45 protein-coding genes and 1 other annotated feature (1 of these 46 only partly in view) are annotated in these 57,671 nt (G+C 68.5%); of the genes, 25 read left to right on the top strand and 20 right to left on the bottom strand.

What is annotated here, in order from left to right; translation table 11 throughout:
- The first annotated feature begins 105 nt into the window (after window positions 1-105).
- Window positions 106-318 (top strand): hypothetical protein, encoded by a 213-nt coding sequence (locus AC1RM6_RS13300; RefSeq protein ID WP_493101911.1) that lies wholly within the window; start codon window positions 106-108, stop codon window positions 316-318.
- A gap of 9 nt (window positions 319-327) precedes the next feature.
- On the opposite strand, the gene AC1RM6_RS13305 is transcribed toward AC1RM6_RS13300, so the two are convergent.
- The 4 genes from AC1RM6_RS13305 to AC1RM6_RS13320 all read right to left on the bottom strand — a co-directional run bounded on the left by AC1RM6_RS13305 (window position 328) and on the right by AC1RM6_RS13320 (window position 3,075).
- Window positions 328-951, bottom strand: a complete 624-nt coding sequence (locus AC1RM6_RS13305; protein ID WP_493101913.1) for a type IV toxin-antitoxin system AbiEi family antitoxin domain-containing protein — start codon at window positions 949-951, stop codon at window positions 328-330.
- Between the two features lie 243 nt (window positions 952-1,194).
- A complete protein-coding gene (locus AC1RM6_RS13310; RefSeq protein ID WP_493101914.1) occupies window positions 1,195-1,842 on the bottom strand; it encodes a TonB family protein in 648 nt (215 codons plus the stop codon).
- Window positions 1,843-1,938: 96 nt separating this feature from the next.
- Window positions 1,939-2,241 carry a type II toxin-antitoxin system VapB family antitoxin gene (locus AC1RM6_RS13315; protein WP_493101915.1) on the bottom strand — a complete coding sequence of 101 codons (303 nt, stop codon included), beginning with the start codon at window positions 2,239-2,241 and terminating at the stop codon, window positions 1,939-1,941.
- 27 nt (window positions 2,242-2,268) lie between these two features.
- The gene (locus AC1RM6_RS13320) at window positions 2,269-3,075 is read right to left on the bottom strand and encodes a LytTR family DNA-binding domain-containing protein (protein WP_493101917.1); all 807 of its coding nucleotides are present in this window, start codon (window positions 3,073-3,075) and stop codon (window positions 2,269-2,271) included.
- A gap of 175 nt (window positions 3,076-3,250) precedes the next feature.
- Between AC1RM6_RS13320 and AC1RM6_RS13325 the strand changes: the two genes are divergently transcribed.
- Window positions 3,251-3,781 (top strand): DUF2306 domain-containing protein, encoded by a 531-nt coding sequence (locus AC1RM6_RS13325; RefSeq protein WP_493101919.1) that lies wholly within the window; start codon window positions 3,251-3,253, stop codon window positions 3,779-3,781.
- A gap of 84 nt (window positions 3,782-3,865) precedes the next feature.
- On the opposite strand, the gene AC1RM6_RS13330 is transcribed toward AC1RM6_RS13325, so the two are convergent.
- Entirely contained in the window at window positions 3,866-5,167 is a 1,302-nt protein-coding gene (locus AC1RM6_RS13330) for a PQQ-dependent sugar dehydrogenase (protein WP_493101921.1), read from the bottom strand.
- The gene (locus tag AC1RM6_RS13335; RefSeq protein WP_493101922.1) at window positions 5,164-5,613 is read right to left on the bottom strand and encodes a DUF2231 domain-containing protein; all 450 of its coding nucleotides are present in this window, start codon (window positions 5,611-5,613) and stop codon (window positions 5,164-5,166) included. Before AC1RM6_RS13335 ends, AC1RM6_RS13330 begins: the two co-directional genes overlap by 4 nt.
- 321 nt (window positions 5,614-5,934) lie before the next feature.
- Between AC1RM6_RS13335 and AC1RM6_RS13340 the strand changes: the two genes are divergently transcribed.
- The 7 genes from AC1RM6_RS13340 to AC1RM6_RS13370 all read left to right on the top strand — a co-directional run bounded on the left by AC1RM6_RS13340 (window position 5,935) and on the right by AC1RM6_RS13370 (window position 19,149).
- Window positions 5,935-8,232, top strand: a complete 2,298-nt coding sequence (locus AC1RM6_RS13340; RefSeq protein ID WP_493101924.1) for a TonB-dependent receptor — start codon at window positions 5,935-5,937, stop codon at window positions 8,230-8,232.
- On the top strand, window positions 8,232-9,569 hold the full coding sequence (locus AC1RM6_RS13345; RefSeq protein ID WP_493101925.1) for an alkaline phosphatase family protein: 1,338 nt from the start codon (window positions 8,232-8,234) through the stop codon (window positions 9,567-9,569). The genes AC1RM6_RS13340 and AC1RM6_RS13345 overlap by 1 nt, the downstream gene beginning before the upstream one ends.
- Before the next feature lie 89 nt (window positions 9,570-9,658).
- Window positions 9,659-11,116 (top strand): CYTH and CHAD domain-containing protein, encoded by a 1,458-nt coding sequence (locus AC1RM6_RS13350; RefSeq protein ID WP_493101927.1) that lies wholly within the window; start codon window positions 9,659-9,661, stop codon window positions 11,114-11,116.
- A gap of 273 nt (window positions 11,117-11,389) precedes the next feature.
- A complete protein-coding gene (locus tag AC1RM6_RS13355; RefSeq protein WP_493101929.1) occupies window positions 11,390-13,162 on the top strand; it encodes a sensor domain-containing diguanylate cyclase in 1,773 nt (590 codons plus the stop codon).
- Between the two features lie 37 nt (window positions 13,163-13,199).
- The gene (locus AC1RM6_RS13360) at window positions 13,200-14,780 is read left to right on the top strand and encodes a Na+/H+ antiporter (RefSeq protein ID WP_493101931.1); all 1,581 of its coding nucleotides are present in this window, start codon (window positions 13,200-13,202) and stop codon (window positions 14,778-14,780) included.
- Between the two features lie 135 nt (window positions 14,781-14,915).
- Window positions 14,916-17,423: a TonB-dependent receptor domain-containing protein gene (locus AC1RM6_RS13365; protein ID WP_493101933.1), complete on the top strand. Its 2,508-nt coding sequence runs from the start codon at window positions 14,916-14,918 to the stop codon at window positions 17,421-17,423.
- A 135-nt stretch (window positions 17,424-17,558) separates the two neighbouring features.
- Window positions 17,559-17,614, top strand: a sequence feature (sul1 is cis-regulatory element that is thought to sense ions involved in sulfur or methionine metabolism; They are found in Alphaproteobacteria).
- Between the two features lie 68 nt (window positions 17,615-17,682).
- A complete protein-coding gene (locus AC1RM6_RS13370) occupies window positions 17,683-19,149 on the top strand; it encodes a SulP family inorganic anion transporter (RefSeq protein ID WP_493101934.1) in 1,467 nt (488 codons plus the stop codon).
- A gap of 13 nt (window positions 19,150-19,162) precedes the next feature.
- On the opposite strand, the gene AC1RM6_RS13375 is transcribed toward AC1RM6_RS13370, so the two are convergent.
- On the bottom strand, window positions 19,163-20,014 hold the full coding sequence (locus AC1RM6_RS13375; RefSeq protein ID WP_493101936.1) for a class I SAM-dependent methyltransferase: 852 nt from the start codon (window positions 20,012-20,014) through the stop codon (window positions 19,163-19,165).
- Window positions 20,015-20,187: 173 nt separating this feature from the next.
- Here AC1RM6_RS13375 and AC1RM6_RS13380 point away from each other — a divergent pair, with 173 nt between their 5' ends.
- Together AC1RM6_RS13380 and AC1RM6_RS13385 are read left to right on the top strand one after the other, a co-directional pair.
- Window positions 20,188-20,751: a hypothetical protein gene (locus AC1RM6_RS13380; RefSeq protein ID WP_493101938.1), complete on the top strand. Its 564-nt coding sequence runs from the start codon at window positions 20,188-20,190 to the stop codon at window positions 20,749-20,751.
- A gap of 46 nt (window positions 20,752-20,797) precedes the next feature.
- Entirely contained in the window at window positions 20,798-21,232 is a 435-nt protein-coding gene (locus tag AC1RM6_RS13385; protein WP_493101940.1) for a GNAT family N-acetyltransferase, read from the top strand.
- Between the two features lies 1 nt (window position 21,233).
- On the opposite strand, the gene AC1RM6_RS13390 is transcribed toward AC1RM6_RS13385, so the two are convergent.
- Together AC1RM6_RS13390 and AC1RM6_RS13395 are read right to left on the bottom strand one after the other, a co-directional pair.
- Window positions 21,234-22,886, bottom strand: coding sequence for an FAD-dependent oxidoreductase (locus tag AC1RM6_RS13390; RefSeq protein WP_493101942.1), 1,653 nt, complete (start codon window positions 22,884-22,886; stop codon window positions 21,234-21,236).
- 40 nt (window positions 22,887-22,926) lie between these two features.
- Window positions 22,927-23,232 (bottom strand): UBP-type zinc finger domain-containing protein, encoded by a 306-nt coding sequence (locus tag AC1RM6_RS13395; protein ID WP_493101944.1) that lies wholly within the window; start codon window positions 23,230-23,232, stop codon window positions 22,927-22,929.
- Between the two features lie 442 nt (window positions 23,233-23,674).
- Here AC1RM6_RS13395 and AC1RM6_RS13400 point away from each other — a divergent pair, with 442 nt between their 5' ends.
- Window positions 23,675-24,346 (top strand): cistern family PEP-CTERM protein, encoded by a 672-nt coding sequence (locus tag AC1RM6_RS13400; protein WP_493101946.1) that lies wholly within the window; start codon window positions 23,675-23,677, stop codon window positions 24,344-24,346.
- Here the strand turns inward: AC1RM6_RS13400 and AC1RM6_RS13405 are convergent.
- The 4 genes from AC1RM6_RS13405 to AC1RM6_RS13420 form a co-directional block, all read right to left on the bottom strand.
- On the bottom strand, window positions 24,315-25,340 hold the full coding sequence (locus AC1RM6_RS13405) for a hypothetical protein (RefSeq protein ID WP_493101948.1): 1,026 nt from the start codon (window positions 25,338-25,340) through the stop codon (window positions 24,315-24,317). The two genes, AC1RM6_RS13400 and AC1RM6_RS13405, sit on opposite strands and share 32 nt — an antisense overlap.
- Window positions 25,337-25,885, bottom strand: coding sequence for a hypothetical protein (locus AC1RM6_RS13410; RefSeq protein WP_493101950.1), 549 nt, complete (start codon window positions 25,883-25,885; stop codon window positions 25,337-25,339). The genes AC1RM6_RS13405 and AC1RM6_RS13410 overlap by 4 nt, the downstream gene beginning before the upstream one ends.
- A gap of 326 nt (window positions 25,886-26,211) precedes the next feature.
- Entirely contained in the window at window positions 26,212-26,838 is a 627-nt protein-coding gene (locus AC1RM6_RS13415) for a glutathione S-transferase family protein (RefSeq protein ID WP_493101952.1), read from the bottom strand.
- Window positions 26,839-26,934: 96 nt separating this feature from the next.
- The gene (locus AC1RM6_RS13420) at window positions 26,935-27,282 is read right to left on the bottom strand and encodes a hypothetical protein (protein ID WP_493101954.1); all 348 of its coding nucleotides are present in this window, start codon (window positions 27,280-27,282) and stop codon (window positions 26,935-26,937) included.
- A 92-nt stretch (window positions 27,283-27,374) separates the two neighbouring features.
- On the opposite strand from AC1RM6_RS13420, the gene AC1RM6_RS13425 reads away from it, so the two are divergent.
- From AC1RM6_RS13425 to AC1RM6_RS13440, 4 genes are all read left to right on the top strand, one after another.
- Window positions 27,375-27,887 (top strand): DUF2975 domain-containing protein, encoded by a 513-nt coding sequence (locus AC1RM6_RS13425; protein ID WP_493101956.1) that lies wholly within the window; start codon window positions 27,375-27,377, stop codon window positions 27,885-27,887.
- 9 nt (window positions 27,888-27,896) lie between these two features.
- Window positions 27,897-28,106 carry a helix-turn-helix domain-containing protein gene (locus AC1RM6_RS13430; protein WP_493101958.1) on the top strand — a complete coding sequence of 70 codons (210 nt, stop codon included), beginning with the start codon at window positions 27,897-27,899 and terminating at the stop codon, window positions 28,104-28,106.
- 7 nt (window positions 28,107-28,113) lie between these two features.
- Window positions 28,114-28,431 carry a hypothetical protein gene (locus tag AC1RM6_RS13435; RefSeq protein WP_493101959.1) on the top strand — a complete coding sequence of 106 codons (318 nt, stop codon included), beginning with the start codon at window positions 28,114-28,116 and terminating at the stop codon, window positions 28,429-28,431.
- Between the two features lie 154 nt (window positions 28,432-28,585).
- Window positions 28,586-28,819, top strand: coding sequence for a hypothetical protein (locus AC1RM6_RS13440; protein ID WP_493101960.1), 234 nt, complete (start codon window positions 28,586-28,588; stop codon window positions 28,817-28,819).
- Between the two features lie 169 nt (window positions 28,820-28,988).
- On the opposite strand, the gene AC1RM6_RS13445 is transcribed toward AC1RM6_RS13440, so the two are convergent.
- Both AC1RM6_RS13445 and AC1RM6_RS13450 read right to left on the bottom strand, forming a co-directional pair.
- Window positions 28,989-30,548: an amidase gene (locus tag AC1RM6_RS13445; RefSeq protein WP_493101962.1), complete on the bottom strand. Its 1,560-nt coding sequence runs from the start codon at window positions 30,546-30,548 to the stop codon at window positions 28,989-28,991.
- 74 nt (window positions 30,549-30,622) lie between these two features.
- Window positions 30,623-30,805, bottom strand: coding sequence for a hypothetical protein (locus AC1RM6_RS13450; RefSeq protein WP_493101964.1), 183 nt, complete (start codon window positions 30,803-30,805; stop codon window positions 30,623-30,625).
- A gap of 331 nt (window positions 30,806-31,136) precedes the next feature.
- Here AC1RM6_RS13450 and rutB point away from each other — a divergent pair, with 331 nt between their 5' ends.
- From rutB to rutA, 4 genes are all read left to right on the top strand, one after another.
- The gene (gene rutB / locus AC1RM6_RS13455; RefSeq protein WP_493101965.1) at window positions 31,137-31,862 is read left to right on the top strand and encodes a pyrimidine utilization protein B; all 726 of its coding nucleotides are present in this window, start codon (window positions 31,137-31,139) and stop codon (window positions 31,860-31,862) included.
- A 3-nt stretch (window positions 31,863-31,865) separates the two neighbouring features.
- Window positions 31,866-32,255, top strand: coding sequence for a pyrimidine utilization protein C (gene rutC, locus AC1RM6_RS13460; protein WP_493101967.1), 390 nt, complete (start codon window positions 31,866-31,868; stop codon window positions 32,253-32,255).
- Window positions 32,256-32,415: 160 nt separating this feature from the next.
- Entirely contained in the window at window positions 32,416-33,201 is a 786-nt protein-coding gene (gene rutD / locus AC1RM6_RS13465) for a pyrimidine utilization protein D (protein ID WP_493101968.1), read from the top strand.
- Between the two features lie 22 nt (window positions 33,202-33,223).
- On the top strand, window positions 33,224-34,297 hold the full coding sequence (rutA, locus tag AC1RM6_RS13470) for a pyrimidine utilization protein A (RefSeq protein WP_493101970.1): 1,074 nt from the start codon (window positions 33,224-33,226) through the stop codon (window positions 34,295-34,297).
- 156 nt (window positions 34,298-34,453) lie between these two features.
- On the opposite strand, the gene AC1RM6_RS13475 is transcribed toward rutA, so the two are convergent.
- Window positions 34,454-34,618, bottom strand: coding sequence for a hypothetical protein (locus AC1RM6_RS13475; RefSeq protein ID WP_493101971.1), 165 nt, complete (start codon window positions 34,616-34,618; stop codon window positions 34,454-34,456).
- Between the two features lie 74 nt (window positions 34,619-34,692).
- Window positions 34,693-35,520: a hypothetical protein gene (locus AC1RM6_RS13480; protein WP_493101973.1), complete on the bottom strand. Its 828-nt coding sequence runs from the start codon at window positions 35,518-35,520 to the stop codon at window positions 34,693-34,695.
- A 275-nt stretch (window positions 35,521-35,795) separates the two neighbouring features.
- Here AC1RM6_RS13480 and AC1RM6_RS13485 point away from each other — a divergent pair, with 275 nt between their 5' ends.
- The 3 genes from AC1RM6_RS13485 to AC1RM6_RS13495 are packed head-to-tail and all read left to right on the top strand — an operon-like array spanning window position 35,796 to window position 41,954.
- Window positions 35,796-37,193 (top strand): diaminobutyrate--2-oxoglutarate transaminase, encoded by a 1,398-nt coding sequence (locus AC1RM6_RS13485; RefSeq protein ID WP_493101975.1) that lies wholly within the window; start codon window positions 35,796-35,798, stop codon window positions 37,191-37,193.
- On the top strand, window positions 37,183-38,697 hold the full coding sequence (locus AC1RM6_RS13490) for a pyridoxal phosphate-dependent decarboxylase family protein (protein ID WP_493101977.1): 1,515 nt from the start codon (window positions 37,183-37,185) through the stop codon (window positions 38,695-38,697). The genes AC1RM6_RS13485 and AC1RM6_RS13490 overlap by 11 nt, the downstream gene beginning before the upstream one ends.
- Entirely contained in the window at window positions 38,694-41,954 is a 3,261-nt protein-coding gene (locus tag AC1RM6_RS13495) for an Npt1/Npt2 family nucleotide transporter (protein ID WP_493101979.1), read from the top strand. Before AC1RM6_RS13490 ends, AC1RM6_RS13495 begins: the two co-directional genes overlap by 4 nt.
- A gap of 202 nt (window positions 41,955-42,156) precedes the next feature.
- Here the strand turns inward: AC1RM6_RS13495 and AC1RM6_RS13500 are convergent, their stop codons facing one another.
- The 3 genes from AC1RM6_RS13500 to AC1RM6_RS13510 all read right to left on the bottom strand — a co-directional run bounded on the left by AC1RM6_RS13500 (window position 42,157) and on the right by AC1RM6_RS13510 (window position 45,714).
- The gene (locus AC1RM6_RS13500) at window positions 42,157-42,801 is read right to left on the bottom strand and encodes a glutathione S-transferase (RefSeq protein ID WP_493101981.1); all 645 of its coding nucleotides are present in this window, start codon (window positions 42,799-42,801) and stop codon (window positions 42,157-42,159) included.
- A gap of 209 nt (window positions 42,802-43,010) precedes the next feature.
- Window positions 43,011-43,214: a hypothetical protein gene (locus tag AC1RM6_RS13505; protein WP_493101982.1), complete on the bottom strand. Its 204-nt coding sequence runs from the start codon at window positions 43,212-43,214 to the stop codon at window positions 43,011-43,013.
- 253 nt (window positions 43,215-43,467) lie between these two features.
- Complete coding sequence (locus AC1RM6_RS13510) at window positions 43,468-45,714, bottom strand: transferrin receptor-like dimerization domain-containing protein (RefSeq protein WP_493101984.1); 2,247 nt, start codon at window positions 45,712-45,714, stop codon at window positions 43,468-43,470.
- A 365-nt stretch (window positions 45,715-46,079) separates the two neighbouring features.
- Between AC1RM6_RS13510 and AC1RM6_RS13515 the strand changes: the two genes are divergently transcribed.
- Window positions 46,080-47,864, top strand: a complete 1,785-nt coding sequence (locus tag AC1RM6_RS13515; protein WP_493101986.1) for a ShlB/FhaC/HecB family hemolysin secretion/activation protein — start codon at window positions 46,080-46,082, stop codon at window positions 47,862-47,864.
- A gap of 23 nt (window positions 47,865-47,887) precedes the next feature.
- Window positions 47,888-57,671 carry part of the coding region annotated (locus AC1RM6_RS13520) for a filamentous hemagglutinin N-terminal domain-containing protein (RefSeq protein ID WP_493101988.1) on the top strand (this coding region is incomplete at its 3' end). Its footprint extends 2,669 nt past the window's final position, so 9,784 of the 12,453 annotated nt are shown.

The raw sequence follows: 57,671 nt of genomic DNA on the forward strand, positions 1-57,671 counted from the left end.
GCGCAGGGCTGGATGCGCGCGCCGACCCCTCATGGCGAATGTCGGTCCGAAAGGGATCATGATGTCGCACCCTTCCATCGTCGCGCTGCCCGGCAGGATCGGCGAATGAGGCGCGCGCGGCGCATCCGCCAGGCGATCGCCGCGGCCGGCTTCCTCGCGCTGCTCGGTTTCGCCGAACTGGGGCTCGCGGCGCTGCTCGACGATCATCTCGCCGCGACGATCCTGGTGCTGATCGTCGGGATCGTCGCGCTGAGTCTCTTCTATCCGGCGGTCGGCACGCTGTGGGACGAGAGGCCGGCTTCGCGCCGCACCCGCTGATCGGGCGGATCAGCCGCGCGATCCGCCGCCCGCCGCCTGTGGCGCCGGCGTGGTCCGCGCGCGGTACCAGCCGACATGGACGCGCTCGATATAGCCGGCCTTGCACAAATTGCTCACGCACTGCCGCGACACCCCCGAAGCGACGAAGTCGCTGGTGCTCGCGATCCCGCGCTGCTGGAGGACCGTGCGGGCGCGGGCGCGCATCGCCGCCGGCCGGTCGGTCGGCCAGACGATCGCCGCCTGGGGTTCGTTGGACTCCGAGGTGTCGGTCGCCGGACCGGCGCGGCCGGCGCCGCGCGCGACCGTGCGGAACGGGAGTGCGATCTTCGCGTCGGCGAGGACCGCCGCGCAGCGATGGAGCGCCTCGACCAGCGTGGTCGCCAGCCCGGTCGGCAGCCCGCCGCGGCTGCGCTGCGCCATCGCCAGCCAGCTCAGCACCAGCATCTCCTCTTCGCCGACCCAGCGTGTGCCCGGCTGGCGGAGCTCGATCGGATGCGCGGCGAGCGCGGTCCGCAGCGTGGCGAACAGGGGAACGACCTCGGCCGGCAGGCTCCGGTCGGGCGTGCCGCCGCGCAGCAGCGCGAGCGCCCGGCGCTCGTGATGGTGGATGGCGGTGATGCTCCGCTGTGCCATGCCGAAATCCCCGCAGGCACAGCGGGATGCTGCGCCACCAACAGCGAACGTCGCTAAGAACGGTTCGCAACTGAGGGTGTATCGGCGCCCGCGAGGCCGGGTCCACCAAAAGCGGGAACATTGGGAAAAGGTATAGCCGCGCCAATCTGTTGATGGGTGTGAGCGGTTGCTAAATCAGAAGTGATGGCAGCCCCGACGCTACCCCATTCATTGACCGAGCAAATCGTGCAATGCGCATTGTGGCTATGGCGTCGATGTGGGGGCGATGAATGCAACCTCCTTCGTTTGAATCGAAGCGATGGCCTCTCCGGCGACGCCGCGTGCTACCGCAAGAGCACCACTCGAACCCACTTGGGCACAGGCTAGCGCTCCGAGAAGATCGTTTGCGCGTTGCTGTTCCAGAACTTCGATTTTGGTCATGGGCCGCTTGCGCGGAAGCACGGGTGTACAGTTGGAGACAGTTCCATCGAGACCCACCTCAAAAGCAACGAGTACCTTTGCAGGAGACTGGAGTCCGGATGGAAGTCGATTGACGGTCAGTTGGATTTCGAGAGGTGGTGGCTTGCGAAGCGTCTCGGTGCCCGTCCACCACATTACGCGGTTGGTATAGACGGCAGTCTGGGCATTCCCGGCGGCATTTCGGGCGGGATCAAACCGTCCTCTCTTCATGGCCAGCGCACAGGTCTTTACGTCGAGATCTTCGGACCCGCTCGATTCAGCGATATCGCACTTCATTGCCGATCCGGTGGGCGACACGGTTAGGTTGAAGGTCGTAAATCCGCCGCGGCGATCGGCTAACGCCTTTCGCGGATAATCCCCAGGTTTGGCCCAATCGATGTCGCCGAGCGGCAACGCCGGGACAATAGTTGCGACAAGTAGAGTGATGAGCATGTGGTTGTGAGCTCCTTTAACCCCTCTTGTTTACGGGGGAGCGTGGAATCGGTGGCGGTCAGATTCGAAGCATCTACGAACATTTCGGTACGAATATCAGGGTTCGCCGTACAGCGAGTCGATGAACATCTTGTCGGCCGGTCTTGCCGCCGCCAGATCGGCTCGGGCGCGCAGAGCGCGGGTGAAGGCCAATTCGCGACCGACCAGCGACGGGCAGTCTTGCTCGCGTTCGAGTGCATCGCGAAGCGCGCGCCGTACCGCTTCCATTTTGTTGATCCGCTGTAGCGTGGCGAGGCGTTCGGCCATCCGGTCGACCTCCATGTCTTTGACGTAAAGCGGTGTGAGATCCGTACAATATATTGAATATATGATTGGTATATAGCATCGAACCGGCGGCATTTACAGGCTTGCTGAAATCTCCGCCGATCAGATCCACCCCCGCGCCTTGAGATCGGGCACCGCGTTGCGCGCGACCGGCGCGATCAGGCCGCCGCGCAGTTCGAGGCGGATGTTGCGGCCATCGCGGCCGACCGTTTCGATCGCGTCGCGCGCTACCCACCAGCTGCGGTGGACCTGGGCGCCGTCGACGGCGCCGAGCTCGGCGATCGCGTCGCGCAGCCGCAGCAGGATCAGCGCCGATCCCTGGCCGGTATAGGCACGGACATAATGATCCTCCATCTCGAGCGCGAGCAGGTCGGTGCCGAGATGCGGCGGCAGCCGGTCGAGGAACGGGGCGGCGGGCGCGCGAGGCTCGGCGACCGGCGGTGCTGAGGCCGGCGGCTGCGGCGCGGCCAGGACCGGTGTTTCGGCCGGTTCGCCCGCCGCCAGCGTGGCGCGCTGCTTCGCGCTCGCGAACCAGAAGACGATGCACACCACGCCGGCGACGATCAGGATATTCGCATAGAGTTCGAACAGGGCGGCGAACGCGGGCGGGTCGCTGCGGCCGATCAGGCCGTTGGCGAACCACAGGATCGCGGTCATCGGAATGCCGGCGAGCAGACAGGTTGCCGCCCATAGCCCCGGGATCGGCAGGTCGAGCCGAATAGCGGCGCGCGTCGCCGCCACCATCGCCGGGCGGTAGAGCAGATAACCGCCGGCGCCGACCACCAGCCAGTAGAGGATCCGGATCGGCAGCGGCACCGCGAACATGCCGAACGGTCCCATCAGCGCGAGCACCAGCGCGATGAACGCCATGATCGACAGATCGATGAGGAAATCCCGGAGCCGCGCCATCGCGCGATCACTCGCGCAAGCCCGCGCGCGATGCAAGCGACCCGTTCGCGCTTCGTGAACGGAGCAGCCGGCACCGCCCGCGAACGCATGGGTTCCGGCCACGCAGAGGCGGTTGCCGGCAAACGGGCGGCGGGCATCAGGGGGCCATCGATATTCCAGACTTCGGGAGCAGATGATGGCGACGAGCTTCGATTCCAGCATGATCCAGGGCCGGGCAGGCGACCCTTCGCCGCTGCTGCGCGCCGCGATGATCGCCGGCGGCGGACTCGTCACCGCCGCCAGCGCGGTCGCGATCGGCCGCTGGGCGGCGGGCGTCGCGCCCGATGCGGCGGTGGTGAAGCAGGTCGCGGTGATCGTCCACCTGCTCGCGGTGCTGCCCGCGGTGCCGATGGGGCTGGTGGTGATGCTCCGCCGCAAGGGGGGCGCGGTCCATCGGATGCTCGGCCGGATCTGGATGGCGCTGATGCTGGTCACCGCGCTGTCGGCGATCTTCATCCGCGAGCTCAACGGCGGCGGCTTCAGTTGGCTGCACATCTTCGTGCCGGTGGTGATCGTCACCGCGGTCCGCGCGGTCGCGGCGGCGCGCGCCGGGCGGATCGACCAGCACAAGCGGATGATGGTGAGCTTCTATCTGGGCGCGCTGGTGGTGCCGGGGCTGGCGGCGTTCCTGCCCGGCCGGCTGATGTGGCTGTGGCTGGTGGGGTGAACTGGCCGCACGCAAGGCGACGGCGTTGCCGTCGTACCCCTCTCTCCAACTCTCTCCCACAAGGGGAGAGAGGGCCTGTTGCGCTTATTTCGCCGTTACGCGCCACACCGTGTTACCCAGGTCGTCGGCGATCAGCAGCGCACCCTTGGCGTCGATCGCGAGGCCGACCGGGCGGCCGCGGGCATGATCGTCGGCGTCGAGAAAGCCGGTGACGACATCGACCGGCTTGCCCGCCGGCTTGCCGCCGCGGAACGGCACGTAGATCACCTTGTAGCCGTTGAGCGGGCTGCGATCCCAGCTGCCATGCTCGCCGACGAAAGCGCCGCTCTGCCAGGCTGGGGTCAGCGTATTGCCCGTCGCGAACGCCATCCCGAGCGGTGCGACATGCGAACTCAGCGCATAATCGGGGACGATCGCACGCGCGACGAGGTCGGGGCGCTGCGGCATCACCCGCGGATCGATGTGCTGGCCATAATAGCTGTACGGCCAGCCATAGAAGCCGCCGTCGCGTACCGAGGTCATATAATCGGGCACGAGGTCGGGGCCGATCTCGTCGCGTTCGTTGACGACGGTCCACAGCGCGCCGCCGGTCGGCTCCCATTGCAGCCCATTGGGGTTGCGCAGGCCGCTGGCGAAGACCCGCGAGGCGCCGGTCGCGCGATCGACCTCGAGGATCGCCGCGCGGTTCATCTCGGCGCCGATGCCGTTTTCGGTGATGTTGCTGTTCGATCCGACCCCGACGTAGAGCTTGGTGCCGTCGCGGCTGGCGAGCAGGCTTTTGGTCCAGTGATGGTTGATCGGGCCGCCGGGCAGGTCGGTGAGCTTCACGCCCGGTGCGGTGATCCGGGTCTGGCCGGTGACATAGGGGAAGCGCATGATCGCGTCTGTGTCGGCGACATAGAGGTCGCCGCCGACCAGCGCGACCCCGAACGGCGAGTTGAGATTGTCGAGCAGCACCGTGCGTAGCTCGGCCTTGCCGTCACCATCGGCGTCGCGCAGCAGGGTGATGCGGTTGCCGCCCTTGGCCTTCGATCCGCCGAGCGCCTGGACCCAGCCCATGACGATCTCCTTGGGCCGGAACACCGGCGCCTTGGGGCCATTGGCCTCGACCACCAGCACGTCGCCATTGGGCAGCACATAGACCGTGCGCGGATGTTCGAAGCCGGTCGCGAGCGCCGCGACCTTGAGGCCGGCGGCGACCGTCGGGACGGCCTTGCCCCAGCTGCCGACGCTGGCCACCTTCATCGGCGGCAGCAGATATTGATGCTGCGCCGGCAACTGCGCCTGGGCGCCGAGCTGGGTGGCCGGGTCGACCGGTTTCGGGCCGCAGCCGGCGAGGGCAAGCGCCGCAGTGGCGGCGACGCTGAGCGTGAGGGCGCGGCTCATCGGGCGATCTCCGTCGGCTGGCGCCAGGTGAGGGACGTGCCGATCCAACTGGTGACGAGGACGAGCAGCGCGACGATGCCGGACAGGATCAGCCCGGTCGGCCACACCGACATATAGGCGTCGCGGCTGTGGACGAAGACGTTCCACAGCGACAGCAGCATCACCAGCGCATTGCCCAGGCTGTGCAGCCAGCCGGGGCGCCGTCTGCGCGTGCGCCGCCGCGCGACGAAATCGATGATCCCTGCCAATGCCGCGAGCGCGCCCATCACCAGCCCGGCGGTGATCAGCCAGACCGAGAAATTGGCCCACTGCATCTCGTAGCTGCGGACATAGACGATGTCGGTGACGAAGGCGCCGGTGAAGCAGGCGATCGGGAAGGCGGCCAGGATGACGTGCAGCGGCATCAGCGGGCCGGCGGTGGCGACGGGTGTCGGGGCAAGGGGCATGTCGGGGTTCCGGATGAGCATATCGGCCGGGGAGCGGTCGTGCCGGGGCATTACGATCCGGGGGAGGATGCGTTCCGTGGGGGGCGGGTCTTCGAGGCGACAGCAAGGCGACGGCTGCGCCGTCGTACCCCTCTCTCCATCTCTCTCCCGCAAGGGGAGAGAGGGCCGGCTGCGTGCGTATCGACGGCGATTTCCGCCAACGTCTCGTCGCATGAAGCAGAGTTGTAACGCACGCGGCACAAAAGTGACGCTGAATGATCCTACCGCGCCGCAGCATGGCCGACGCAAAAATACGGCCGGCTTGTCAAAGGGATCATGATCATGACCGTTCGCGCCACGCTGCTGATGACCGCAGCCATATTGTCCTTCGCCACGCCCGCCTTTGCCGCCGATGACGTCGCCGCGGCACCCATCGGCACGCCGGCCGCGGCCGGCGACGATGCGGGCGCGGGCGATGACGAGATCGTCGTGTTCGGTACCGGCCAGACCCGCCAGGTCCAGGAGGTCAGCCAGCAGGATCTGCGCGTTCAGGTACCCGGCACCAGCCCGCTGAAGGCGATCGCCAAGCTGCCCGGCGTCAATTTCCAGTCGGCCGACGCGTTCGGCAATTATGAATGGTCGCAGCGCGTCTCGATCCGCGGCTTCAACCAGAACCAGCTCGGCTTCACCCTCGACGGCGTGCCGCTCGGCGATTTCAGCTATGGCAACGTCAACGGCCTCCACATCAGCCGCGCGATCAGCTCCGAGAATATCGCGCGGACCGAGGTGAGCCAGGGCGCCGGCTCGATCTCGACCGCCTCGACCAACAATCTCGGCGGCACCCTCGAATTCGTGTCGCGCGATCCGTCGAGCGAGTTCGCGCTCGATGTCGAGGGCACCTATGGCGACAATGACACGATCCGCGGCTTCGCCCGGGTCGACAGCGGCGATCTCGGCGGCGGGGTGCGCGGCTATCTGAGCTATGGCTATCTCAACATGGACAAGTGGAAGGGCGTCGGCGAGCAGAAGCAGCATGTCGTCAACGCCAAGGCGGTGGTCCCGGTCGGCGAAGCGACCCTGACCGGCAGCTTCGACTTTTCCGACCGCCGCGAGACCGACTATCAGGATCTGTCGCTCGACATGATCAAGCGGCTCGGCCTGCGCAACGACAATATCGGCGACAATTTCGCGCTCGCGCTGCGGATCGCCCAAGTCGGCGCCAACCGCGGCGACACCGGCGCGGTCGCGACCAACCCGCTGGCGGGCACCGTCTATCCGGCGCCCTATGGCACCGTCGACGACGTCTATTATGACGCCGCCGGCCTCCGGCAGGATTATCTCGGCAGCGTCCGCCTCGACGCCCCGCTCGCCGAGGGGCTGACCGGCCATCTGACCGGCTATTACCACAGCAACCATGGCATGGGCCTGTGGTGGACGCCTTATGTGCCGAGCCCGAACGGGTCGCAGATATCGCAGCGCACCACCGAATATGACATCCGCCGCGGCGGCGCCTTCGGCTCGGTCGATTATGAGAAGGGCGACAACAAGCTGACCGTCGGCGGCTGGTGGGAGACCAATGACTTCCACCAGGCGCGCCGCTTCTACAGCGTCGATCCGGCGACCGTCGACGCCAGCGACCATCTGAAATTCCCGAAGAACCCGTTCGCGACCCAGTGGGAGTTCAAGTTCAAGACCGACACGCTGCAATATTTCGTCGAGGACCGGATCGAGTTCGGCGACCTGACGCTGAGCGCGGGCGCCAAGGGCTTCAAGGTCAAGATCGACGCCAACCCGATCGTCACCGGCGGGCTCGCCCAGGGCAAGATCGCCTCGACCGACTGGTTCCAGCCGTCGGTCGGCGCGGTCTACAAGATCGGCTTCGGCGAACTGTTCGCCGATTTCACCCAGGCGACCCGCGCCTTCACCGGCGCCTCGACCGGCGGTCCGTTCGCGACCACCCAGGCGGGTTTCGACGCGCTCAAGGTCAAGCCCGAATCATCGGACACCTATGAGGCCGGCCTGCGCTTCCGCGAAGGCGCGCTGTCGGGCGTGCTGGCGGGCTATTATGTCGAGTTCAGCAACCGCCTGCTGTCGTTCACCAACGGCGCCGGCATCGTCGGCAATCCGGCGATCCTGCAGAATGTCGGCGGGGTCGAATCCTACGGCATCGAGGCTGCGGCGCAGTACAAGATCATGAACGCGGTCACCCTGTTCGCCTCGTACAGCTACAATCACTCGACCTATCAGGACAATGTCTTCAACGCCAACGGCACCATCCGTTCGGCGATCAAGGGCAAGACCGTGGTCGACGCCCCCGAACATATGCTCAAGGGCGAAATCGCCTATGATGACGGCACCTTTTCGGCCAGGATCGGCGCCGATTATATGAGCAAGCGCTACTTCACCTACACCAACGACCAGTCGGTCTCCGACCGGGTGCTGGTCGACGCCTCGATCGGCTACACCTTCCACGGTGGCGCGATCGAGGGGCTCGAAGTCCGCGCGAGCGCGAGCAACCTGTTCGACAAGAAATATGTGTCGACGATCGGCTCGAACGGCTTCGGGGACTCGGGTGACAACCAGACCCTGCTCGCCGGTTCGCCGCAGCAGTTCTTCGTCACCGTGCGCAAGAGCTTCTGATGCGGATCAAGGCGCTGCCCGCACTGGCGCTGGCCCTGGCAGGCTCGGTCCTGGCAGGCGCGACGATGGCGCCCGCGCGGGCGGCGCCGCTGCTGCTGATCTCGATCGACGGGCTGCGGCCCGCCGACGTGATCGACGCGCAGGCACGGGGGCTCAAGGTTCCCGTGCTGCGCCGCTTCATCGACCAGGGGGCCTATGCGAAGGCGGTGGTCGGGGTGCTGCCGACCCTGACCTACCCCAGCCACACCACCCTGATCACCGGGGTCAGTCCCGGCAAGCACGGCATCGTCAACAACCTGACCTTCGATCCCACCGGCATCAACCAGATCGGCTGGTACTGGTATAGCAGCGACATCAGGGTGCCGACCCTGTGGGATGCCGCGCACAAGGCCGGGCTCGTAACCGCCAATGTCCATTGGCCGGTGAGCGCGGGGGCGGCGGTCGACCTGAACCTGCCGCAATATTGGCGGACCGGTCATGACGACGACCGCAAACTGCTGCGGCTGATCGAGACCCCGGGGCTGGTCGAAGGGCTCGAGAAACAGCTCGGCGCCTATGCGCAGGGGATCGACGAGAGCGTCGCCGGCGATGCCGTCCGATCAACGTTCGCGGCGAAGCTGATCGCCGATCGCAAGCCGGGCTTCACCACCGTCTATCTGGCCGGGCTCGACCATGTCGAACATGAGTTCGGCCCCGACACCCCCGAGGCGAAGGCCGCGCTCGAGGCGATCGACGCGATGGTCGGCCGGCTGCAGGCGGCGGCGCTCGCCGCCGATCCGGCGACGGTCGTCGCGGTGGTCTCCGACCATGGCTTCGCGCCGGTCACCACCGACGTCAATCTGTTCGGCGCCTTCATCCAGGCCGGGCTGATCCGGGTCGAGGGCGGCAAGGTCACCGGCTGGGACGCGATGCCGTGGATCGCGGGCGGCAGCGCCACGGTCGTGCTGGCGCATCCCGACGACGCCGCGACCAAAACCAAGGTCGCCGGGCTGCTCGCGCAGCTCAAGGCGAACCCCGCGCTCGGCATCGCCGAGGTGATCGACGCGGCCGAGGTCGCGCGGCGCGGCGGCAGCGGCGATTTCGCGGTCGCCTTCCGCCCCGGCTTCGAGACCGGCCGCGATCCGGCGGCGGCGATGACGACGCCGTCCAAATCCAAGGGCATGCACGGCTATGCCCCGAGCCTGCCCGAGATGCGGTCGGCGTTCATGGTGATGGGCCGCGATGTGAAGCTCAAGGGCGATCTCGGCGAGATCGACATGCGGCGGATCGCGCCGACCCTGGCCGGGCTGATGGGCGCCGAACTGCCGACCGCGGAACTGCCCGCCATCGGCAAATGAGCGGCCGATTTGGTCGTTACGGGGAATCAATGGCATAAGGCCGGACAAGGGGGCGACATCGGGGGCAGGGTGCTGCGAGCGGAGAGACGATGGCGGACGAAATCGAACTCAAGCTCGTCCTGACCGCGGACGCCGCCGATGCGATCGAGGCGGCGGCACCGTTCGCGGGCGAACCCGCGATCAAGGCGCTGCGATCGACCTATTTCGATACCCCCGATGGCGCGCTCGACGCCGCCGGCTTCTCGCTTCGCATCCGCGAGGCGGGCGGCGCGCGCATCCAGACGGTCAAGGCCGATGGCGGCCGCGCCGCCGGGCTGTTCGCGCGGCCCGAATGGGAACGGCCGGTCGACGGCGACATGCCGGTCCTCGACGACGGCACCCCGATCCGCGCGCTGCTCGGCGAGACGGCCGATGCGATCGGCCCGGCTTTTTCCGTCGCGGTCGAACGTCGGATCTGGATGCTGCCCGCGGAGGGCGGGGCGATCGAGGTCGCGCTCGATCGCGGCGCGGTGACCGCGGGCGACCGCACCACCCCGATCTGCGAGATCGAGTTCGAGCTGACGGGCGGATCGCCGGTCGCGCTGTTCACGCTGGCGCGAACGATCGATGCGATCGCGCCGGTGCGGCTCGGCATATTGAGCAAGGCCGATCGCGGCTATCGGCTGCTCGGGCCGCCGCCCCTGCTCGAAAAGGCCCAGGGCGTGCGGCTCAGCGACGACATGACCGCGGGCGACGCCTTTCGGCGGATCGCCCAGTCGTGCCTGCGCCATTACCGGCTCAACGAGGATATCCTGCTCGACCGGCGCGAGGCGAGCGCGCTCCACCAGGCGCGGGTCGCGCTACGGCGGCTGCGCTCGGCGATCGCGATCCACAAGCCGTTCCTCGAGGGCGCCGCCTTCGACCGGCTGGGGGGCGAGCTGCGCTGGCTGACCGCGATCCTCGGCGACGCCCGCGACATCGACGTCATGCTCGACCGCGCGCCGCCCGGGCGGCTCCACGACCGGCTCGTGCGGGCGCGCGACGGCGCCTATGCCGCGGTCGAGGCGGCGTTGGCCACGCCGCGCATCCGCGCGCTGATGATCGATCTCGCCGAATGGATCGATGCCGGCGAATGGCTGGATGATCCCGATCTTGCCGATGATCGCGATCGCTCGGCGCGCGCCTTCGCCGCCAAGGCGCTCGACACCAGCCGCCGCCGGGTCAAGAAGCGCGGGCGCCATCTTGCCGAGCTTGACGACGAGGAGCGGCACGAGGTCCGCAAGGCCGCCAAGAAGCTGCGCTACGCCGCCGAGTTCTTCGCCGGCCTGTTCGGCGAGAAGCGCGAACGCCGCCGCCACCGCGCCTTCGTCGACGCGCTCGCCGAACTGCAGGACCAGCTCGGCCTGCTCAACGATCTCGCCACCGCGCCGCAGATGCTCGACCGGCTCGGCCTCGCCGACGATCCCGACGCCGGGCTGCTGCTCGGCAAGGCGCGCCGCAAGAAGCTGCTCCAGGCCGCGGCCGAGGCGCATGACGGGCTGGTCGATGCGAAGAGGTTCTGGCGGTAGGGTGAAGGGGAGGGGGAAGCGGCGCGCGCCGACCTCACCACCGTCATCCTGAACGTGCTTCAGGATCCGCTCTTCCGCTCGGGGACAGGCCCCTGTCGCACGGTGGCCCCTGAAACATGTTCAGGGTTACAGGTCGAAATGGGTCGTGCGCATGGTCGAAAACCGTCGTGCGGCGCGCCGTGCCCCGCGGCAATCCTTTGCGATATCGCCCATGGCGAATATGGTGGCGCGATCTTCCATGTTTCGCCGCCGAAAGTCCGACCCGAATTGACCATGCAGCCGCCCTACGACAGGCGCCCGACATTGCCGGGCAGCCTGTGTTTCGCGCTGATCTATTTCGGTCTGTGCAGCGCGAGCGTGACACTGACCCGTTTCGAGGGCGGCGCCGCCTTCATCTGGCTGGCCAACGCCCCGCTGGTGGCGCGGCTGAGCCTCTATCCGTCGCGCGACTGGCTGTCGCAGCTGCTGCTGTGCGCGGTCGCGTCGATCGCGGCCAGCAGTCTGTTCGGGCTGGGCACCGTTTCGGCGGTCCCGCTGGTGGTCGCGGTCGTCGGCGAAGCGGGGTTCACGGCCTTTCTGCTGCGCCGGGCCGGCCAGCGATTGCTGGCGCTCGATACGATGCGCAGCGTCCTGCTGTTCGTGCTGTGCGCGGGGCTGATCTCGCCGGCGCTGTGCGGACTGGTCGCCGCCGCCGCGATCAGCCTGCGGACCGGCCATCCTTTCTGGTCCGACTGGTGGATCTGGTCGACCGCGCATGGGCTCGGCATGGTCAGCTTCGCGCCGGTCCTGCTCATGCTCCGCGGCGAGACCAGCTGGAAGACCACCGTGCGATCGGTCCGCGGCGTCAAATATCTGGTGATGATGCTGGCCGTCGCGCTGCTCTGTGTCGGGGTCTTCGCGCAGAACCGGCTGCCGTTGCTGTTCCTGCCGCTGCTGCCGATCATCGTCGCGACCTTCTGGCTGGGCCGGATCGCGGCGGCGGCGGCGATCCTGCTGCTGTCGGTGGTCGCCGGCCTGCTGAGCGCCCGCGGGCTCGGGCCGATCAACATGATCGAAGGATCGCTCGGCCTGCGCGCGCAGTTCCTGCAATTCTACATCGCCACGATCGTCCTGATCATCCTGCCGATCGCCGCCGAGCTGCGCCGGCGCGAGCAACTGCACCTGCGCCTGCAGGAAAGCGAGATGAGCTATCGGCTGCTCGCCGACCATGTCGGCGATACCGTCATCCGGATAACCCCCGACGGCAATGTCCAGTTCGTCTCGGCGGCAGTCCGCGAACTGGCAGGTTTCGTGCCCGAGCAGGTCGTCGGACGCAATGCCCGCGATTTCGTCTATCCCGACGATCTCGACCGTTTCCTCGACGCGCGCGACCGCTCGTTGGCGGCCCCTTCCGAGGCGATCATCCTCGAATATCGCGCCCGCACCAGCAGCGGGGCGATCGAGTGGCGCGAGACGCATATGCGCAGCTACACCGACGCGCGTGGACAGCCCGCGGGCCTGGTGCTGGTGGTGCGTAACGTCGAAGCGCGCAAGGCCGCACAGGAAAGGCTCGCCCGCGACGCCAGCACCGACGCGCTGACAGGCCTGCCCAACCGCCGGGCGTTCATGCGCGCGCTCGACGCGCAGCCCGATCATGGTCCGGCGTGGCTGGTCATGCTCGACATCGACCATTTCAAGCATATCAACGACAGTGCGGGCCATGTCGCTGGCGACATCGTCCTCAAGGCCGTCGTCGATCGCGCCCGCGCGGCGCTGCGCCCGTCCGATCTGTTGGCACGGCTCGGTGGCGACGAATTCATCATGCTGCTGCCGGAGATCGCGATCGGCGAGCTTCTCGGCATCTGCGAACGCGTCCGGTCGGCGATCGGCGATCATCCGGTCGTACTGGGCGCAAACGAGCGGGTCGCGGTCAGCGTCAGCCTGGGATGCGCGATGCTGCATCCGGTCGGCGACGCGATGAAGCGGGCGGATGCAGCGCTGTACCTGGCGAAAAAATCCGGCCGCAATCAGGTTGCGATCGCCGAAGCGACAGGCGATCCATCGTGACGGCCTGCCGACCCGGGCTATCGAACAAGGACGCGCCGTGCACCCAGTAGAAACACTCGAACTCGTCATCGGCCTGCTGCTGGCGATCCTCGCGCTGCACTGGCTGGCCGCGCGCGCCGGGGTGCCGCCGGCGGTGGCGCTGCTGGTCGGGGGCGGGGCGCTCGCCTTCGTGCCGGGGCTGCCCGCGGTCGAGCTCGACCCCGAACTGGTGCTGGTGCTGTTCCTGCCGCCGCTGCTGATGGACGGCGCCTATTTCACCGCGATCGCCGCGTTCCGGCGGCATATCGCCGGGATATTGTCGCTCGCGGTCGGGGCGGTGCTGTTCACTACCCTGGTGGTCGGGGTCGCGGTCCATTGGCTGCTGCCGTCGCTGCCCTGGGCGGCCTGTTTCGCGCTCGGCGCGATCGTCTCGCCGCCCGACGCGGTATCGGCGCGCGCGGTGCTGCAGCGGGTCAGGCTGCCACGGCGGCTGACGACCCTGCTCGAGGGCGAGAGCCTGCTCAACGACGCCAGCGGCCTCGTGCTGTTCCGCTTCGCGGTCGCCGCCACCCTGACCGGCGCCTTCGATGCGGGCGAGGCCGCGGGCAGCTTCGCGCTGCTCGCGCTCGGCGGCATCGCCGTCGGCGGCGCGATCGGCGGGCTGTGGGTGGTGCTGCTGCCGCGGCTGCGCGACGACACGCTGATGGTCGCGGCGTCGATCATCCTGTGCTGGACCGCCTATCTGGCGGGCGAGGCGGTGCATGTCTCGGGGGTGATCGCGACCGTCGCCGCCGGTCTCGTCTATGGCTGGTACCAGCATGTCATCCTCAGCGCGAGCGTGCGCATCCGCGGCACCGCCTTCTGGCATGTGATGGTGTTCCTGTTCGAGGCGATGGTGTTCGTGCTGATCGGCTTCTCGCTGCGCGGGGTGCTCGAACGGGTCGGCGGGTTCGAGACCGTGGTCGCGACGATGACGGTGCCGGTGGCCGGTGCGGTGCTGGCGGTGATCGTCGCGCGCTTCGCCTGGGTCTTCGGCAGCGACGCGGTCGTCGCGCTGCTCGCCCGCACCGGGCTGACCGCCGAACGCCCGCTGGGCCCGCGCGCCGCCACCGTGCTGAGCTGGGCGGGGATGCGCGGGGTGGTCACGCTGGCGATCGCGCTGACCTTGCCCGAGGCGATGCCCGGCCGCGACCTGATGCTGGTCACCGCCTTCGCGGTGATCCTGATGACGGTGCTGATCCAGGGGACGACGCTGGGCCTGGTGATCCGCGCCGCGAAGCTGGTCGATCGCGATCCGCCGGCGCGGCTCAGCCTGGGCGCGGCCGAGGCGGCGATGGCGCGCGCTCAGCATGCGACCGTCTCGCAGCTCGCACATGGGCCCGACGGTGCGGTGCTCCATCCCCGCCTGCTCGAATCCTACAAGCGCCGCGCCGAGCAGACCGATGCCTATGTCGGCAACGAGGATTCGTTCACCGACCGGATCGTCGCCCATTTCGACATCGTCATCGCCGCGGTCGCCGCCGGCCGCACCGAACTGGTACGGCTCCACCGCGCGCAGGACATCAGCGACGACACCCTCCACAATCTCGAACGCGATCTCGACCTCGAGGAGCTGAGCGCGACCGCCGCCAAAAGCTGACCGGCGGCGGCGCCTTCGTCCCGGCGCGGGACGTCCCGCCGCCGTCATGCAAACGATCTCTCGTTAGACTAAAGTGGATTTTAACGAACCGGCTTTAACGCAGCTCCCGTGAGTAACGAGTATGGGGTCGCGTACATGGTATCGAATATCCGCAAGCATCTTCTCCTCGGCGTGATGCCCGTCCTGCTGGCGCAGCCCGGCTGGGCCGCCGAAAAGACCGGCGCCGAACCGGCCGGACAGAGCAAGACTGCGGCCCCCGCGGCCAAGGCCTTCACCACCGGCGTCGCCAAGGGGCGCGACCTGCTCGACAGCGCGATTTCCGCCAGTGCGCTCGACGACACCGAAATCACCAAGCTCGGCGCGCGCTCGCTCGCCGAGGTGCTGCGCACCATCCCCGGCATCCGGGTCGAGGCCGCGAGCGGCGAGGTTGACGGCAGCTACACCATCCGCGGCCTGCCGCTGGCGGCGTCGGGCTCCAAATATCTGCAGCTGCAGGAAGACGGGCTGCCGGTGCTCGAATTCGGCGACATCAACCTGCTCGGGCCCGACATGTTCACCCGGGTCGATCTCAATGTCTCGCAGGTCCAGACGATCCGCGGCGGTTCGGCCTCGACCTTCGCGTCGAATTCGCCGGGCGGCGTGATCAACCTGATCTCGAAGACCGGCGAGGTCGAAGGCGGCGCGGTCGAGGCCTCGACCGGGCTCGATTATGGGTCGCACCGGATCGACGCCGATTATGGCGCCAAGCTGTCCGATACGCTGCGTTTCCATGTCGGCGGCTTCTACCGCCAGGGCGAAGGCCCGCGCGACGCCGGCTACGATGCCTACAAGGGCGGGCAGGTGAAGTTCAACATCACCAAGAGCTTCACCGGCGGCTTCATCCGCCTGTCGGGCAAATATCTCGACGATCGCGCGCCCAATTACGAGCCGACCGCGCTGCGCGTGACCGGGTCCGACGCCAATCCCAATTTCAGCAATGTCGCCAATTACGACATCAAGACGGATTCGCTGCTGTCGCGCAACATCAACAAGCTGACCGGTCTCGACGCCGGCAACAGCCCCACCACCCTCGACGCCCGCACCGGCACCCATGTGAAGTCGAAGGCGGTCGGCATCGAGGCCCAGTTCGAGGTCGCCGGCTGGACGATCAGCGAGAAGGCGCGCTATTCGTCGAACTCGACCGACCTGCTCAACACCCTGCCGCTGGCGGTGGCGCCGGCGAGCGCGCTGATGAACGCCTATGCCGGGCCAGGCGCGACGCTGAGCTATGCGACCGGTCCCAATGCCGGCAAGACGATCACCACGCCGTCCACCCTCAACGGCAACGGCCTGATGATGCAGAATCTGTTCATCAACGCCAATGTCCACAGCCTCGACAATCTGACGAACGACGTCCGCGCGACCCGGACCTGGGATGTGGGCGGCGGCACGCTGACGACGACCGCGGGCAGCTATCATGCGCGCCAGGAAATCGAGATGGACCTGTTCTTCCAGTCGGGGTTCAACGACGTCGTCGGCGGCGGCAATATCTCGCTGCTCGACATCACCGATGCGCTCGGCCGCAAGCAGACCCAGGGCGGCATCTTCTCCTTCTCGACCAACGCGACCGCGCCGACCTTCCGCCGCGACTATGACGTCGCCTACACGATCGATGCGCCTTACGGCTCGATCAACTATCATGTCGGCAAGCTGACCGTCGGCGGTTCGCTGCGCTACGACATCGGCCGCGCGCGGGGCACCATCAACGGCGGCGAGCTCGGCGGCGGTCGCGCCGGCATCACCAGCTTCGACATCAACGGCGATGGGGTGATCTCGCTCGCCGAGCGCCGGGTCGCCTTCCTGCCGCAGACCAACCCGGCGCCGGTCCACTATAATTATCATTATCTGTCCTATTCGGCGGGCGTGAACTATCGATTCTCCGAGGGCTTCGCCGCCTTTGGCCGCTATTCGAAGGGCGCCCGCGCCGGCGCCGACCGGCTGCTGTTCTCGCCGACCGTGTCCTACACCACCGGCGATCTGGTCGGATCGAAGGGCTATGATCCGGTCAAGCAGGCCGAAATCGGCGTGAAGTACCGGCAGGGCACGCTCGCGCTGAACCTGACCGGCTTCTGGGCGAACAGCCGCGAGCAGAATGTCCAAGTCAACACCTCGAACACCGGCACCACCCAGCTCGTCAACATCGTCCGCGAATATGGCGCGACCGGCGCCGAGTTCGAGGGCAGCTACAGCATGGGGCCATTCCGCATCGCCGCGGGCGCCACCTATACCAAGGCCGAGATCAAGCATGACGCGACCGACCTGACCCTGAACGGCAACGTGCCCCGCCATCAGCCCAAGCTGCTCTATTCGGTGACCCCGCAGTTCGAGATCGAGCGCTTCACGATCGGCGCGAACGTCACCGGGGTGACCAGCAGCTATGCCCAGGACATCAACAAGCTCAAGATGCCCGGCTATGCGACGGTCAACGCCTTCGTCCAGTATCGGCCGTTCGACCGGGTGCAGCTGTCGGTCAACACCAACAACCTGTTCAACACCCTCGGCCTGACCGAGATCACCCAGGGCAGCATCCCGGCGAGCAACGTCGTGCTCGCACGCGCCATCACCGGTCGGACGGTGTCGGCGTCGGCCCGCTACAGCTTCTGATGTTTCAAATCCTCCCTGCGCGTAGCGCGGGGAGGATTTGAGGTTTCGAACGGGCCGGAAGCGCATGCGCTTCCGGCCCGTTTCGCGTTCGCGCGTTGCGCCGCGGCATGATCCGCGTTAGCAGGCGCCATTCGCTCTGGACCCGGTGCAATTCCGGGTGGCTCTTCCGGCCGCCGATCCGCCGGACAACCGCACCGCCCTTCGACAGCACCGCATCGCCGCGCGATGCAGGGTGGACAATTTCTGCGGATCGCACCCGATGAACAGTCTTTCCCGTTACCGCGCCTCCTGGTTCGACGGCGCATCCGGCGCCCGCCGCGAGATCCTCGCCGGCATGGTCGGCACCTTCGCGCTGATCCCCGAGGTGATCGCCTTCTCCTTCGTCGCCGGGATCGATCCCGAGGTCGGGCTGTTCGCCTCGTTCGTGATCGGCATCGTCATCGCGATCGCCGGCGGGCGGCCGGCGATGATATCGGGCGCGGCGGGATCGGTCGCGCTGGTCGCGGCCGCGCTGGTCCATGGCCATGGCCTCCCCTATCTGCTCGCCGCGACGCTGCTCGCCGGGCTGTTCCAGATCGTCTTCGGGCTGTTGAAGCTCGACGTGCTGATGCGCTTCGTCTCGCGCTCGGTGCGCACCGGCTTCGTCAACGCGCTCGCGATCCTGATCTTCTCGGCGCAGTTGCCGCAGATGATCGGGGTGAGCTGGCAAAGCTATGCGATGATCGGGCTCGGTCTGGCGATCATCTATCTGGTGCCGCGGCTGACCACCGCGATCCCGTCGCCCTTGATCTGCATCGTCGTGCTGACCGCGATCGGCATCGCCTTTCCGATGCCGCTCCATGTCGTCGCCGATCTCGGCCGGCTGCCCGACGCGCTGCCCGTGCCGACCTGGCCGCAGGTGCCGGCCAACTGGCAGACGCTGACGATTGTCGCCCCCTATGCGCTGGCGATGGCGGCGGTCGGGCTGCTCGAATCGATGATGACCGCCAGCGTCGTCGACGATCTCACCGAGACCACCAGCGTGAAGGCGCGCGAATGCACCGGGCTCGGGCTGGCCAACCTCGCGGCGGGGCTGTTCGGCGGCATCGCCGGCTGCGGGATGATCGGCCAGACCGTCGGCAATGTCCGCTATGGCGGCCGCGGCCGGCTGTCGACCCTGGTCGCCGGCGTCTTCCTGCTGGTGGTGATGGTGCCGCTGCGCCCCTGGGTGGCGCAGGTGCCGGTCGCCGCGCTGGTCGCGATCATGATCATGGTATCGGTCAGCACCTTCTCCTGGGGGTCGCTGACCGATCTCGCACGCCATCCCAAAATGTCGGGGGTCGTCATGCTGGCGACCGTCGCGGTCACCGTCGTCACCCACGACCTCGCCGCCGGGGTCGCGGTCGGGGTGTTGCTGAGCGGGGTCTTCTTCGCGTTCAAGGTGATGCGGCTGATGGACGTCGCGGTCGCCTATGATCCTGCGACCGACACCCGCGTCTACACCGCCTCGGGCCAGATATTCTTCGCCAGCGCCGACATGTTCGCCGACCGTTTCGACCTGCGCGACGGCGCGTCGCGGGTGCGGATCGACCTGACCGCGGCGCATCTGTGGGACATCACCGCGGTCGGCGCGCTCGACGATGTCGTCGCGAAGATGCGCCGCCACGGCCTGTCGGTCGAGATCGTCGGCCTCAACGCGGCCAGCGCGATCCTGGTCGACCGCCACGCGCCGCTGGTCCGCGAATGATGCGGGGATGGCATCAGGCGCGGGCGGTGACGATCCACGCCGCGCCGTCGATCATCACCGCCTTGTCGCCGGGCCTGGTCGCGTAGGCGGCGCGGACCGCGGTTGCCGCGCGGGCGCGGATATCGTCGGGCTGGTCGGCCAGCGCACGCGACAGCGGGCCGACCTCGAACGCCATCTCGAGCGCATCGTCGATCGCCTCGGCGCGGGTCGCGCCCTGGCCGAACGGGATCGACCGGTCGAGCGCGTCGATCCGGATATCGGCGAAGCCCGCACCGGCGAGGATGCGCGTCACCCGGTCGCGGTCGCCGAATGAGAAAGGGCCCGGCGCCTCGGGCGCGGGTGGGGCGGGCGGCGGCACGATCCCGGCGATCGCCGCCAGCGGCAGCCGTCCCCAGTCATTCTCGGCGGCGCCGCGCCAGCACACGAAGGCGATCCGCCCGCTGGGCCTGAGCGCGCGTCGCATATGCGCGAACGCCGCGGTCGGATCCTCGAAGAACATCACCCCGAAGCGCGAGAACAGCAGGTCGTACGACGCCTCGGGCAGCGCCGCGCGGCCGGCATCGGCGACCTCGAACCGGAGCTGCGGCACCGCGCCGGCCTCGCGCGCCCGCGCGACCAGCGGCTCCGAGATGTCGAGCCCGAGCACATCGCCTTGCGCCCCGACCGCCTGCGCCAGCGCCCGGCTGGTCGCGCCCGCGCCGCAGCCGATGTCGAGCACCCGCTCGCCAGCGACCGGCGCTGCCGCACCGATCGCCGCCTCGCCGAACCCCGCGAGCATCGCGTCGAGCCGCACCTGGTTGGCGACCCAGCGCTCGCCGCTCGACCCGTTCCAGTCGGCGACCTGATAGGCGTTGGGCTGTGACATGGTCGCTCCTTGTTGAGAATGAATCGCAATTAAGCCGCAAAGCTTGTCGGCACAAGGGGCGGTTGCGGCGGACTTACGGGCTTGGCGGCCTTCGACTGGTGGCTTGCAACCGCCGGCCGGTCATGCGCATTGGCCGGAAGATAGCGCCTTGGCGCGGGGCAGGGGATGTGACGATGAACTTCATTCTACGACTCTGTGCCGCCGGATCCGCGCTGCTCGCGATTCCCGCGATGGCGGCCGCGAAAGGCGTCACCTATGATTGCGACACCGCGGCCGATCATTTCTCCGAATTGACCCTGCCCGCCGGTGACGGCGCGTTCACGGTGTCCGGCAACGTCCGGCTGATGACGCTGGCCGGCAGCAAGACCTATACGCCGATCGTGCGCATCCAGGTCGCGCCGTCCTCCGCGCCGGGCCAGTCGCCCGGTGCCTATGCCGGCTTCTCGCTCTCTGCGCTGGCGGTCAATGCCAAGAAGACGCCGACGGGCGCAGCCGCCATCCAGATGCTGAGCTATAATGTCGGCGGCAAGGAGGACGAGGTCCTGCCCTTGTCGATGATGACCAAGCCGGGCACCGTCCAGCCCTTCACCCTGTCCTATGACGGGAGCACGGTCTCGGTGAATCTCGGAAGCGAAGCCAGGAGCTTCCCCTTGAAAGCGGCCGAGCCGGTGGTCCGGATCATCTGTTCGACCGGCGAGTTTCTGATCACCGACCTGACGATCGCGCCTGTGCGATAGCCTCGTCGCGCGTTGAAAACCGATCGTTTCGGCGTAGAGAGGCGCGATGACGCTCCGCATCGAGATCCCCGAAAACCCGTCCGACGCCGATCGCGAGGCGGTCCTGGCGCCGCTGCGCGCCTATAATGTCAGCCGCGCGGGCGATCCGCATATCCGCCCGGTGGCGATATTGCTGACCGACGCGGACGGCGCCCATGTCGGCGGACTATGGGGAAAATGCGTCTATGACTGGCTGTTCGTCGAGCTGCTCGCGGTGCCCGAGGCGCATCGCGGCGGCCACCATGGCACCGCATTGATGGAACAGGCCGAAGCGATCGCCCGCGGCCATGGCTGCATCGGCATCTGGCTCGACACCTATGAATTCCAGGCGCGCGGCTTCTACGAGAAACTCGGCTTCGAACTGTTCGGCACGCTCGACGATCACCCGGCCGGCCAGCAGCGCTTCTTCCTCCGCAAGCGCCTCGACCGCGCGGCGCAATAGATCACCCCTGCCGCGCCAGGCAGGCGTGGATCTGCGCCACCACCGCCGCGCCTTCGCCGACCGCCGCCGCCACCCGCTTGGTCGAGGCGGCGCGGATGTCGCCGACCGCGAACACCGCCGGGCGGCTGGTCTGGAGTGCTGCGGCGCCGTCCTGGCCGGTCAGGATGAAACCGTGCGGATCGAGGTCGATACAGCCGTCGACCCAGCCGCTATTCGGATCGGCGCCGATGAACAGGAAGATATGGCGGGCGTCGCAACGATGCTCGACGCCGGTCGTGCGATCGCGATAGCTGGCGCCGGTCAGTCCGGTGGCGCGGTCGCCATGAAGCGCGGTGATCTCGGTGCGGACATGGATCTCGACATTGGGAAGTGCTGCGATCCGGTCGATCAGATAACGCGACATCGTCGCTTCGAGCCCGTCGCGGCGGATGATCAGGTGGAGCTTCTTGACCTTCGGCGCGAGGAAGGCGACCGCCTGGCCCGCCGAATTGCCGCCGCCGATCAGCGCGACCTCCTCGCCCTCGCACAGCTTGGCCTCGATCGGCGACGCCCAGTAGGACACGCCGGCCCCCTCGAAGGTCTCGAGATCGGGAATCTCGGGGCGGCGATAGCGGGCGCCCGACGCGATCACCACCGTGCGCGCCTGGACGGTGACGCCATTGTCGAGCACCAGCCGGCGCGGGGCGGGCGGGTCGGTCTCGACTTCGGGGCAGTCGAGCTTCACCGCGGCGATCGGGATCGCGATCTCGGCGCCGAATTTCTGCGCCTGGCTGAACGCGCGCCCGGCGAGCGCCTGGCCCGAAATCCCGGTCGGAAAGCCGAGATAATTCTCGATCCGCGCCGACGCGCCCGCCTGGCCGCCGATCGCGCGCTGATCGAGCACCAGCACCGACAGGCCCTCGGAGGCGGCATAGACCGCGGTCGCCAGCCCCGACGGGCCCGCGCCGACCACTGCAACGTCGTAGAGCGTGCCGGGATCGAGCTCGGGGGTGAACCCCAGGCAGATACCGGCCTCCGCGGTGGTCGGGCGGCGCAGCACGGTGCCGTTGGGGCACAGCATCAGCGGCAGTTCGTCGGCGTGGATGCCGAGCCGTTCGATCAGCGCATGCGCTTCGGCGTCGCCATCGGGATCGAGCACGCTGTGCGGATAGCCGTTGCGCGCGAGAAAGCCTTCGAGCTCGACCAGCTCGGGCATGTCGCGCTTGCCGATCAGGATCGATCCGGCGCCGCCGGCCTCGATCAGCCCGACCCGGCGCAGGATGAAGGCGCGCATCAATATCTCACCGAGTTCGGCCGATCCGATCACCAGCGCGCGCAGATGGGCGCCGTCATAGGGCAGGGCAGTGCAGCCGGCGGGCCCGGCGCGGCCCATCGCCAGCGAGGCGCGGCCGCCGAGCTGGCTGATCTCGCCCGAGAACTGCCCCGGGCATTCCTCGGTGATCGCGGTCTCGTGGCCGAGGCCGTCGCGGCGCGAGATCGCGATCGATCCCTCGAGCACCAGCCACACCCCGCCGTCGCGGTCGCCGACCTCGAACACCGACGCGCCGGGTTCGAAGCGGCGGGCGGGGCCGCTCGCGAAGCGGCGCGCGACCTCGACCTGGGCGGCGCTCAGGGTCGGGAACATCTGGTCGTGGCGGGTGTCGATCACGGGCATGCGGGGTCCTTCGTCGACTGGCGGTGAAATGGGGCGGTCGTCAGGTGAAGCGGGGGATCGGGCCGCGCTGCGGGGTCTGGTCGGGCAGGTCGACCATCTGCCGGTCGACATAGCACCAGCCCCAGCCTTCGGGCGGATCATAGCCTTCGATGATCGGGTGATGGGTGGCGCGGAAATGCGCGGTGGCGTGGCGCCCCGGCGAATCGTCGCAACAGCCGACATGGCCGCAGCTCCGGCACAGCCGCAGATGCACCCACCAGCCGCCGGCCTTCAGGCATTCCTCGCAGCCTGGCGACCCCGGCGTCACCTGGTTGATTGTATCGCGGTGCGGGCAGCTGTTCGCCATGCCGCGAACCTATCGCGGCGATCGCCCCCGCGCCAGCCGCTCGCGCCTGCCCTCGTCACTCCGGGCTCGACCCGGAACATCCCTGCCTTTTGCGGGCGGAAGAGCACGTGAAATCCCGGATTGAATCCGGGGTGACGGGGGAGTCAGCACCCCGGAGCCTGAATCCGACGGCGGCAGCCTAAGCACCCGCGCGACCAAGCAAACACCTCTATTAGACTTTAGTCTAAATAGCTCTCCGATAATATATCCGATTCCGGATGTAATATGGAACCGGTCCGGTCTTTGTTGGCGTGTCGTGGCTATATTCTCATGCAGACCGACTAATGTCTAACGGATATAGAAGGAATCGGGCGATGTGTGGCCGGTCATCATGTCATAGGCGTGATGATATTATCGTGGGAAGGTCTTTGCTTTGCGTGTGAAAGCTATCATCGCTGCTTCGATGCTCGTCATCGGGGCCGTCGCCGGTCATGCTTCGGTGGTTCTGAACCGCACCGATGTCGGGACGATCTTCAACGTCGATTATACCGGCTATGTGCTGGCGCTGCCCAACAGCAATCTCGGCGCGCTCAGCAGCTTCACCTACACCGGGGCGAGCAGCGACGGCCGCAGCTATAATTTCAACTATTCGATCACCAACGACTCGACGATGACGTCGCGGCTGCGCTCGTTCGGCTTCGACGTGCTCGGCAACAACACGATCAGCGCGCTGTCGTCGACCGGCACCTTCGCGACCGCGATGCAGAACCCGCTCGGCGGGCTGCTCGGCACCGATATCTGCTTCGCGTCGAGCACCGGCACCTGCGGCACCGGAACCGGCGGCATCAATGCGGGCCAGACCGCGACCGGATCGTTCACTTTGACCTTCGCCAACATCATGTCGTCGATCGAACTCAACGACTTCGCGGTCAGCTACACCAATGTCGGCGGGCTGCTGACCGGCAGCGGCATGGGCGACGCGGTCTCGATCGGCCCGGTCTCCGCCGCCCCCGAGGCGTCGACCTGGATGATGATGATCGGCGGCTTCGGCCTGATCGGCTGGCTGCTGCGCCGCCGGTCGGCGGGCGGTGCGATGATGCCGGTCATGCAGTTGGTCCCTTCGACCCTGCGATGATCGGCGGCGGTGGCGGGCGCACCTCCTTCGCGCGCGCCACCAGCCGGTCGAGCACGTCGGGAACGAAGCGCTCGGCGAAGCCGGCGACGAACGCCCACAGCAGCAGCTTGAAGACGTCGGCCGGACTGGCGAGGCCCAGCGCGCGCTGGATCTGGTCGATCACCCACAGTTCGTCCTGCTGGCCTTTCCGCGAGATGCCGGCTGTCGTCGGCGCCGCCTGGCGGGCCTCGTCGGCGCTGATCCGTGCGGCGGCGGTGCGCTCGTTGGCGGTGGTCTCGAGCAAAGCGACCGCGACCCTCTGCGCCTGGATCGCCGCCGCCTGCCGGGCCGCATCGGCGGGTGCCGCATTGTGCAGCGTTTCGAGCTTGGCGCGGGCATCGGCGAGCCGCTGTTCGGCGCGTCGCGCGCGCTCGGCGGCCTGGAAGGCGTCGCTGCTCTTCTCGCGCACCAGGTTGCGCGCCTCGCGCTCCTGCTGGCTCGCCATCGTCGGGGCGAGCCCGCCCTTCAAGCCCAGCGTCTCGGGCACCCCGGTCGCGAAGGCGACATAGACCAGGATCGCGAAGATGCTCGCGCTGAGCAAGGCGAGCCGGATGCCGTTGCGGCCGAGCCCCAGCGCGACCAACTCGAAGATCGGATCGCGATCGAGGATGTTCTTCGACGTCGCCGCCTGCAGTCGGTTGGTCACGCTGATCACCGCGCCGATCCGGCCGACCACCGCGAGCAGGGTCAGCCCGACCACCAGCCAGCCGAAATCGGGCGACAAGGTGAGCGCGGCGGCGCAGATCGCGACCAGCGCGACCAGCCCGACCCAGAAGCGATAGAGCAGCCAGGCCTTGAGGTTGCGCAGGCCCTTTTCGCGCGCGGCGTTGAGCACATAGGTCGAATGGAGATAGTCGAGCAGGCCGAGCGTATCGGCCTTCACGTCGACCGTGGAGGCGGGCTGCGGGCCGATCGACATGGTCGGCGGCATCGCGCCTTGCATCGGGTCGGTCACAGCGCGACCTCCGGGTCGGGCACCAGCGCGATCGATCGGCCGACGGCGCCGTCGGCGATCGCGGCCGCGTCGCGCGGCCGGTCGTTGTCCACCTGCGGCTCGGCCGGGACGGGCGCCGCATCGGGCTGGGCGACCGGCGGCGCCGAGACCAGATAGGAGACATTGGCGTTGCCGGTCGCGACCCGGCGGAACCGCTCCTGGAACGACCATTGCCGCCGGTCGATCCGGGCGTCGCTGTACAGCGCGACCAGCTGCGACTCGATGCTCATCAGCTGGGCGAGGCCAGCGCCGCCCTGGGTCATCGCCACCGAGATCGCATCGCACAGGTCGGCGCGGGTGCTATGCTGATAATAGCCGCTCGCGGTCGCGCCATCGCCGTCGAACTGCGGCCCGCGCGCCATCGCCTTCAGCCAGTTGCCATAGCCGTCGAGCGCCAGGTCGAAGCCGGTGTCGGGATGGGTCCAGCACAGCACCTCGCGGCGGAACCAGTGCCACCAGCTGCCGAGCGACCCCTGATAGCTGCCTTGCGCTTCCTGCGACGTCATCATGCCCTCCTTGGCGGATCGGGTGAAGGATGCGTTGAACGGCACCGGCCTATCGTACAGGCATTGGCATGCGAGGCGATTCGGGTGCGGACGCCGTGGCGAACCCAGTCATCGAGTCGGTCATGGGATAGACCGTGCGCCGTGTCGCTGCGCGTGACCGCGATCACGTGACCGCCCGTTTCCGAAATTGCATTACGTCGCAGAATGCATGGCGACCGCGGTGCCCTAATTCGGTGACAGTGCACTTTTAGCGGCGCGGCGCCGCGCGGACTCGCTAAAAGTGCACTGTCACCGAATTGCCCTCAATGCGCGGGGCGGGCGGGGCTCTAGATATTCACCCCTTCGTGCGAACGCGCCATGGCGCGTTTGTAGGCGTCGCGGCCCGTGGTGCGGGCGAGATAGGCCTGTTCGGCGTCGCCGAGGGTGATGCCGCAGTTCCGTTGACCCAGGTTCAGCGCATAGGTCACCGAGATGTCGGCTGCCGTGAAAGCGTCGCCCGCGAGGTAGGGCGAGCCGGCAAGCCGTTGGCCGACCAGCTTCAGCCGCTTCTGGAACGCCTTCAGGCACCAGCTCGCGCCCCAATTCTCCCGATCGGCCTCGGGCGCGATGAAGCGGCTGACGACGACGGGCATCATCAGGGTCGCGAGGCCGGCCTCGCCCAGGTGCAGAAACTGCTGATAGGCGGCGAAGCTCGGATCGTGCGGCGCGGGCGCCAGCGGCGTCGGTCCGTAACGGGCCATCAGATATTCCATGATCGCGATCGACTCGACCATGGCGACGTCGCCGTCCTCGATCGCCGGGATATAATCGGCGGGGTTGACCGCGAGGAATTCGGGGTCCTGCTCGGCGGCCAGCATGTCGACCTGCCGCACGCGGTAGGGAAGGCCCATTTCCTCCAGCACCCAGACGACCCGGAGCGATCGCGAGGTCTGTCCGCCCCACACGGTGATCATGCGCCGGCCCTTTCCCGATATGGCTGAAGATCGACCATAGCGAAGCTATATGACCCTGGCACGCCGCTTTCCACCCATCCCGGATCGACCGTCGCGCTATTCCCGCCCCGAAATCCGCTTCCACTCCTGCTTCGAACAGCCGCTCGATCCGCCCGGTCCCGAGGCGGTGCACGAACCGATCCCCGACCGGCCCTCGCGCATCGTCCCGATCCGCTGCGAGACGTCGGCGCGGGCGATGTCGCCGGCGCCGTCCTCGGCGGGGAGCGGCAGGCGGTAGCGCGCGGCGGCGCGGTCGCGGCCGCACACGACGATGTCGCCGGTGCCGGCATCGGCGGGGCAGGGCGCGGCGACCGACCGGCCGCGGCGCGCCAGCGCGTCGAGCGCCGCCTGTGGCGGGGCGGGCGCTGCGGCGGTGGTCGCGGCCCACAACAGAAAACCGATCATCGCATCGCCGTTCCGGCTCCGTCATTCCGCTGCTGGACAGGCCGAGAAGCACCGCCTAATTATTGTTTGTCAATAATTTTGGAGAATTGGCGATGACCGGCCATGGTAAGGCGGAGCATCTGTGTCAGGCCGCGATCATCCTCATCCCCGCGGCGATCATCGGCTATTGGGCGCTGGCGAGCGCCACTGCGATCCGCACCGACTGGCTCGCCGGCATGCCGGCGGGCGGCGCGATCCTCGGCTGGAAGCGGGCGGCCTGCGCGGTCTTCACCCTGTTGTGCACCGCGCCGCTGCTGCTCGGCCTCGTCCAGCTCCAGGCGATCCTGCACCATATGCGGCGTGGCGCCTGGTTCGACGACGCGATGATGCGCGCGGTGCCGGCGCTCGGCCAGGCGCTGATCGGCTATGCGGCGCTGTCGCTGCTCTGCCAGCCGGCGGTCAGCGTGTTGCTGACCTGCGACGCGCCCGCCGGGCGGCGGCTGATCGCGCTCAGCCTCGGCCAGGCCGATCTGCTGCCCTGGCTGGCGGGCGCGCTGGCGCTGGTGATGGCGCGGCTGCTGCTCGCTGGCCGCGCGCTCGCCAACGACCAGAAATATATGGTCTAGTTCGACGCGATGCCGATCGTCGTGAAGCTCGACGCGATGCTCGCGCGGCGCGGCGTGCGCGCGACCGAATTGTCGCGGGCGATCGGCATCACCGAGGCGAACATCTCGCTGCTGCGATCGGGCAAGGTCCGCGCGATCCGCTTCTCGACGCTGGAGGCGATTTGCGCTTATCTGGACTGCAAGCCGGGCGACCTGCTCGACTATGACGCGGAAGACTGACCGACCGATGGCGCGACCTGGACTGAGATATTGGACGACCGCGCGCGCCGGCGGCGCCGGCAGCATCGCCGGGCTCGCCGCGCTGCTGCTGTGGCCGGCCTATGCCGCCTTTCCGCGCACGATGATCCTGCCGTTCATCGCCGCGCTGCTGGTCGCCTGCCTGTGCGGCGCCTCGATCCTGTGGATCATCAGCCTCGACGTCACCCGCCATGTCCGCGGCAGCCGGCTGCGGGTGATCCGGATCTTCGACATCCTGCTCGGGCTGGTGCTGGCGGTGCCGACCTTCCTCGAGCTGCGTGAGATCATGCCGTACGTCATCGGCTGAATTTTCGCCCGGCGCGCCGGAAAATGCGCGGATAACCAAGGTTCCGGACGCTCGTCTCCGTCGCAACAATGTGACGGGCGAACATTGCAGTGCTGAAATCCGGCCGCAACGCAGCAGGCCAAATGTCCGCCTCGCCACGCGCAAGGAAGGACTGATGATGTTCCACGAAAGCCGCCCTCGGACGCTGCTTCGCCCCCAATATGAAGCGGTCGCGGCGCCCGATGTCGCGCGCAGCGCGCTCGGTTGCGAAAATGGCCGCCACTCGGCGATCAGCGCGACCAAGGTCGAGATCAGCGGCGTGACCCATGCCGAATGCCGCCATTGCGGCTGCCAGTTGATGCGCTTCGCGGCATCGCGGCGATGGTTCAGATGTGGGGAAATGGGGTGAAACTCCCCGTCGCCCCGGCGGAGGCCGGGGCCGCCCAAGACTCTCGCGGTGAGCTATCCGCCGGGGGTACGCGCTTAGATGTTGCGTCTTTGCCTTGGGCGGCCCCGGGCGATGCCTGTCCTCGGACGGGGCGAAGTCCCGATCCGGGGGCCGGGGCGACGAATGAGGCCTACTCCGCGCTCGCCCGATATGTCGGCGGCACCCGTCGCTTGGTCGCCTGTTCATAGGCGTAGCCCAGCGCCAGCAGCCTCTCCTCGGACCAGGCGGGGCCGATGAAGGAGAGGCCGACCGGCAGGCCATGGACCTGGCCCATCGGCACCGTCAGATGCGGATAGCCCGACACCGCGGGCAGCAGCGACGCGCCGCCGCCGCTCGATTTGCCGCCGTTGATCAGGTCGCTGACCCCGGCCGGGCCGGTGGTCGGCGCGATCAGCACGTCGAGCCGGTCGAGCGCCAGCATCGCATCGATCCCCTCGGGGCCGGCGAGGCGTTTCGCGGTCGCCGCCGTGGCGGCATAATCGGGGTCGGCGGTGCCCTGGGTCGCCTCGGCCGCCTCGAACGTCTCCTGGCCGAACCAGGGCATTTCCTCGGCGGCATGCGCCTTGTCGAAGGCGATCAGCGCGGCGAGCGTCCGGCTCTTCACCGCCGGCGGGGTGCTCGCCAGATAGGCGTTGAGGTCGGTCTTGAAATCATGGTCGAGGACGAAGCCCTCGGCCTTGCGGATCTTCGCGGTGTCGAACGCCGGAATCTCGACGATCGTCGCGCCTGCCGCCTTCAGGTCGGCGATCGCCCGCTCGAACAGCGGATCGACCATCGGGTGGAAGCCCGCCGCGAACCGCATCACCCCGATCCGCGCGCCCTTGAGCGCTTGCGGGTCGAGGGCGGCGACATAATCGACTGCGCGAAAATACACGGGCTGGGCGGCGGTCGCCGGATCGGTAGGGTCGCGCCCGGCCAGCGCCTGGAGCAGGATCGCGACGTCGCGCACGCTGCGCGCCATCGGTCCGGCGGTGTCCTGGCTGTGCGAGATCGGTACGACATGGGTGCGCGAGACCAGCCCGACGGTCGGCTTCAGCCCGACCAGCCCGTTGACCGACGACGGGCAGACGATCGACCCGTCGGTCTCGGTGCCGATCGCCGCCACCGCCAGGCTGGCCGCGGTCGCAGCCCCGCTGCCCGCGCTCGATCCGCAGGCGCTGCGGTCGAGCGCATAGGGGTTGCGCACCAGCCCGCCGACCGCGCTCCAGCCGCTGCTCGACCGGCTCGATCGCATGTTCGCCCATTCGGACAGGTTGGTCTTGCCGAGGATCACCGCCCCGGCCGCGCGCAGCCGGGCGACCAACGGCGCATCGCGCCCGGTGACATTGTCCTTGAGCGCGAGCGACCCGGCGGTGGTCGGCAGCGGCCCCAGGCTCTCGATATTGTCCTTGAGCAGGATCGGCACCCCGTGGAGCGGCCCGCGGACATGGCCGGCGCGCCGCTCGGCATCGAGCGCGCGGGCATCGGCGGCGGCATCGGGGTTCAGCGCGATGATGCTGTGGAGGCGCGGGTCGATCCTGGCGATGCGGCGGCGATAGGCGGCGACCAGCGCCTCGGCGCTCGTCCGTCCGGCGGCGAGGTCGGCGGCGGTCTCGGCGATCGACCGTTCCTCGACCGGCACCGCCGCCTGCGATGCGACCGGCAGCACCATCAGCGCCGCCATCGTCATGCCCCGGATCATCGTCTTCATCGCTGTTCCCCCGTTCGCAGACAGGGTCGCCGGTAAATAGCTGCACTGCAACATGAAAATGCAGAAAAGCGCGCTCAGCCGCGCCGTGGGCGCTCGATCAGCCGCAATATACGATCGAGCCGGCCGACCATGATGTCGTCCCCCGATGCAACCGCGCCCTTGATTCGATCGACCATATGGTCGATGGCGGTGTCGCCATATTTCCCGATTATTTCAGCAGCTTCGTCTTCGTCCAATGCAATGTCGATCATGGCCACCCTCATGTTGCATCGCGGTGCAAACTGGTTTGCGTAACCTTTGGTTACAAAAGAGTCGATCGAAGATTTTCGGGCTCCGGTCGACCGCTGTCACCCGGTAGCTACGGTCCAACTTTCGCGATGGCTGCACGATGAACGGCGCGATAGAAATTCGGCGCTTTTCCGTCGATCCGTTGCCCTTCTTCTTCCGTCATCCCGGGCTCGACCCGGAATCTCCCTGCCTTCGACGGGCGGGATCCGGTTCGGCATCTGCCGGCTTGCATAGCGGCCGGAAACCGGTCCAAACTCATGACCATGCAGTACAGGGCGATCTCATGACGGCGATCCACGCATGACGGTGGTGACCTCCGGCCCCGAAGGCGCCGACCGGCGCTATGTCACCTTGCCGGCCCGGCCCGAACCGATCCGGGTCGCCGCCGACGAGACCGCGGTGGTGGTGATCGACATGCAGAACGCCTATGCGTCGCAGGGCGGCTATGTCGATCTCGCCGGCTTCGACATCGCCGGCGCGGCGGGGACGATCTCGAAGATCGCGACCGTGCTCGACACGGCGCGGGCCGCAGGGGTTCAGGTGGTTTTCCTGCAAAATGGCTGGGACCCCGACTATGTCGAGGCGGGCGGGCCGGGATCGCCCAACTGGCACAAGTCGAACGCCTTGAAGACGATGCGCGCGCGGCCCGAACTCAAGGGCAAGCTGCTGGCGCGCGGCGGCTGGGACTATGATCTGGTCGACGCGCTCAAGCCGCAGCCCGGCGACATCTCGCTCCACAAGACCCGCTATTCGGCCTTCTTCAACTCGCAGCTCGACAGTGTGCTCAGGGCGCGCGGCATCCGCAACATCGTCTTCGTGGGCATCGCCACCAATGTGTGTGTCGAATCGACCCTGCGCGATGGCTTCCACCTCGAATATTTCGGGGTGATGCTCGAGGACGCGACCCATCATCTCGGGCCCGACTTCATCCAGCAGGCCACCGTCTACAATGTCGAGAAATTCTTCGGCTGGGTGTCCACCGTCGCCGATTTCTGCGGCAGCTTCGGCCAGATCGAAAAGGAGTAGAACATGCCGTTCGAGGCGATCAATCCCCCGCAATTCCCGACCCCGATCGCGCCCTTTTCGGCCGGGACCAAGGCCGGCAATACCGTCTATGTCTCGGGCACGCTCGCGCTCGGCGAGGGCGGGGTGGTGCTCCATCCGGGCGACGCCGCCGCCCAGACCCGCCATGTCCTCGAGGTGATCAAGACCACGCTCGAGGCCGCCGGCGCCGCGCTGACCGACGTCGCCTTCAACCATATCTTCCTCAAGGACTGGGCCGACTATGCCGCGATGAATGCGGTCTATGCCGAATATTTCCCCGGCGCGAAGCCCGCGCGCTACTGCATCCAGTGCGGGCTGGTGAAGCCGGAGTGCCTCGTCGAGATCGCCTCGGTCGCGCATATAGAGGCAGCGTGAGGATGGTCTTTCTTGATCCTCCCTATGCCGCAGGCATGGGGAGGGGGACCACCGAAGGTGGTGGAGGGGTTTTCTGCGCTGTCGGATGTTGCGCCGACCCCTCCACCACGCCTTCGGCGCGGTCCCCCTCCCCAAATCTGCGATTTAGGGAGGATTGCAGGTGATAGCCGGCCTTCACTGGGAATCCTTCGGTCCCGCCGACGGCCCGCCGCTGATCCTCTCGGCCGGCCTCGGCGGCGGCGGGGGCTATTGGAAGCCCAATCTTGCCGCGCTGGCGCAGGATCGCCGCGTCATCCTCTACGATCATCGCGGCACCGGCCGCTCGGATCGCGCGCTCGGCGCGGCGACCAGCATCGAGGCGATGGCCGACGATCTGGTCGCGCTGATGGACGGGCTCGACATCGCTCGCGCCGACATTGTCGGTCATGCGCTGGGCGGGATCATCGGCCTCGCGCTGGCGCTGCGCGCGCCCGACCGGATCGGCGGGCTGGTCGCGGTCAACAGCTGGTCGAAACCCGACCCGCATTTCGCACGCTGCTTCGACATCCGCCTGCAGATCCTGCGCGACAGCGGGCCGAGCGCCTATCTGCGCGCCCAGCCCTTGTTCCTTTATCCGGCGCCGTGGATCTCGCGGAACATCGACCGGATCGAGGCCGAGGAGGCGCATCATGTCGCCGACTTCCAGGGCGCCGAGACCCTCGCCAAACGGGTCGCGGCGATCTGCGCCTTCGACATCGACGCGCGGCTCGGCGAGATCGCCACGCCCGTGCTCGCGCTCGCGGCCGAGGACGACATGCTGGTGCCCGCCTTCTGCTCCGAACGGCTGGCCGAGGGTCTGCCTCACGCCACCCTCGCGCAGCTGCCGGGCGGCGGCCATGCGTGCAACATCACCGAAGCGGCGGCGTTCGAGGACATCGTCCTCGGCTGGCTCGACCACAATAGTTAGGCACAACAGTTAGGAACGGACCATGCAGGTCGGCGTCTTCGTCCCCATCAACAACAATGGCTGGCTGATCAGCGAGAATGCGCCGCAGTACAAGCCGAGCTTCGACCTCAACAAGGCGATCGCCCAGAGCGCCGAGAAGCATGGCCTCGATTTCCTGCTGTCGATGATCAAGCTGCGCGGGTTCGGCGGCAAGACCGAATTCTGGGAATATGGGCTCGAAAGCTTTACGCTGATGGCCGGCCTCGCCGCGGTGACCGAACGGATCAAGATCTACGCGACCTGTCCGACCCTGGTGATCCCGCCCGCCTTCGCCGCGCGCATGTGCAACACGATCGATTCGATCAGCCATGGCCGCTTCGGATTGAACCTGATCACCGGCTGGCAGCCGCCCGAATATACCCAGATGGGAATCTGGCCCGGCGACGAGCATTTCCGCAACCGCTACCAGATGCTCGACGAATATGCCCGCATCCTGCGCGAGCTGTGGGAGACCGGGGTCTCCGATTACAAGGGCACCTATTATCAGATGGAGGATTGCCGGGTCCGGCCGCAGCCGACCGGCGACATGAAGATCATCTGCGCGGGCTCGTCGGACGAGGGCCTCGCCTTCTCGGCCAAATGGGCCGACTATGCCTTCTGCCTCGGCAAGGGGGTCAACACCCCGACCGCCTTCGCCTCGAACAACGACCGGCTCGCGATCGCGACCGCGAAGACCGGTCGCGACGTGTCGGTGTTCGTGTTGGTGATGGTGATCGCCGCCGAGACCGACGAGGAGGCCCAGGCGAAGTGGAAGTCCTATAATGACGGGGTCGATCTCGACGCGATCGCCTGGCTCGCCGAACAGGGCGCCAAGGACACCCACAACAAGGACACCAATGTCCGCCAGCTTGCCGCGCCCGAAGGCGCGGTCAACATCAACATGGGCACGCTGGTTGGTTCCTACGCGACGATCGCGCGCATGCTCGACGAGATGGCCGCGGTGCCGAACACCGGCGGGGTGCTGCTGACCTTCGACGATTTCCTCGAAGGGGTCGAGGCGTTCGGGACGCGGATCCAGCCGCTGATGAAGTGCCGGGCGGGGGTGGTGGGCGGTTAAAATCCCGTCGCCCCAGCGAAGGCTGGGGCCCATGTCTCTTTCCTCAGGCGCTACGCGAGAGATTAAGAAGACAGCGCTTTTTCTACGTTGAGGTCATCGCCCGCCGCGCCAGACATGGACCCCAGCCTTCGCTGGGGCGACGGGATCGGGCGTTACCTATCCCCGCTTCTTCGCCTTGAACCAGGCATAGCCCGCACCCGCCACCGCGCCGAAGATCGGGCCGACGAACGGCACCGGGATCGCGATCACCGCGCCGATCGCCGCGGCCTTCGCCATGCTCTTGCCGAGTGCCTTGTCGTCGGTGATGCCTTTGGTCGTCATGTCCTATGCTCCCTGCTGGAATATCCCTGTGCCAACGCGGGGAAGCGCAGATGGGTCCGGTCCGCGATGGCGGTTCAGGGCGCGGCAGTCGCGGGCGGTGACGCGGTGGTGGCCAGACCCAGATAGAGCATTCCGCCATAAGGCAAGGATGGGTCGGGCGACAGCACCACGCTGCGCGGATGGGAGATGGGGGCCGGCCCGAAATCCCGGGCCTCGCAGGCCGGCGGCGTATTCGGCGCGGCATTCGGCTCGAAGAAGCAGGCCCACTGCGCACCGCCATTGCCGGCGATGTTCAGGGTCAGCCGTCCCGCGGGCGGCAACAGGCCGGCCATCGGCATATAATTGGGCTCGCTGCGCGTCCAGATTATGGTGCGCGCATGGACATTGCCGACCAGCGCCAGAACGAGCTGGTCGGTGCCCGCGCGTTGGATCAGGTCGGCCATTCCCTGCTCATAGGCGGCGGCATCGGCCGTATCGGCCGGCTGGAACCCGACCACGCGCTCGATCAGTCCGGCCCCGCGCATCCGTCGCAGTCGATCGATCAGGTCGAGCATCGCGATGCTGAACCGGCCATCCTGCATCTTGCTGCGCCAGGCGGGCGCCGATAGCAGTGCATCGCGCGCGGCGGTGCCGCCGTCGGAGGCGAGGAAGCGATCGAGCCGGGCCTGGTCGTCGGCGGGATATTCGAGCGCGATCACGATCTTGCGGCCGGTTGCCGCCGCCAGGCAGGCGAGATCGGCGAAGGCGACCGCGCTTTCGGCGGTGCCATGCCGTTCGCCGGCGACCAGCCAGCGCAGGTCCCCCCGGCCGATCATGTCGGACGCGCCGGCGATCGGCAGGGCGGGCGGGCAGGGGGCCGGCGATGCGGCGGCCGCGGCGGCGGCAAGCAGGATCGACATCATCGCGCGAAATCCTTTCGGTCAGGCGAGCGAACGGGCTCGGCGACGATGATCTCCCGCCCCGGCCGGCATCGGCAAGCGGAGACCTCTCCAAATTGGCGACAAGGCGCAAAATCATTTCGGTCCGAAAATGGATCAAAACGGGACACACGCTTTTCCGCCAAAAATACCCTTAACCCGATGATAACCCTGCGACGCCGAAGGTCGTCGCAACGGGGGGAGGCGATCCGGCACAGGGGGTGTCCGGACGCGATGCCGCCTGCGCGACGGAGACGGCAATGGGGGCAGAACCTGCATTCGAACGGTTCGGGGAACGGACCGAATTTCGCGGCAACGATTATTATGTCGATCGCCAGGCGGAGCGTGAATCCAATGCGCGCACCTATGCGCGCAAATTCCGCCTCGCCATCGCCAAGGCGTCGGGGGTCAAGGTCACCGATACCGACGGCAAGAGCTATTATGACTGCCTCGCCGGCGCCGGCACCTTTCCGCTCGGCCACAACCATCCGGCGGTGATCGCCGCGGTTCGCGCCCAGCTCGACAGCGGCATGCCGTTCCAGACGCTCGACATGACCACGCCGGTCAAGCACGCCTTCACCGAGGCGCTGTTCGACAGCCTGCCGCCCGAATTCGCAAAGCGCGCGAAGATCCAGTTCTGCGGCCCGACCGGCGCCGACGCGATCGAGGCGGCGATCAAGCTGGTCAAGACCGCCAGCGGTCGATCGACGATGCTCGCCTTTCGCGGCGCCTATCATGGCATGACCCATGGCGCGCTCGGCATCTCGGGCAATCTCGGCCCCAAGCGCCGGATCGGCGGGCTCGCCAACGACAGCCAGTTCCTGCCGTTCCCGCATGATTATCGCTGCCCGCTCGGCATCGGCGGCGAACCCGCGCACCGCGCCAATGCCCAATTGCTCCGCACGATGCTCGAGGATCCCGAAGGCGGCGTCCTGCCCGCCGGGCTGGTGCTCGAGGCGGTCCAGGGCGAGGGCGGGGTGATCCCCGCGCCCGACGGCTGGATGCGCGAGATCCGGTCGATCACCCAGGCGCACGACCTGCCGATGATCGTCGACGAGGTCCAGACCGGCTGGGGCCGCACCGGGCGGCTTTATGCCTTCGAACATTCGGGGGCGATTCCCGACGTGCTGGTGCTGTCGAAGGCGATCGGCGGCGGCCTGCCGATGTCGGTGATCATCTATGACGAACGGCTCGACCTGTGGGAGCCGGGCGCGCATGCCGGCACCTTCCGCGGCAACCAGCTCGCCATGGCCGCCGGCCTGGCGACCCTCAAGGTGATCCGCGAGCAGGATCTGCCCGGCCATGCGGTGGCGATGGGCGCGCGGCTGACCGCGCGGCTGCACGAGATCCAGGCCGATTTCGCGGTGATCGGCCATGTCCGCGGCCGCGGGCTGATGCTCGGTGCCGAGATCGTCGATCCCGACGGCCTGCCCGATGCCCAGGGCCATCCCCCCGCCGACGGCGCGATCGCCGCCGCGATCCAGCAGGAATGCCTGCGCCGCGGCCTGATCATCGAGCTCGGCGGGCGCTTCGGCGCGGTCGCGCGCTTCCTGTCGCCGCTGATCGTCACGGCCGAGGATATCGACGCGATCGCCGCGATCTTCCGCGACAGCATCGCCGCCGTCCTGTCGACACGGGGAGCCGTGCGTGCGCATTGATTTCGACGCCGATTTCCTGTCGGCGACCCCGGTCGGCCAGGCCGCCTTCCGTCATGCGATCGACGGCGCCGCCGACGCGCTGCTCGGCCGCTATGCCGATCTCGAACGCTGCCATGCCGGCGGGTCGGCGCAGGAGATCGCCGCCGCCATCGCCGCGATCGAGGTCTGTCCCGAGGAGGGGACCGGCATCGATCGCACGATCGGCACCGTCGCCGATCTGGTGCTCAGCCAATCGCTGCGGGTCGCCGATCCGACCTGCATCGGCCATCTCCATTGCCCGCCGCTGATCCCCGGCATCGCCGCCGAGCTGATCATCGCCGCGACCAACCAGTCGATGGACAGCTGGGACCAGGCGCCGGCGGCGACCTATCTCGAACAGCATGTCGTCGACTGGCTCGGCACATTGTTCGGGCTCGGCGACGCGGCCGACGGGGTCTTCACCAGCGGCGGCACCCAGAGCAATTTCATGGCGCTGCTGCTGGCGCGCAACCTGATCGGCCGGCGGCTCGGCTGGGACATCCGCAAACAGGGCATGCTCGGCGCCGCCCGGGCGTTGCGCATCCTCTGTTCGGAGGCCGCGCATTTCTCGGTCCAGCAATCGGCGGCGATCCTCGGCCTGGGCGAGGATGCGGTGGTCACCGTGCCGACCGACGCCGCGCGGCGGATGGACGTCGACCGGCTCGGCGCGATCGTCGACGCGATGCGCGCCGACGCGCTGATCCCGTTCGCGGTGGTCGCGACCGCGGGCACCACCGATTTCGGCAGCATCGATCCGATCGGGCCGATCGCCGATCTGTGCGACCGTCATGGCCTGTGGTTCCATGTCGACGCGGCCTATGGCGGCGCGCTGGCGATCAGCGACCGTCACAAGCATCTGCTCGCCGGCATCGAGCGCGCGGATTCGATCACCGTCGATTTCCACAAGCTGTTCTACCAGCCGATCAGCTGCAGCGCCTTCCTGGTCCGCCGTGCCGCCGATTTCGGCGCGATCAGCCTTCACGCCGACTATCTGAACCCCGAGGAGAATGTCGAGGAGGGCGTGCTCGACCTCGTCACCAAGTCGATCCAGACCACCCGCCGCTTCGACGGGCTGAAGCCGTTCATGACGATGCAGGCGCTCGGCCGCCGCCATCTCGCGGCGATGGTCGATACCACGATCGATCTCGCCCGCGACACCGCCGCGCTGATCGAGGCCGACCCCGATCTGGTTCTCGCCGCGCCGCCGGTGATCAACGCGGTCGTGTTCCGCTTCGCTGGCCAGGAGGCCGACGACGCGCTGCTCGATGCGATCAATCGCGACATCCGCCGGACCTTGCTCGCCGACGGCAAGGCGCTGCTTGCGGGCACGAAGGTCGACGGGCGGGTCCATCTCAAGCTCACCATGCTCAACCCGCGCACCACGATCGACCATGCGCGGACGATCATCGGCGAGGTCGTCGCCACCGGACGGGCGCTGCTCGCCGACCATCGTCCCGCCATCCGGCGCGCAGGAGCCCGTTCATGACCGCAGCCGTCCTCGCCGGCGCCGCCGCCGCGATCCCCGATCCGGGATCGGGCAAGCCGTCGCGCTTCAGCCCCGAAGCGAAGCTCACCGCGCTGCTGTTCCTGTTCGCCTTCTTCATCGCCGGCGTGCCGCGGGTGTTCACCCAGAACGCGGCCTATGCCTTGTTCATCGCCGCCTATGGCGCCAAGGCGGTGCCCTATGCCTATATCGCGCAGGCAGTCTGCGTGCCGATCAGCGGCTGGATCTATCTCAAGGTCGAACACCGGCTCAAACTCAAGCCGCTGCTGCTCACGACCCTCGCCTTCAACACCGCGATCCTGCTGGTCTTCCGCCTCGGCCTGTTCCTCGATGTCCCCGGGGTCGCCGCGGCGACGATCGTCTGGTTCGAGATCGAATTCGTGCTGTCGAGCCTGCTGCTCTGGGGGCTTGCCAACCAGCTGATGACCCTGCGCCAGGGCAAAAGGCTGTTCGGCTTCATCGTCGCCGGCGAGCCGGTGGCGATCATCGTCTGCGGCCTCGGCACGCCGATGATCATGAAGGTCCTGTCGACCCCCGACCTGTTCCTGCTGTCGGCCGCCGGCCAGGCGATCGGCTTCTTCCTCGTCGTCCATATCCTCGGCCGCTACCAGCCGACCGCCGATGCCGAGACGGGCGAGGGCGAAGAGGGCAGCGACGAGGGCGAGGAGGGGGGCGCGACCGCCAGGGCATGGTGGAAGGACCGCTATATCGCGATCATGATCGCGATGATCGTGCTGTCGCAGATGGTCTACTTCTTCATCGACGAAACCTTCTACATGGCGGTCGAGCATCATTATCCCGAGGAAGAGGCGATGGCCTCGTTCCTCGGCATCTATGCCGGGATCATGGGATCGATCAGCCTGGTGGTCAGCCTGTTCGTCGCCGGCCCGCTGGTGCGCCGCTTCGGGGTCAAGGGCGGGCTGCTGACGCTGCCGATCCTGCTGCTCGGCGGATCGATCGCGGCGGTGGTGGTCGGCGAGATGGCCGGTCTGGTCGGCCCGCTGTTCTTCGTGCTGGTCGCCAACAAGATCATCGACCAGTCGTTCCGCTACACCGTCGACAAGACGACCTCGGTCACCCTCTACCAGCCACTGCCCGCGGGCCAGCGGATGAAGCTGCAGGCGGCGCTCGAATCGATGGTCGAGCCGATCACCGGCGGCGTCGCCGGCCTGCTGCTGTCGATCATGCTCCACCAGCTCCATTTCTCGGCGATCGGGGTGAGTGCGGTGATCGGGGTGATCGTCGTCGCGTGGCTCGCCTTCGTGCTGATCCAGGCGAAGGGCTATACCGCGGTGCTGCGGCGCGCGGTCGAGGGCCGGCGCTTCGATCATGATCCCGACGCCGAGCTGTCCGACGATGCGATCGCGGCGATCCGGCTCGGGCTCGGCAGCGCCCATATCGGCGAGGTGCTCTACGCGCTCGAAATGCTCGGCGCGCGCAGCGACGGGCTGGCCCGCGCCGATGTCGCGCCGTTGCTGGTCCATGCCGAGGCGATGGTCCGCACCGCCGCCGCGCGCTGGTTCGAGGATCGCCACGACGCTGGCGACCGGCCGACGATCGCGGCGACGCTCGCGGGCGAGGCCGATCCGGCGGTGCGCGGCGGGCTGATCGCGGCGCTTGCCGCGGCCGGCGGCGACGATGCGATCGAGACGGTGTCGCCCTGGCTCGATGCCGGCAGCGAGGCCGAACGGCTCGGCGCCTATCATGGCCTGATCCGCCATGGCGGGATCGAGGGGGTGATCGTCGCCGGCAACCGGTTGATCGCCGACATCCAGGCCGACGACCCGACACGCCGCACCTTCGCTGCCGAGGTGATGCGCCTCGTCGGTTCGCATCTCTTCTACCGCCCCTTGATGCGGCTGCTCGACGACCATGACGAGGATGTCCGCGCCGCCGCGCTGTCGGCGGCGGGGACGATCCACGCCCCGCCTTTGTGGCCGGCGATCGTCGCCAGCCTGCGCTCGACCCGGCTCACCCAGCCGGCGATCGCGGCGATCGGCCGGATCGGCGATCCGATGCTCGAACCGCTTGGCCGTCTCTACGACGATCAGGACGCGGGCCGTGCCGCGCGCCGCGCCGCGATCATCGCCTGCGGGGTGATCGGAACCCCGGCCGCCGCCGCCTGGCTGATGGCGCGGCTCGACGAGCCCAACCGGGAACTGCGCCATGCGCTGCTCGCCGCCTTGTGGCGCTGCGATCATCGCGCCACCGCCGAGGCGCCGAAGATCCGGGCGATGATCCGCGACGAGGTCGACACCGCCGCCTGGATGCTGCGCGCATGGAAGGATTGTTCGGGGGAAGCAGAAGCCCAGGCGCTCGTCGCCCGCGCGATCGCCGACGAGATCGACAATAGCCAGGAGGCGATCTTCCATCTGCTCGGGCTGATCGTCGACGGGGTCGACATGCGCGAGACGCGGCTGCGCTTCGTCTCGGGCGGCGCCACCCAGCGCAGCTATGTCCTCGAGATGCTCGACAATCTGCTCGACGCCGAGACCCGGGCGGCGCTGCTGCCCTTCCTCGAGCCCGAGACGATCGAGGAGAAATGCGCCGCACTCGCCAAGCGCGGCGAGGGCGATAGCGAGGCGACGATCGACGGGGTCGCCGCGACCCCCGAGGCGCGGCTCGGCGCCTGGGCGCCGGCCAGCGCGCTCTATGCGCTGTCCGAGCTCGGCTCGGCGAGCGCGGCCGACGTGGCGATGGTGGCGAACGATGCGGACGACCAGGTGCTGCGCGAGACCGCGCGGTGGATTTCAGACGGCAGCAGGCCGATCGGGGAGCAAAGAGACATGTTGTTGACCATCGAAAAGGTCCTGATCCTCAGGAGCGTCGGCATCTTCGCGCATGTGCGCGAAAGCTCGCTGACCCAGGCGGCGCAGGCGGTGAAGGAGATCCGGCTGGCGCCGGGCGACACCCTGTTCGAACAGGGCGACCTCGGCGACGCGCTCTATGTCGTCGCCAGCGGCAAGCTGCGCATCCATATCGGCGATCACAATCTCGCCGAGATCGGCGCGCGCCAGGTCGTCGGCGAAATGGCCGCGCTCGACCCCGAACCGCGCTCGGCCTCGGTCTCGGCGGTCGAGGACTGCCTGCTGCTGCGGATGTCGTCCGACCATCTCGAACGGCTGATCGCCGACGACATCCGCGTCGCCCGCGGCATCATCCACGAACTGTGCAACCGCCTGCGCGACGTCAACAAGGCGCCGGCGAAGAAGGCCGACGAGGAACGCGAAGCGGCTTGATGCTCGACGCTGTGGGGGAGGGCGACCTCCCCCACAGCGTCACCCCGGCCTTGTGCCGGGGCCCATGGCTATTTCCACGCAGGCCACCGCTTGATGCCGAGCGATGACCCGTGGCGACGGTGGACCAACGCGGCCCTTCCCGTTTTCCGCACCAACCATGGGACCCCAGGACAAGCCCGGGGCGACGGTTGGCAGGTGGGCGCTAATTCCCCGCCGCCTCCCCCGCGAACAGCACCACCGCATCCCCGCTCGCCCAGGGCGGCAACCTTAGCATCGCCCGCTCGAACAGCGCCGACCCGGTCAGTGCCGCCAGCCAGGCCTGCAGCGCGGGCAGCTTCTGCGCATCGAACCAGGCGCGGTCGGTCGCCGCGAACTGCCGCACGAACGGGAAGATCGCGATATCGGCCAGACCGCGCGCGGCGCCGCCCAGCCAGGCCCGTCGCGCGAGCCGCGCGTCGAGGTCGGCCAGCATCGCCAGCCCGGCCGCGCGATGCGCGAGCGGCTCCGACCCGTGTCGCTCGGGATATTTGTAGCGGTCGAGATGATGTTTGAACGCGCCGTCATTCGCCGCGATCAGCGCGGCGTCGTCGCCGGCCAGCCAGTGCTCGGGATCGTCAAGCGACAGCGCCCAGCGCATGATGTCGAGGCTCTCGTCGATCACCGTCCCGTCGGGCAGCAGCAGCACCGGCACGGTCGCCTTGGGCGAAACGGCGATCATCTCGGCGGGCTTGGCGCGCAGCACGATCTCGCGGATCTCGACGACGGTCGCGCTCGCCAGCAACGCCATCCGCGCGCGCATCGCATAGGGGCAGCGGCGGAAACTGTAGAGGGTGGGAAGCGGGGACATGGTGCCGACTAAGCGACGGTAGCAGGGTGGGGGCAACCCCCAAATCTCGCAAAACCAAACTCTCCATCGTCATGCTGAACTCGTTTCAGCATCCACTCTTATACTCGGGAACGTTCCCTTGTCGCACGGTGGACCCTGAAACATGTTCAGGGTGACGAAGACGCAAGAAGGAGGCGGGCGCCGGTTCGACCGGCGCCCGCAATCTCGGCTTACTGCCAGTGGCAGGTGCGGACCTTGTGATGGTTGCGCCAATGGGTGTTGCAGACCTGATGGCGCTTGTGATGCACCGTGCGGTGGTTGTTCACGACCACGGTCTTCTTGACGACCGTGCGGTGCTCGACCTGCTGCGCCATGGCGGGGGCGACGACGCTGGTGGCGATCAGGGCGGCGAGGGCCAGTTTCAGGGTTTTCATCGTGGTATATCTCCTGTGGGACCCGCTCAACGCCGCGATGAGACGATGTATCCCCACATGAGGCGATAGAATTTGGGAGAGGCGATCCTGGGCTCATGGGCCCGCCCCATCCCGTCATGCCAGCGCAGGCTGGCATCCATGTCTCTCTCGGTCCGTGATGACGCCGAAAAAGGCACCAGCCATGGGCCCAGCCTGCGCTGGGGCGACGGCTTGGGGGACATGGACCGACCTCGCGGACGGTGCCCGCGAAACCTCAGCCACCCAGCACCGCGCGCGCCTGGTCGAGCCGCTTCGCATAAGCGTCGAGCACCTCGGCGACGATCTTCGCATAGGCGTTGGCATCGTCGAAGCGCCGTTCCTCGATCGCCTCGCGCACCCCCGGCAGGGTCTTGGCGCCATAGCCGGTGAAGCGGCCCGGCGCGTAGATCATGTGGCGGTACCAGGGGCGGCCGGGCAGTCCCTTGTCCGACAGCAGCAACTGGTCGATGTCCTGGAGCAGCGCGTTGAGCTTCGCGCGCGACGCCGGGGCGAGCGCCGCGCCGCGCGCCGCATAGACCGCGTCATAGGCGGCCGCCGCCACCTTCAGCCGGTCGACCGCGTTGGCGAGCGGGGCGAGCTCGATGAACGGCGTCGCCGCCTCGACCCGCGGCGGCGCGACCGGGCGGGTCGGGTCGGTCGCGATCGTGAAGCTGCCGTCCTTGACGAGCTTGCCGAGCTTCTCGTCCTGCGCGCGCCGGTCGTCGGCGAGCTTGCGGACCTCGTCGAGATAGCGCGCGACCGTCGTCGCGAAATCGCCGAAGCGCTGCGGCGGGGTGTCGGCGTCGGCGATCCGCAGCACCATCCGGCCCGCGGTCTTCGCCAGCAGCGCGCCATAGACTAGGCCCGGGTCGTCATATTTGGTCACATGGTCGAAGCTGTCGTAGATCGAATGATAGGTGCCGTCCGACTGGCCCTCGCCGCCATAGCCGATGTTGAGCGCGGGCAGCCCCAGATGCTGGAGATAGGCCGAATAGTCCGATCCCGATCCAAGCGCGCCGATGGGCACGTCGCCGCCGGCCTCGGCGGCCTTGAGCGCGGCTTCGCCGACATTGCCGCTCTTGTCATAGGCGTCGGCCTTGATCTCGGCGCGCATCCGTTCGGCGACGCTGGCTTTCGTCTCGGGATCGGTGACGTCGGCGGCGACGCTGTTGACGAAATGCTGCCAATCATGGCTGCCCTCGGCGCTGAACGTGCCGCGGCCGTTGACGTCGGAATTGATGTAGATGATCGCCTTCTTCTGGAGTTCGGCGGCGTGCTGTTCGGCCCATTCGGTCGATCCCAGCAGCATCGGCTCCTCGGCGTCCCAGCTCGTGTAGACGATCGTCCGCTTCGGCTGCCAGCCGCCCTTGACCAGTTCGCCGATCGCCTTGGCCTCGGACAGCATCGCGACATTGCCCGACAGCGGATCGGAGGCGCCGAACACCCAGCCGTCATGATGGTTGCCGCGGATCACCCATTCGTCGGGATAGACACTGCCCTTGATCGTCGCGATCACGTCGTAGACGGTCTTGAGCGACCAGTCGGACTTGACCGCGAGGTGGAGCTTCACCGTCCCGCCGCCGCCGAGATGATAGGTGACCGGCAGCGCGCCGCGGAATTTGGGCGGGGCGACCGGGCCGTCGAGCGCGGCGAGGATCTTCGACGCATCGCCATAGGACATCGGCAGCGTCGGGATCTTGAGGATCGTCGGCGCCTCGGCGCGCGACAGCCGCTTGACGTTGCCCTTCGATCCGACCCCCGGGGTGGTCGGGTCGCCGGGATAGACGGTCATGTCGGCGACCGATCCGCGCTGGACGCCGAAATCGGGCCGCGCGCCGCCCTTGGGATAGGGGTCGTTGACGGCATAGCCGTCGCCCGACGGGTCCGAATAGATGATGCAGCCGACCGCGCCATGTTCCTGGGCGAGCTTGGGCTTCAGCCCGCGCCAGCCGGCGCCGTAGCGCGCGAGCGCGATCTTGCCCTTGACGCTGACCCCGCGCCGTTCGAGCGCGTCATAATCCTCGGGCAGGCCATAATTGACATAAACGACGTCGGCGGTGACGTCGCCGTCGCCCTGGAAGGCGACATAAGGGGGAAGCGCATCCTTGGTGTTCGACGAGGTCGCGTCGCCCTCGACCGGCGGTTCCTGGCCGCCGAGCTTGACCGGGGTCGGCGCGATCAGCTCGACGGTGGTGCTGATCGGGGTCGGATAAAGCACCTCGAACGTTTCGATCTTCGCGTCCCAGCCCCACGCCTTGAACTTGGCGAGGCTCGCCTCGGCATTGGCCTTGTCGTGCGGCGATCCGACATGGTTGGGCTGCGACGCCATGTCCTTCATCCAGCCGAGTTGGTCGGCGGCACTGATGCTCGCATCGAACCGCGACTCGAGCGCGGCGTCGGGGGCACCCCAGGCGGTGCCGGGTGCGGCGGCCGATGCGAGAAGCGATGCGATGACGGCGACCTTGCCCAAGCTGCGACCCATATATCTTCCCCTGTTGGAATATAGGCGAGCTTCGCGCGCCGCGCGGCCGAGCGCAAGCCGCCACGGCTTTCCCCCCATTTGGGGGACGAAGGCCCGCCATCGGCGGGTTAGGGACTCGGGCGGGGAGGGGCGAAGCCGGTGCGGCTGTTTCCTAATGGGGCAGCGATCGTGACGGGCGTCACAGGACAGACGCCGAATTCAACCTAAATTCCGTGGGTTTCGGACCTATGACCGGTCCGGTGGGCAAGGGCATTTCGGCAGTTTGACTCGTTAACGTCGAAAGGCCTACCAAATCGTTAAGACAGGACGGGGGCGTGCTGTCCGTGCCGGCAGAATCCGTCGAACGGACACGCCTTGGGGGGAACATGGCGAAGAGACATTTGATCGGCCGCGCTATCGCCGGCTTCACCCTCACCGCATCGGTCGCGTGGACGGTACCGGCCCTCGCCCAGCAGGCCCCCGGCTTGCCCGAGGCGCCACGCGCCCCCGACTCGCTGCCGTCGCGCGAGCAGGTCGAGCAGCCGCGGCCCGAGGCGGTCGCCCCCAAATCGACGATCACCGTCGACAGCAAGCAGGTCACCGCCGCCCCCTGCGCGCTCGACCGTTTCGACATCGCCGTCACGATCGGTTCGATCAAGTTCGTCGGCCCCGGTGGCCAGCCCTTGCCCGCCGGCTTCGACGCGATCCTCGCGCCGATCGCCGCCGCCCCGCCGCAGGGATCGCAGAAGGTCACCGTGATCTGCGACATCCGCGATCGCGCCACCGCCGCGCTGCGCCGCGAAGGCTATGTCGCCTCGGTCCAGATCCCGCCGCAGCGGATCGAGAATGGCGAGCTCCAGCTCGAAGTGCTCAGCGCGCGCATCGTCGAGGTGCGGGTGCGCGGCGAGGTCGGCCCCTATCGCAAGACGCTGGCCGCGCGCATCGAGCAATTGAAGGCGCTCGACCCGATCAACCAGCGCGACGCCGAGCGCATCCTGCTGCTCGCCGACGATATTCCCGGGCTCGACGTCCAGCTGACGCTGCGCCCCGCCGGTACCGCGCCGGGGGCGGTGATCGGCGACCTCACCATCGTCTCGCGCCGGGTCGCGCTGCTCGCCAATGTCCAGAATTACGGATCGCGCCAGCTCGGCCGCGAGACCGCTTATGCGCGGGTCGATTATTTCGGGCTGACCGGCCTGTCCGACGTCACCTCGATCGGCGGCCAGGTCACCGGCGACCTGCGCGAGCAGCGCGTGCTCCAGGCGGTCCACCAGATGGGGATCGGCAATGACGGGGTGACGCTGTCGCTGTCGGGCACCTATGCCTGGTCGCGGCCGGATCTCGGCGCGCTCGATCTGCGCGCCGAATCCTCGGTCGCTTCGATCGAACTCAACGCGCCGCTGCTGCGCAGCGTGCGCAACAGCATCTTCGCCGGCGGCGGCCTCGACCTGAGCGAGCAGCGCACCCGCGTCTATGGCAGCGCCAGCGGCGGCAGCCCGCTCAACCGCGACCGGTTGCGCACCGCCTTTCTGCGACTGACCGCGGTCCACCGCGATCCGATGCTCGACGGCACCGACGCCTTCTACCTCGCCGGGCGGGTCGAGCTGCGCAAGGGGCTCGACATGCTCGGCACGACCAAGACCGGGGTGGTGTCGGGCGGCTACACCCCGTCGCGGATCGAGGGCAAGGCGACCGCGACCGTGATCCAGGCCGATCTCGACACCTCGCTGCAGATCACCCCGGTGCTCACCATCGCCGGCTCGGCGCGCGGCCAATGGTCGAGCGCGCCGCTGCTCAACTTCGACGAGTTCTCGATCGGCAATCTGACGATCGGCCGCGGCTATAATCCCGGCGCCAATTCGGGCGACCGCGCGATCGGCCTGCGCGGCGAGGCGCGTTTCCGCCTCTATGACAGCACCAGCCTGCGCGTCGAAAGCTTCGGCTTCTGGGACAATGTCTGGCTGTGGAACCGCGACACCGCGGCGATCGAGGATGATCGCCATCTCAGCTCCTATGGCGGCGGCTTCCGTATCTCGCTGCCGGGCACCGCGACGCTCGAGGCGATCTACGCGCGGCCCAAGGATCCGGCGCTGCTGCTGCCGGGGGCGAAGAACGCCTCCGACCGCTTCCTGCTGTCGCTGACCACCCGATTCAACCTGGGGAGCCGCTGATGCGCCGCGCCGGAGATATCGCCATGAGCCGCCGCCCGTCGTCGTCCGTCCGCCGCAAGCTCGTCGTCTCGACGATCCTGATGAGCGGGATGATCGTCGTGCTGCCGCAGGCGCGCGCCGCGAACCTGCCCGGCACGCCGACGGTTGCCGCCGGCACCCCGACCTTCACCCTCGACGGCAGCAATGTCGGCGCGGCGGGCGTCGACGGCACCGGCACCAGCCTCGACGTCGGGCTCAACAATGCCAGCACGATCATCAACTGGGGCGGCGGCTTCAATGTCGGCACCGGCAAGACCGTTAATTTCAGCAATGGCTCGGGCGCCGCGGCGGCCGTCCTCAACCGCGACACCTCGGGGACGGGCAGCTCGATCACCGGCACGCTGACCTCGGCGGCCGACGTCTCGGTCTATATCCTCAACACCAACGGCATCACCTTCGGCGCCGGCGCCAACGTCAATGTCGGCGCGCTGATCGCCAGCTCGCTGCCGATCAGCAACGCCGATTTCACCGCCGGCACCCTGCATTTCACCGACGGCACCGGCGCGACCACCGCCGGGATCAGCATGAGCGGCGGCACCATCACCACCACCAACGAGCTGGTGTTCCTCGGTGCGACCGTGAACCAGAGCGCGGGGACGGTCAGCGCCGGCACCGACGCGGCCTTCGTCGCCGGCACCGACATCACCGTCACCGCCGGTGCGGGCAGCCCGCTGGCCTTCCAGATCGACCGCGGCACCACCGTGACCGGCGCGGTCACCGCCAGTGGCACCGTCGGCGGCCAGAATGTCACGCTCGGCTTCGCCAGCCAGGATGCGGTCACCGGCGCGGTCCTGACCGCGAACGGCACGATCACCGCGACCACCGTCACTGCGACCGATCGCGGCATCGTGCTGTCGGCGGGCACCACCACAAACGGGGTGACGATCGGCGGCACCGATACCAATGGCCAGGCGGCGATCGACGCCGGCGCGCTGACCTCGACCGGCACCTATGGCAGCATCACCGCCGCCGCGCACAACGAACTCACCACCGGCACGCTCAGCGCGGTCCGCAATGTCAGCCTGACCTCGAGCGGGTTGCTGACTGCGGGATCGATCACCGCGGTCAATGGCGGGATCACCCTGGCCGGCACCGGCAACACCGACGTGACCGGCGCGATCAGCGCGACCAACGCCGCGGCGGGCGACCTGTCGATCGATCGCAGCGGAGCGCTGTCGGTGACGAGCATCGCCGCCGGCCGCGACGTGCTGATCGGGCAGACCACGATGAGCGCCAGCGTCACCACCACCGGGACGATGTCCGCGGGGCGGACGATCTCGGTGACGTCGAGCGGTGCGCAATCCTATGGCGCGGGGATCAGTTTCGGCGCGGCCAGCGATTTCACCAGCAGCACCAGCAGTCTCGGTTTTTCGGCGATCGACGGCGGTGCCGCGCTGACCACCAGCAGCAGTGGTGGCACGACCTTCGGCGGCGTGGTCGGCGGCACCACCGCGCTGACCTCGCTCAGCGCCACTGCGAACGGCAGCATCGCGATTAATGGCGGTGCGATCACCACCACCGCGGCGCAGAGCTACAACAGCGCAACCACGCTCGGCGCCAACGCGACCTTGGCCGGGGTCGGAATCAGCTTCGCGAACACGCTCAACGGCGCTTATGGGCTGACCGTCAACAACAGCGGCATCACCACCTTCAGCGGCGCGGTCGGCGGGACGACCGCGCTGGCATCACTGACCACCAATGCCGGCGGCTCGACCCGGATCGGCGGCGGCGCGGTGACCACCACCGGCGCGCAGACCTATAACGACGCGGTCGTGCTGCAGGCGGCCACCACCCTGGCGAGCACCGGCAGCGGCAATATCACGCTGGGCGCGGGCACCAGCGGCGCCTTCGCGCTGACCGCGAACACCCAGGGCGACACCCGGATCGCCGGCGCGACCGGGCTGGCGTCGATCACCACCGATGCCGGCGGCACCTCGACGCTGAGCGGCACGATCGGCGCCAGCGGCGCGCAGACCTACAACGATGCGGTGACGCTGGCGGCGGCCACCACGGTCAGCAGCAGCGGCGGCGGCGCGCTGAACTTCGTCTCGACGATCGACGGCGGTTTCAGCCTGTCGACCAGCACCACCGGCACCAAGACCTTCGGCGGCGTGGTCGGCGGCACCACCGCGCTCGCCAGTCTCAACGGCAATGGCGGCAGCGGCGTCGTCCATATCGATGGCGGGGCGATCACCGTCACCGGCACGCTCGACATCAGCACCACCGCGACCGTGCTCGGCGCCGATGCCACGCTGGCGGGCAACGCCGTGGCGGTCTCCACGACCAACGGCGCGTTCGCGCTCACCGTCAACGCCGCCACCACCCAGTTCGTCGGCGTGGTCGGCGGCACCACCGCGCTGACCTCGATCACCACCAACGCCGCCGGCACCACCACGATCAACACCAGCGCGATCACCACCACCGGCGCGCAGACCTACAACGACAATGTCGCGCTCGCCGCGAACACCACGCTGACCAGCACCGGCAGCGGCGCGATCGGTTTCGGCGGCACGATCAACGGCGGACGCACGCTCGCGGTCAACACCGGGGGCACCACCAGCTTCGGCGGAGCGGTCGGCGGCACCACCGCATTGACCTCACTGACCACCGATGCCGGCGGCGGTACGTCGATCGGCGGCAATATCCGCACCACGGGTGCGCAGACCTATGGCGACGCGATCACCCTGACCGGCAATGCGGCGCTGACCAGCAGCGGCAATTCGGATTTCGCCTTCACCACGACGATCGATGGCGGCTTCGGGCTGACCGTCAACACCACCGGCGCGACCAGTTTCGGCGCGGCGATCGGCGGCACCACCGCGCTGGCCTCGCTGACGACCAATAGCGGCGGGACCACCGCGATCAATGGCGGCGCGGTCACCACCACCGGCGCGCAGAGCTACAACGACGCGGTGACGCTGGGCGCGGCGACGACGCTGACCGGTGTGGGCCTCAGCTTCGCGAACACGCTCGACGGCGGCTTCGCGCTGTCGCTGGTCGACAGCGGTGCGACCACGCTGGGCGGAGCGGTCGGCGGCACCACGGCACTGGCGTCGCTGACCACCGATGCCGGCGGCAGCACCGCGATCAACGGCGGCGCGGTCACGACGACCGGCGCGCAGAGCTATGGCGACGCGGTCACCATCGGCGCCGCCACCACGGTGGCGAGCAGCGGCAACGCCGCGATCGGTTTCGGTAGCACCGTCAATGGCGGCTTCGGGCTGACCGTGAACACCGGCGGCGCCACCAGCTTCGGCGGCGCGGTCGGCGGCACCACCGCGCTCGCGTCGCTCACCACCGACGCGGGCGGCACCACCTCGCTGGCGGGCAACGTCACCACCAGCGGCGCGCAGAGCTATGGCGATGCGGTGACGCTGACCGGCAATGCGACCCTCGCCAGCAGCGGCAATGCCGCGATCGGTTTCGCGAGCACGGTCGATGGCGGCTTCGGGTTGACCGTCAACACCACCGGCGCGACCAGTTTCGCAGCCGCGGTCGGCGGGACGACCGCGCTCGCGTCGCTGACGACCAACGCCGGCGGCAGCACCGCGATCGATGGCGGCGCGATCACCACCACCGGTGCGCAGAGCTATGCCGACGCAGTGGCGCTCGGCGCGAACACCACCCTGGCGAGCACGGGCAGCGGCGCGCTGTCGCTCGGCGGCGGCACCAGCGGCGCGTTCACTTTGGCGCTCAATACGCAGGGCAACAGCAGCATCACCGGCGCGACCGGGCTGACATCGATCACCACCGATGCCGGCGGCACGACGACCCTCGGCGGCACGATCTCGACGACCGGCGCGCAGACTTATGCTGAGGCGATCACCCTGGCGAGCGCGACCACGCTGACCAGCACCGGCAATTCGGACTTCGCTTTCACCACGACGATCGATGGCGGCTTCGGCCTGACCGTCAACACCACCGGCGCCACGACGTTCGGCGCAGCGGTCGGCGGGACGACCGCGCTCGCTTCGCTGACGACCGATGCCGGCGGGACCACGGCGATCAACGGCGGGTCGATCCGCACCACCGGCGCGCAGAGCTACAATGATGCGGTGACGCTGGGTGCTGCGGCGACGCTGACCGGGGCAGGGCTGAGCTTCGCGAGCACCCTCGACGGCGCCTTCGCGCTGTCGCTGGTCGACAGCGGCACCACCACGCTGGGCGGCGCGGTCGGCGGCACCACCGCGCTCGCCTCGCTCACCACCAATGCCGGCGGGACCACCGCCATCAACGGCGGCGCGGTCACCACCACCGGCGCGCAGACCTACAGCGACGCAGTGACGCTCGGCGCGAACACGACGCTGGCGAGCACGGGCAGCGGCGCCTTGTCGCTCGGTGCCGGCACCAGCGGCGCCTTCACTTTGGCGCTCAACACCCAGGGCAATTCGAGCATCAACGGGGCGACCGGACTCGCCTCGATCACCACCGATGCCGGCGGCACGACGACGCTGGGCGGGACGATCTCGACGACCGGTGCGCAGAGCTATGCCGAGGCGATCACCCTGGCGAGCGCCACCACGCTCACCAGCACCGGCAATTCGGACTTCGCCTTCACGACCACGATCGATGGCGGCTTCGGGCTGACCGTCAACACGACCGGTGCGACCAGCTTCGGCGCGGCCGTGGGCGGGACGACCGCGCTGGCGTCGCTGACGACCGATGCCGGCGGGACCACCGCGATCAACGGCGGCGCGGTCACGACCACCGGCGCGCAGAGCTATAATGATGCGGTGACGCTGGGCGCGGCGACGACCCTGACCGGGGCTGGGCTGGGCTTCGGTAGCACGCTCGACGGCGGCTTCGCGCTGTCGCTGGTCGATAGCGGCACGACGACGCTGGGCGGCGCGGTCGGCGGGACCTCGGCACTGGCATCGCTGACGACCAATGCCGGCGGGACCACCGCGATCAACGGCGGTGCGGTCACCACCACCGGCGCGCAGAGCTATGGCGATGCGGTCACCATCGGCGCGGCGACGACCCTCGCGAGCAGCGGCAATGCGGCGATCGGCTTTGCGAGCACCGTCAATGGCGGCTTCGGCCTGACCGTCAACACCGGCGGGGCGACCAGCTTCGGCGCGGCGGTCGGCGGGACGACTGCGCTGGCGTCGCTGACGACCGATGCCGGCGGCTCGACCTCGCTCGCCGGCAACGTCACCACCAGTGGCGCGCAAAGCTATGGCGATGCGGTGACGCTGACCGGCGCTGCGACCCTCGCGAGCAGCGGCAATGCCGCGATCGGATTCGGCAGCACCGTCGACGGCGGCTTCGGCCTGACGGTCAACACCGGCGGGGCGACCAGCTTCGGCGGTGCGGTCGGTGGGACCACGGCGCTCGCGTCGCTGACGACCAATGCCGGGGGCACCACCGCGATCAACGGCGGCGCGGTCACCACCACCGGCGCGCAGAGCTACAACGATGCCGTCACGCTCGGCGCGGCGACGACGCTGACCGGGGTCGGCCTGAGCTTCGCGAGCACGCTCGACGGCGCGTTCGCGCTGTCGCTGGTCGACAGCGGCACCACCACGCTCGGCGGCGCGGTCGGTGGGACCTCGGCGCTGGCGTCGCTCACCACCAATGCCGGCGGGACCACCGCGATCAATGGCGGCGCGGTCACCACCACCGGCGCGCAGACCTACAATGACGCGGTCACCATCGGCGCGGCGACCACGCTGGCGAGCAGCGGCAATGCCGCGATCGGCTTCGCGGGCACCGTCAATGGCGGCTTCGGGCTGACCGTCAACACCGGCGGCGCGACCAGCTTCGGCGGCGCGGTCGGCGGCACCACTGCACTGGCGTCGCTGACCACCGATGCCGGCGGCAGCACCGCGATCAACGGCGGATCGGTCCGCACGACGGCCGCGCAAAGCTATAACGACGCCGTCACGATCGGTGCGGCGACGACGCTGACCGGGGTCGGGCTGGGCTTCGCGAGCACGCTCGACGGCGCGTTCGCGCTGTCGCTGGTCGACAGCGGCACCACCACGCTCGGCGGCGCGGTCGGCGGCACCACCGCGCTGGCGTCGCTGACCACCAACAGCGGCGGGACCACCGCGATCAACGGCGGCGCGGTCACGACGACCGGCGCGCAGACCTACAGCGATGCGGTGACGCTCGGCGCGAACACGACCCTGGCGAGCACGGGCAGCGGCGCGTTGTCGCTTGGCGGCGGGACCAGCGGCGCCTTCACCCTGGCGCTCAATACCCAGGGCAACAGCAGCATCACCGGCGCGACCGGGCTCGTCTCGATCACCACCGATGCCGGCGGCACGACGACGCTGGGCGGCACGATCTCGACGACCGGCGCGCAGACTTATGCCGAGGCGATCACCCTGGCGAGCGCCACCACGCTCACCAGCACCGGCAATTCGGACTTCGCCTTCACCACCACCATCGATGGCGGCTTCGGGCTGACCGTCAACACCACCGGCGCCACGACTTTCGGGGCGGCGGTGGGCGGGACCACCGCGCTGGCATCGCTCACCACCAATGCCGGCGGGACGACCGCGATCAACGGCGGTGCGGTCACGACGACCGGTGCGCAGAGCTATAACGACGCGGTGACGCTGGGCGCGGCGACGACGCTGACCGGGGTCGGGCTGAGCTTCGCGAGCACCCTCGACGGCGCGTTCGCGCTGTCGCTGGTCGACAGCGGCACGACCACGCTGGGCGGCGCGGTCGGCGGGACGACCGCGCTGGCGTCGCTGACGACCAATGCCGGCGGGACGACCACGATCAATGGCGGCGCGATCTCGACGACCGGCGCGCAAAGCTATGGCGACGCGGTCACCATCGGCGCCGCCACCACGCTGGCGAGCAGCGGCAGTGGCGCGATCGGGTTCGCGGGCACCGTCAATGGCGGCTTCGGGCTGACCGTCAACACCGGCGGTGCGACCAGCTTCGGCGGCGCGGTCGGCGGCACCACCGCGCTGACCTCGCTGACGACCGATACGGGCGGATCGACCTCGCTGGCGGGCAATGTCACCACGACGGCTGCGCAGAGCTATGGCGATGCGGTGACGCTGACCGGCGCTGCGACCCTCGCCAGCACCGGCAACGCCGCGATCGGCTTCGGCAGCACGGTCGACGGCGGCTTCGGGTTGACCGTCAACACCACCGGCGCGACCAGCTTCGGCGGCGCGGTCGGCGGCACCACGGCGCTCGCATCGCTGACCACCAATGCCGGCGGGACGACCGCGATCAACGGCGGTGCGGTCACTACGACTGGTACGCAGAGCTACAACGATGCCGTGACCCTGGGCGCGGCGACGACGCTGACCGGCGCCGGGATCGGCTTTGCGACCACCCTCGACGGTGCCTTCGGCCTGACCGTCGCCGACAGCGGCGCGACCATCTTCGGCGGCGCGGTCGGCGGGACGACCGCGCTGGCGTCGCTGACCACCAACAGCGGTGGTACGACCGCGATCAATGGCGGCGCGGTCACGACGACCGGCGCGCAGAGCTACAATGACGCGGTCACCATCGGCGCGGCGACCACGCTGGCGAGCAGCGGCAATGCCGCGATCGGCTTCGCGGGCACCGTCAATGGCGGCTTCGGGCTGACCGTCAACACCGGCGGCGCGACCAGCTTCGGCGGCGCGGTCGGCGGCACCACTGCACTGGCGTCGCTGACCACCGATGCCGGCGGCAGCACCGCGATCAATGGCGGGTCGATCCGCACGACCGGGGCGCAAAGCTATAATGACGCAGTGACGATCGGCGCGGCGACGACGCTGACCGGGGTCGGGCTGGGCTTCGCGAGCACGATCGACGGCGCGTTCGCGCTGTCGCTGGTCGACAGCGGCACCACCACGCTCGGCGGTGCGGTCGGTGGCACCACCGCGCTGGCGTCGCTGACGACCAACGCCGGCGGCACGACCGCGATCAACGGCGGCGCGGTGACCACCACCGGCGCGCAGAGCTATGCCGACGCGGTGACGCTCGGTGCGAACACGACCCTGGCGAGCACGGGCAGCGGCGCATTGTCGCTGGCCGGCGGCACCAGCGGCGCCTTCACCCTGGCGCTCAATACCCAGGGCGACAGCAGCATCACCGGCGCGACCGGGCTCGCCTCGATCACCACCGACGCCGGCGGGACGACCACCCTGGCCGGGACGATCTCGACCAGCGGTGCGCAGAGCTACGCCGACGCCATCACCCTGGCCGCTGCGACCACGCTGACCAGCACCGGCAATTCGGACTTCGCCTTCACCACGACGATCGATGCCAGTACTCCTGGGGGCTTCGGGCTGACCGTCAACACCACCGGCGCGACCAGCTTCGGCGCCGCCGTCGGCGGCACGACCGCTTTGGCGTCGCTGACCACCAATGCCGGCGGGACCACCGCGATCAATGGGGGGGCGATCCGCACGACCGGCGCGCAAAGCTATAACGACGCGGTGACGATCGGTGCGGCGACGACGCTGACCGGGGTCGGGCTGGGCTTCGCGAGCACGCTCGACGGCGGTTTCGCGCTGTCGCTGGTCGACAGCGGGACGACCACGCTGGGTGGTGCGGTCGGCGGCACGACCGCTTTGGCCTCGCTGACCACCAATGCCGGGGGCACCACCGCGATCAACGGTGGCGCGATCAGCACCACCGGCGCGCAGAGCTATGGCGATGCGGTGACGATCGGCGCGACGACGACGCTGGCGAGCAGCGGCAGTGGCGCGATCGGCTTCACCGGCACCGTCAATGGCGGTTTCGGGCTGACCGTCAACACCGCGGGGGCGACCAGCTTCGGGGCCGCCGTCGGCGGTACCACCGCGCTGACCTCGCTGACCACAAATGCCGGCGGTACCACCGCGCTCGCCGCCAATGTCACCACGACGGCTGCGCAGAGCTATGGCGATGCGGTGACGCTGACCGGCAACGCGACCCTCGCGAGCACCGGCAATGCGGCGATCGGGTTCGGCAGCACCGTCGACGGCGGCTTCGGGTTGACGGTGAACACGACCGGCGCGACCAGCTTCACCGGCGCGGTCGGCGGCACCACCGCCTTGGCGTCGCTGACCACCGATGCCGGGGGCACCACCGCGATCAATGGCGGCGCGGTCACCACCACCGGCGCGCAGAGCTATAACGACGCGGTGACGCTGGGCGCGGCGACGATGCTGACCGGGGCTGGGCTGGGCTTCGGCAGCACGCTCGACGGCGCCTTCGCGCTGTCGCTGGTCGACAGCGGCGCGACCAGCTTCGCGGGTGCGGTCGGCGGCACGACCGCTTTGGCCTCGCTGACGACCAATGCCGGCGGGACCACCGCGATCAATGGCGGCGCGATCACCACCACCGGCGCGCAAAGCTATGGCGATGCGGTGACGATCGGCGCCGCGACGACGCTGACGAGCAGCGGCAATGCCGCGGTCGGTTTCGCGGGCACCGTCAATGGCGGCTTCGGACTGACCGTCAACACCGGCGGCGCGACCGTCTTCGGGGCGGCGGTCGGCGGCACGACCGCTTTGGCCTCGCTCACCACCAATGCCGGCGGCACCACCGCGCTTGCCGCCAATGTCACCACCTCGGGTGCGCAGAGCTATGGCGATGCGGTGACGCTGACCGGCAGTGCGACCCTCGCGAGCAGCGGCAATGCCGCGATCGGTTTCGCGAGCAGCGTCGATGGCGGCTTCGGGCTGACGGTCAACACCGGCGGCGCGACCAGCTTCGGCGGTGCGGTCGGTGGGACGACCGCGCTCGCGTCTCTGACGACCAACGCCGGCGGCGGCACCGCGATCAACGGCGGATCGATCCGCACGACCGGCGCGCAGAGCT

It is taken from the genome of Rhizorhabdus sp. GW822-FHT03C02 (assembly GCF_058801765.1).

Bases quoted from the DNA above. Each gene is read 5' to 3' on its own strand.
- AC1RM6_RS13505 (WP_493101982.1), bottom strand. From the start codon at position 43,214: ATGAAAACCCTGAAACTGGCCCTCGCCGCCCTGATCGCCACCAGCGTC.
- AC1RM6_RS13500 (WP_493101981.1), bottom strand. From the start codon at position 42,801: ATGTCCCCGCTTCCCACCCTCTACAGTTTCCGCCGCTGCCCCTATGCG.
- AC1RM6_RS13435 (WP_493101959.1), top strand. From the start codon at position 28,114: ATGGCGCGACCTGGACTGAGATATTGGACGACCGCGCGCGCCGGCGGC.
- AC1RM6_RS13325 (WP_493101919.1), top strand. From the start codon at position 3,251: ATGGCGACGAGCTTCGATTCCAGCATGATCCAGGGCCGGGCAGGCGAC.
- AC1RM6_RS13340 (WP_493101924.1), top strand. From the start codon at position 5,935: ATGACCGTTCGCGCCACGCTGCTGATGACCGCAGCCATATTGTCCTTC.
- AC1RM6_RS13375 (WP_493101936.1), bottom strand. From the start codon at position 20,014: ATGTCACAGCCCAACGCCTATCAGGTCGCCGACTGGAACGGGTCGAGC.
- AC1RM6_RS13410 (WP_493101950.1), bottom strand. From the start codon at position 25,885: ATGACGTCGCAGGAAGCGCAAGGCAGCTATCAGGGGTCGCTCGGCAGC.
- rutC (WP_493101967.1), top strand. From the start codon at position 31,866: ATGCCGTTCGAGGCGATCAATCCCCCGCAATTCCCGACCCCGATCGCG.
- AC1RM6_RS13385 (WP_493101940.1), top strand. From the start codon at position 20,798: ATGACGCTCCGCATCGAGATCCCCGAAAACCCGTCCGACGCCGATCGC.
- AC1RM6_RS13485 (WP_493101975.1), top strand. From the start codon at position 35,796: ATGGGGGCAGAACCTGCATTCGAACGGTTCGGGGAACGGACCGAATTT.
- AC1RM6_RS13430 (WP_493101958.1), top strand. From the start codon at position 27,897: ATGCCGATCGTCGTGAAGCTCGACGCGATGCTCGCGCGGCGCGGCGTG.
- AC1RM6_RS13310 (WP_493101914.1), bottom strand. From the start codon at position 1,842: ATGCTCATCACTCTACTTGTCGCAACTATTGTCCCGGCGTTGCCGCTC.
- AC1RM6_RS13495 (WP_493101979.1), top strand. From the start codon at position 38,694: ATGACCGCAGCCGTCCTCGCCGGCGCCGCCGCCGCGATCCCCGATCCG.
- AC1RM6_RS13515 (WP_493101986.1), top strand. From the start codon at position 46,080: ATGGCGAAGAGACATTTGATCGGCCGCGCTATCGCCGGCTTCACCCTC.
- AC1RM6_RS13425 (WP_493101956.1), top strand. From the start codon at position 27,375: ATGACCGGCCATGGTAAGGCGGAGCATCTGTGTCAGGCCGCGATCATC.
- AC1RM6_RS13480 (WP_493101973.1), bottom strand. From the start codon at position 35,520: ATGATGTCGATCCTGCTTGCCGCCGCCGCGGCCGCCGCATCGCCGGCC.
- AC1RM6_RS13415 (WP_493101952.1), bottom strand. From the start codon at position 26,838: ATGATCACCGTGTGGGGCGGACAGACCTCGCGATCGCTCCGGGTCGTC.
- AC1RM6_RS13395 (WP_493101944.1), bottom strand. From the start codon at position 23,232: ATGGCGAACAGCTGCCCGCACCGCGATACAATCAACCAGGTGACGCCG.
- AC1RM6_RS13365 (WP_493101933.1), top strand. From the start codon at position 14,916: ATGGTATCGAATATCCGCAAGCATCTTCTCCTCGGCGTGATGCCCGTC.
- AC1RM6_RS13370 (WP_493101934.1), top strand. From the start codon at position 17,683: ATGAACAGTCTTTCCCGTTACCGCGCCTCCTGGTTCGACGGCGCATCC.
- AC1RM6_RS13440 (WP_493101960.1), top strand. From the start codon at position 28,586: ATGATGTTCCACGAAAGCCGCCCTCGGACGCTGCTTCGCCCCCAATAT.
- AC1RM6_RS13350 (WP_493101927.1), top strand. From the start codon at position 9,659: ATGGCGGACGAAATCGAACTCAAGCTCGTCCTGACCGCGGACGCCGCC.
- AC1RM6_RS13445 (WP_493101962.1), bottom strand. From the start codon at position 30,548: ATGAAGACGATGATCCGGGGCATGACGATGGCGGCGCTGATGGTGCTG.
- rutB (WP_493101965.1), top strand. From the start codon at position 31,137: ATGACGGTGGTGACCTCCGGCCCCGAAGGCGCCGACCGGCGCTATGTC.
- AC1RM6_RS13305 (WP_493101913.1), bottom strand. From the start codon at position 951: ATGGCACAGCGGAGCATCACCGCCATCCACCATCACGAGCGCCGGGCG.
- AC1RM6_RS13335 (WP_493101922.1), bottom strand. From the start codon at position 5,613: ATGCCCCTTGCCCCGACACCCGTCGCCACCGCCGGCCCGCTGATGCCG.
- AC1RM6_RS13510 (WP_493101984.1), bottom strand. From the start codon at position 45,714: ATGGGTCGCAGCTTGGGCAAGGTCGCCGTCATCGCATCGCTTCTCGCA.
- AC1RM6_RS13380 (WP_493101938.1), top strand. From the start codon at position 20,188: ATGAACTTCATTCTACGACTCTGTGCCGCCGGATCCGCGCTGCTCGCG.
- AC1RM6_RS13400 (WP_493101946.1), top strand. From the start codon at position 23,675: ATGCTCGTCATCGGGGCCGTCGCCGGTCATGCTTCGGTGGTTCTGAAC.
- rutA (WP_493101970.1), top strand. From the start codon at position 33,224: ATGCAGGTCGGCGTCTTCGTCCCCATCAACAACAATGGCTGGCTGATC.
- AC1RM6_RS13330 (WP_493101921.1), bottom strand. From the start codon at position 5,167: ATGAGCCGCGCCCTCACGCTCAGCGTCGCCGCCACTGCGGCGCTTGCC.
- AC1RM6_RS13300 (WP_493101911.1), top strand. From the start codon at position 106: ATGAGGCGCGCGCGGCGCATCCGCCAGGCGATCGCCGCGGCCGGCTTC.
- AC1RM6_RS13475 (WP_493101971.1), bottom strand. From the start codon at position 34,618: ATGACGACCAAAGGCATCACCGACGACAAGGCACTCGGCAAGAGCATG.
- AC1RM6_RS13355 (WP_493101929.1), top strand. From the start codon at position 11,390: ATGCAGCCGCCCTACGACAGGCGCCCGACATTGCCGGGCAGCCTGTGT.
- AC1RM6_RS13420 (WP_493101954.1), bottom strand. From the start codon at position 27,282: ATGATCGGTTTTCTGTTGTGGGCCGCGACCACCGCCGCAGCGCCCGCC.
- AC1RM6_RS13320 (WP_493101917.1), bottom strand. From the start codon at position 3,075: ATGGCGCGGCTCCGGGATTTCCTCATCGATCTGTCGATCATGGCGTTC.
- AC1RM6_RS13315 (WP_493101915.1), bottom strand. From the start codon at position 2,241: ATGCCGCCGGTTCGATGCTATATACCAATCATATATTCAATATATTGT.
- AC1RM6_RS13390 (WP_493101942.1), bottom strand. From the start codon at position 22,886: ATGCCCGTGATCGACACCCGCCACGACCAGATGTTCCCGACCCTGAGC.
- AC1RM6_RS13345 (WP_493101925.1), top strand. From the start codon at position 8,232: ATGCGGATCAAGGCGCTGCCCGCACTGGCGCTGGCCCTGGCAGGCTCG.